This window comes from Streptococcus sp. WM07 (assembly GCF_004570525.1).
Lineage (GTDB): Bacteria > Bacillota > Bacilli > Lactobacillales > Streptococcaceae > Streptococcus.
The window spans coordinates 1-40,632 of sequence record NZ_SPPZ01000005.1 but is presented as its reverse complement, the minus strand read 5'-3'; the positions used below and the strand labels follow the sequence as shown (position 1 = coordinate 40,632).

The 40,632-nt window shown below is 41.7% G+C and carries 38 protein-coding genes and 1 pseudogene; 32 read left to right on the top strand and 7 right to left on the bottom strand.

Translation table 11 applies throughout. From position 1 onward, the window contains the following. Nucleotides 1-1,011, top strand: a 1,011-nt coding sequence (locus E4T71_RS01615) for an IS66 family transposase (protein ID WP_228062315.1), incomplete at its 5' end; no start/stop codon positions are given. A gap of 184 nt (nt 1,012-1,195) precedes the next feature. Here E4T71_RS01615 and E4T71_RS01610 read toward each other — a convergent pair. Continuing rightward, the gene (locus tag E4T71_RS01610) at nt 1,196-1,819 is read right to left on the bottom strand and encodes an HAD hydrolase-like protein (protein ID WP_135035869.1); all 624 of its coding nucleotides are present in this window, start codon (nt 1,817-1,819) and stop codon (nt 1,196-1,198) included. 159 nt (nt 1,820-1,978) lie between these two features. Here E4T71_RS01610 and E4T71_RS01605 point away from each other — a divergent pair, with 159 nt between their 5' ends. From E4T71_RS01605 to E4T71_RS01555, 11 genes are all read left to right on the top strand, one after another. Next, the gene (locus tag E4T71_RS01605) at nt 1,979-2,770 is read left to right on the top strand and encodes a LysM peptidoglycan-binding domain-containing protein (RefSeq protein ID WP_135035866.1); all 792 of its coding nucleotides are present in this window, start codon (nt 1,979-1,981) and stop codon (nt 2,768-2,770) included. 141 nt (nt 2,771-2,911) lie between these two features. Further along, nucleotides 2,912-4,033, top strand: a complete 1,122-nt coding sequence (gene mnmA / locus E4T71_RS01600) for a tRNA 2-thiouridine(34) synthase MnmA (RefSeq protein WP_135035863.1) — start codon at nt 2,912-2,914, stop codon at nt 4,031-4,033. 130 nt (nt 4,034-4,163) lie between these two features. Continuing rightward, the gene (mnmG, locus tag E4T71_RS01595; protein WP_135035860.1) at nt 4,164-6,092 is read left to right on the top strand and encodes a tRNA uridine-5-carboxymethylaminomethyl(34) synthesis enzyme MnmG; all 1,929 of its coding nucleotides are present in this window, start codon (nt 4,164-4,166) and stop codon (nt 6,090-6,092) included. Nucleotides 6,093-6,448: 356 nt separating this feature from the next. After that, the gene (locus E4T71_RS01590) at nt 6,449-8,422 is read left to right on the top strand and encodes a DHH family phosphoesterase (RefSeq protein WP_135035878.1); all 1,974 of its coding nucleotides are present in this window, start codon (nt 6,449-6,451) and stop codon (nt 8,420-8,422) included. Continuing rightward, on the top strand, nt 8,419-8,871 hold the full coding sequence (rplI, locus tag E4T71_RS01585; RefSeq protein ID WP_135035857.1) for a 50S ribosomal protein L9: 453 nt from the start codon (nt 8,419-8,421) through the stop codon (nt 8,869-8,871). Before E4T71_RS01590 ends, rplI begins: the two co-directional genes overlap by 4 nt. 22 nt (nt 8,872-8,893) lie before the next feature. Next, a complete protein-coding gene (dnaB, locus tag E4T71_RS01580; RefSeq protein ID WP_135035854.1) occupies nt 8,894-10,243 on the top strand; it encodes a replicative DNA helicase in 1,350 nt (449 codons plus the stop codon). A gap of 2 nt (nt 10,244-10,245) precedes the next feature. Beyond that, nucleotides 10,246-10,521: a Veg family protein gene (locus tag E4T71_RS01575; RefSeq protein WP_135035851.1), complete on the top strand. Its 276-nt coding sequence runs from the start codon at nt 10,246-10,248 to the stop codon at nt 10,519-10,521. 395 nt (nt 10,522-10,916) lie between these two features. Then, entirely contained in the window at nt 10,917-11,528 is a 612-nt protein-coding gene (gene rpsD / locus E4T71_RS01570) for a 30S ribosomal protein S4 (protein ID WP_135035848.1), read from the top strand. A gap of 169 nt (nt 11,529-11,697) precedes the next feature. Then, nucleotides 11,698-11,994, top strand: coding sequence for a DUF4298 domain-containing protein (locus E4T71_RS01565; RefSeq protein ID WP_135035845.1), 297 nt, complete (start codon nt 11,698-11,700; stop codon nt 11,992-11,994). A gap of 65 nt (nt 11,995-12,059) precedes the next feature. Continuing rightward, nucleotides 12,060-12,350: a hypothetical protein gene (locus E4T71_RS01560; RefSeq protein WP_135035841.1), complete on the top strand. Its 291-nt coding sequence runs from the start codon at nt 12,060-12,062 to the stop codon at nt 12,348-12,350. Between the two features lie 9 nt (nt 12,351-12,359). After that, nucleotides 12,360-12,515 carry a class IIb bacteriocin, lactobin A/cerein 7B family gene (locus E4T71_RS01555; protein WP_135035838.1) on the top strand — a complete coding sequence of 52 codons (156 nt, stop codon included), beginning with the start codon at nt 12,360-12,362 and terminating at the stop codon, nt 12,513-12,515. A gap of 92 nt (nt 12,516-12,607) precedes the next feature. Here E4T71_RS01555 and E4T71_RS01550 read toward each other — a convergent pair whose 3' ends face one another. Further along, nucleotides 12,608-13,159, bottom strand: a complete 552-nt coding sequence (locus E4T71_RS01550; protein WP_135035875.1) for a TetR/AcrR family transcriptional regulator — start codon at nt 13,157-13,159, stop codon at nt 12,608-12,610. Nucleotides 13,160-13,244: 85 nt separating this feature from the next. Between E4T71_RS01550 and E4T71_RS01545 the strand changes: the two genes are divergently transcribed. Next, a complete protein-coding gene (locus tag E4T71_RS01545) occupies nt 13,245-15,662 on the top strand; it encodes a YhgE/Pip domain-containing protein (protein ID WP_135035835.1) in 2,418 nt (805 codons plus the stop codon). Nucleotides 15,663-15,811: 149 nt separating this feature from the next. Then, nucleotides 15,812-16,103, top strand: a pseudogene (locus E4T71_RS10150) (transposase family protein); the annotation flags it as partial. A 327-nt stretch (nt 16,104-16,430) separates the two neighbouring features. Here E4T71_RS10150 and E4T71_RS01535 read toward each other — a convergent pair. The 5 genes from E4T71_RS01535 to E4T71_RS01515 form a co-directional block, all read right to left on the bottom strand. Then, nucleotides 16,431-17,420: a LacI family DNA-binding transcriptional regulator gene (locus E4T71_RS01535; RefSeq protein ID WP_135035829.1), complete on the bottom strand. Its 990-nt coding sequence runs from the start codon at nt 17,418-17,420 to the stop codon at nt 16,431-16,433. 11 nt (nt 17,421-17,431) lie between these two features. Then, a complete protein-coding gene (locus tag E4T71_RS01530; RefSeq protein ID WP_135035826.1) occupies nt 17,432-18,223 on the bottom strand; it encodes a hypothetical protein in 792 nt (263 codons plus the stop codon). 40 nt (nt 18,224-18,263) lie between these two features. Next, nucleotides 18,264-19,106, bottom strand: a complete 843-nt coding sequence (locus E4T71_RS01525; protein ID WP_135035823.1) for a sugar ABC transporter permease — start codon at nt 19,104-19,106, stop codon at nt 18,264-18,266. Beyond that, complete coding sequence (locus E4T71_RS01520) at nt 19,106-20,398, bottom strand: sugar ABC transporter permease (RefSeq protein ID WP_135035820.1); 1,293 nt, start codon at nt 20,396-20,398, stop codon at nt 19,106-19,108. The genes E4T71_RS01525 and E4T71_RS01520 overlap by 1 nt, the downstream gene beginning before the upstream one ends. A 270-nt stretch (nt 20,399-20,668) precedes the next feature. Continuing rightward, nucleotides 20,669-21,922, bottom strand: coding sequence for an extracellular solute-binding protein (locus E4T71_RS01515; protein WP_135035817.1), 1,254 nt, complete (start codon nt 21,920-21,922; stop codon nt 20,669-20,671). Between the two features lie 316 nt (nt 21,923-22,238). Here E4T71_RS01515 and malQ point away from each other — a divergent pair, with 316 nt between their 5' ends. The 18 genes from malQ (at nt 22,239) to E4T71_RS09740 (ending at nt 40,439) form a co-directional block, all read left to right on the top strand. Next, entirely contained in the window at nt 22,239-23,747 is a 1,509-nt protein-coding gene (malQ, locus tag E4T71_RS01510; protein WP_135035814.1) for a 4-alpha-glucanotransferase, read from the top strand. A 20-nt stretch (nt 23,748-23,767) separates the two neighbouring features. Next, nucleotides 23,768-24,871: an ABC transporter ATP-binding protein gene (locus E4T71_RS01505; RefSeq protein WP_135035812.1), complete on the top strand. Its 1,104-nt coding sequence runs from the start codon at nt 23,768-23,770 to the stop codon at nt 24,869-24,871. 39 nt (nt 24,872-24,910) lie between these two features. Further along, nucleotides 24,911-27,178, top strand: a complete 2,268-nt coding sequence (locus tag E4T71_RS01500; protein ID WP_135035809.1) for a glycogen/starch/alpha-glucan phosphorylase — start codon at nt 24,911-24,913, stop codon at nt 27,176-27,178. Nucleotides 27,179-27,303: 125 nt separating this feature from the next. Beyond that, complete coding sequence (locus E4T71_RS01495; RefSeq protein WP_135035806.1) at nt 27,304-27,798, top strand: DUF6287 domain-containing protein; 495 nt, start codon at nt 27,304-27,306, stop codon at nt 27,796-27,798. A gap of 72 nt (nt 27,799-27,870) precedes the next feature. Further along, nucleotides 27,871-29,769: a DNA mismatch repair endonuclease MutL gene (mutL, locus tag E4T71_RS01490; RefSeq protein ID WP_135035803.1), complete on the top strand. Its 1,899-nt coding sequence runs from the start codon at nt 27,871-27,873 to the stop codon at nt 29,767-29,769. A gap of 14 nt (nt 29,770-29,783) precedes the next feature. Further along, nucleotides 29,784-30,368 (top strand): Holliday junction branch migration protein RuvA, encoded by a 585-nt coding sequence (gene ruvA, locus E4T71_RS01485; protein ID WP_135035800.1) that lies wholly within the window; start codon nt 29,784-29,786, stop codon nt 30,366-30,368. Nucleotides 30,369-30,379: 11 nt separating this feature from the next. Continuing rightward, on the top strand, nt 30,380-31,618 hold the full coding sequence (locus tag E4T71_RS01480; protein WP_135035797.1) for a competence/damage-inducible protein A: 1,239 nt from the start codon (nt 30,380-30,382) through the stop codon (nt 31,616-31,618). 52 nt (nt 31,619-31,670) lie between these two features. Next, nucleotides 31,671-32,846, top strand: a complete 1,176-nt coding sequence (gene recA, locus E4T71_RS01475; protein WP_135035794.1) for a recombinase RecA — start codon at nt 31,671-31,673, stop codon at nt 32,844-32,846. 228 nt (nt 32,847-33,074) lie between these two features. After that, a complete protein-coding gene (gene spx / locus E4T71_RS01470; protein ID WP_135035791.1) occupies nt 33,075-33,473 on the top strand; it encodes a transcriptional regulator Spx in 399 nt (132 codons plus the stop codon). An 88-nt stretch (nt 33,474-33,561) separates the two neighbouring features. Further along, nucleotides 33,562-34,140: an SP0191 family lipoprotein gene (locus E4T71_RS01465; protein ID WP_135035787.1), complete on the top strand. Its 579-nt coding sequence runs from the start codon at nt 33,562-33,564 to the stop codon at nt 34,138-34,140. A 69-nt stretch (nt 34,141-34,209) separates the two neighbouring features. Further along, nucleotides 34,210-34,479: an IreB family regulatory phosphoprotein gene (locus E4T71_RS01460; RefSeq protein WP_135035784.1), complete on the top strand. Its 270-nt coding sequence runs from the start codon at nt 34,210-34,212 to the stop codon at nt 34,477-34,479. Then, nucleotides 34,476-34,895 (top strand): Holliday junction resolvase RuvX, encoded by a 420-nt coding sequence (ruvX, locus tag E4T71_RS01455; protein ID WP_135035781.1) that lies wholly within the window; start codon nt 34,476-34,478, stop codon nt 34,893-34,895. Before E4T71_RS01460 ends, ruvX begins: the two co-directional genes overlap by 4 nt. Before the next feature lie 9 nt (nt 34,896-34,904). After that, entirely contained in the window at nt 34,905-35,207 is a 303-nt protein-coding gene (locus E4T71_RS01450) for a DUF1292 domain-containing protein (RefSeq protein WP_135035778.1), read from the top strand. A 251-nt stretch (nt 35,208-35,458) separates the two neighbouring features. Then, nucleotides 35,459-36,673, top strand: coding sequence for a folylpolyglutamate synthase/dihydrofolate synthase family protein (locus tag E4T71_RS01445; RefSeq protein WP_135035775.1), 1,215 nt, complete (start codon nt 35,459-35,461; stop codon nt 36,671-36,673). Between the two features lie 65 nt (nt 36,674-36,738). After that, the gene (locus E4T71_RS01440; protein ID WP_135035772.1) at nt 36,739-37,125 is read left to right on the top strand and encodes a hypothetical protein; all 387 of its coding nucleotides are present in this window, start codon (nt 36,739-36,741) and stop codon (nt 37,123-37,125) included. 36 nt (nt 37,126-37,161) lie between these two features. Next, nucleotides 37,162-38,667: a cardiolipin synthase gene (cls, locus tag E4T71_RS01435; RefSeq protein ID WP_135035872.1), complete on the top strand. Its 1,506-nt coding sequence runs from the start codon at nt 37,162-37,164 to the stop codon at nt 38,665-38,667. Nucleotides 38,668-38,755: 88 nt separating this feature from the next. After that, on the top strand, nt 38,756-40,285 hold the full coding sequence (locus E4T71_RS01430) for a heme transporter CcmD (protein ID WP_135035769.1): 1,530 nt from the start codon (nt 38,756-38,758) through the stop codon (nt 40,283-40,285). A gap of 4 nt (nt 40,286-40,289) precedes the next feature. Next, nucleotides 40,290-40,439 carry a hypothetical protein gene (locus E4T71_RS09740; RefSeq protein ID WP_167758453.1) on the top strand — a complete coding sequence of 50 codons (150 nt, stop codon included), beginning with the start codon at nt 40,290-40,292 and terminating at the stop codon, nt 40,437-40,439. The last annotated feature ends 193 nt before the right edge of the window (nt 40,440-40,632 follow it).

Genomic DNA, 40,632 nt, shown 5'->3' with positions numbered 1-40,632 from the left:
GCTCATAGCCTAGGATCTGCTTCTATCATAGCCCACACTATCCATCAAAAATTCAATTTAAAGGTTCCAAATTATAGACAGGAATCTGATTGGGCCAAACTAGGTCTTCCAATTAGTCGTAAAGAAATAGGGAACTGGCACATCAAGTCTGCCCAATATTACTTCAAACCTCTCTACAGCTTACTTTCAGATATCTTGAAGGAACAGTCTGTTCTTCACGCAGATGAAACCTCCTACAGGGTCTTAGAAAGTGACACAAATCTGACCTATTTTTGGACTTTTCTATCTGGTAAGGACGAGGAGCATGGTATCATACTCTACCATCACAACCAAAGACGTAGTGGACAAGTTGTCGAAGACTTCCTTGGTGATTTTAAGGGTTACCTTCACTGTGATATGTGGTCCGCATATAGGACGTTAAAGGAAGCCAGTCTGGTCGGATGTTGGGCGCATGTTCGTAGGAAGTTCTTTGAAGCAACTCCCAAGAATGCGAACTCCTCTTCACTGGCAAAAAAAGGAAGTAACTATTGCGATAGGATGTTTCTTTTAGAAAGACAGTGGGAGGAGCTAGAATCAGAAATCAGACATCAAAAACGACAAGAAGAGCTCCGTCCCTTGATGGAAGAATTCTTTGATTGGTGTCGGGAGCAGTATGTCTTACCAGAGTCTAAGTTAGGCCGTGCTCTTAAATACAGTTTGGATTATGAGTCCACATTCAAGACTGTATTGGAAGATGGACGTCTAGTTCTCTCTAATAATCTGGCAGAGAGGGCTATTAAATCCTTGGTTATGGGACGTAAGAATTGGCTATTCTCCCAAAGTTTAGAGGGAGCAGAGTCAAGTGCTATTATCATGACTCTGCTTGAGACAGCCAAAGTCCATCAACTTGATAGTGAAAAATATATAGCTTATCTTCTAGAACATTTGCCAAACGAGGAGACTCTCGTAAAAAAAGAGGTTCTAGAGGCTTATTTACCATGGGCTCCAAAAATCCAAGAGAATTGTAGATAAAGAAAACTCCAAGATTAAAAGCAATCTGCTTATAATCTTGGAGTTTTGTCAATATACTCTGTTATTGGGCGCTTACTTTTAAATTTAAAGATACGTCTTGTCTTTAAGTGCCCTACAATTTCTATTTAGAGCTTTCACTCATTATAGAATCGATAGGGCTGATAATTGTATCTCAGTTGCTTCCTTATTTCAAAAAAGAGGTTAAGTCGTGTGTTTTTGCTAGTAACACTTGTGCACCGTTTTCGGTTAGGGAATCAGATGTTCCATAGCCCCATTCCACTCCAACGCATCCGATTTGGAGATCCCGGCCAGCTGCCATATCAAAGCGTGTGTCTCCTATGATAAAGCTTTGTTCTTTAGGTGCTTTTGCGACCTCTAGGCCTCGTTTTAGAACATCGATTTTATCATGGGAATCTGGAAGGGCTCCAAAGACTTCTTGGAAATAAGGTTGGAATTCGAAGTGTTGGACCATAACCTGGGCCATGGGTTGGTTTTTACTAGTGGTAATAGCTAAGTAGTGACCTTGCTCTTTTAACGTTTGTAGAGCTTCCTTTATCCCAGGATAGGGATCGGCTTGGTAAACTCCTTTTTCCTTATAGTAGTTTCGGAAGAGGCGAATAGCTTCTTCAACTTTATCTTCAGGGAGATATAGGGCAAAGGATCGTTCGAGTGGAGGCCCAATTAAGGTATCTAACTCTGAATCATTGGGAACTGTAAGATTCAGTTTTGTGAATGCATATTGAAATGCTGCTCTAATTCCTGGTCCACTATCAACTAGGGTTCCATCTAAATCAAAAAATAAAAACATAAATCCTCCTTTACGATAAGTATACCATAAGGCAAAAGCGCTAGGAATGTAAAGAATCTAACCAATCTCTTTTATATAATTGTAAAACTATCTCATTTCCTGCTATCTTCCCGTAATATTACTGGGATAGAATAAGTACAGATAAGAAAGGAAATCTACATGAAACGAAAGAATTATTATCTATTAACAGGGTTAGCGACTCTTCTTGTTGCAGGTTCTGCAAGTGCTGCGTCAGCAGATACCTACACTGTAAAATCAGGAGATACCCTCTCAAAAATCGCTACAGAAAAACAAACAACTATTGACACCATTGTAAAGCTAAATCATCTTAAAAATCCAAATTTGATTCACATTGGTCAAGTGTTGGAGTTAACAATAGGAACTTCAAATGACTTTAGTGAACAAACAGTTTCGGAAGAAAATTCTGTCAATCAGACGCAAGATTTTGTTGTTATAGAAGCAAGTTCGGAGCAAGAAAAGTCTTCTCAAACCGTTATTCAAAGTTCAGAAGTATTGGAAGAAAAACAAGTAGCTAGCAGTGAAACAGTAAATCTTCCAGAAGTTTCAGATAAGGCTATTTCAGAACAACCGTCTACTCAGGAGACTGAGATGACACCAGCAAGTTCAGAACAGTCTCCAGTCATTACAACTGAGCCAGAAGGGCGGACAGAAGAGTTAACAGCTAGTCAGGAATCTTCTACTTTGACAACAATGTCAAGTTTGTCAAGTGATGAGCAAGCAGCAAAGGAATGGATTGCTCAAAAAGAATCAAGTGGTAGTTACACAGCCCAAAATGGTATTTACTATGGACGATATCAATTGACTCTTTCTTATCTCAATGGAGATCTATCTCCTGAGAATCAAGAGCGGGTAGCGGATGAATACGTAAAAAACCGTTATGGTTCATGGGTTCAAGCCCATCAATTCTGGCTAGCGAATGGCTGGTACTAAGAGTTAAGAGGGTTCTTCACTAAACATGTAGTTTAGTGGAGGATTTTTTTGATTCATGTTATAATAAGCCTTGCTCAAAACGACCTTCAAATCGTTGAAAGCGCGCACGGAAACGTGACAAACGAAAGATGGGAGAAAACTATGAGTGTTCCTTCAAAAACACGAGTTGTCGTGGGCATGAGTGGAGGAGTTGACTCCTCTGTGACAGCTCTTTTACTAAAAGAACAAGGCTATGACGTTGTTGGTATCTTTATGAAAAACTGGGATGATACCGATGAAAATGGCTTTTGTACGGCAACTGAAGATTATAAAGATGTTGCTGCAGTAGCAGATCAAATTGGAATCCCTTATTACTCTGTCAATTTTGAAAAAGAGTATTGGGATAGAGTTTTTGAGTATTTTTTGGCAGAATATAGAGCTGGGCGGACTCCTAATCCAGATGTAATGTGTAATAAGGAAATCAAATTTAAAGCTTTCCTTGACTACGCTATGGAACTAGGAGCTGATTATGTAGCAACAGGTCATTACGCACAAATTGAACGTGATGAAAATGGTCAAGTTCGGATGCTTAGAGGTAAAGATCAGAATAAAGATCAAACTTATTTCCTCAGTCAATTATCACAGGAACAGCTTCAGAAGACAATGTTTCCATTAGGTCACTTGGAGAAGGCAGAAGTTCGTAGAATTGCAGAGGAAGCTGGCTTAGCAACAGCCAAGAAAAAAGATTCAACTGGAATTTGCTTTATTGGCGAGAAAAATTTTAAAGAATTCCTAAGCAACTATTTACCAGCTACACCAGGTCGAATGATGACAATGGAAGGCCGTGATATGGGATCTCATGCTGGACTCATGTATTATACGATTGGACAACGTGGGGGTCTGGGTATTGGGGGACAGGAAGGTGGAGATAATAAGCCTTGGTTTGTAGTTGGAAAGGATCTTGAACAGAATATCCTGTATGTAGGCCAAGGATTTCATCATGAACATTTATTGTCAACCAAATTAACAGCTAGTCAAGTTCACTTTACAAAAGATATGCCAGAATCATTTGAAATGGAATGTACAGCTAAGTTCCGTTATCGTCAACCTGACGCGAATGTGACAGTGTCTGTCAACGGAGACAAGGCGATTGTTAAGTTTGCAGAAGAGCAACGAGCAATTACTCCAGGACAAGCTGTTGTATTCTATGATGGAGATGAGTGCCTGGGAGGTGGCTTGATTGATCAAGCCTATAGTGGAGATCAAATCCGCCAGTACATATAAATTGACAAGTTGTAAAGATATGCTACAATACTAACAAGCAAATACATTGATGGTCAAAGCTCATGGATTTGCAGGCTTTTTTGGCCTGCAATAAATGAAGCCTTGGCCTTTTTTGTGAAAGGAAGAAAGAATGACAAGACAGTTTGCAGAAACTTATGATGTAATTGTTATCGGTGCTGGCCATGCTGGAGTGGAGGCCTCTCTAGCTGCAGCTCGGATGGGGTGTAAAACTCTTTTAGCGACTATTAACATTGAAATGTTGGCTTTTATGCCTTGTAATCCTTCTATTGGAGGATCTGCTAAGGGGATTGTTGTCCGTGAGGTGGATGCTTTAGGTGGTGAGATGGCAAAGAACATTGATAAAACCTATATCCAAATGAAGATGTTGAATACAGGTAAGGGACCTGCTGTAAGGGCCTTACGTGCACAGGCTGATAAAGAACTATACGCTAAGGAAATGCGTAAAACAGTTGAAAATCAGAGTAATTTAACGCTTCGACAAACAATGGTTGATGAGATTTTGGTTGAGGATCATAAAGTCATTGGGGTTCGGACTGCAACCAATCAAGAGTTTGGTGCAAAAACAGTAATCGTAACCACAGGTACAGCTTTGCGTGGAGAAATTATCATTGGTGATCTAAAGTATTCGTCTGGTCCCAACCACAGCATTGCTTCCGTCAAATTAGCCGATAATTTAAAGGCCTTGGGTTTTGAAATTGCTCGCTTTAAAACAGGGACTCCTCCTCGTGTGAAAGCTTCCTCCATTGACTATAGTGAGACGGAAATTCAACCTGGTGATGAAGCACCGAACCATTTCTCTTATCGATCAAAAGATGAAGACTACTTAAAAGATCAAGTTCCTTGTTGGTTAACGTATACGAATAATGAGAGTCATCAAATTATTCAAAACAATCTTCATCGTGCCCCTATGTTTACAGGGGTCGTTGAAGGAGTTGGTCCTCGTTATTGTCCGTCTATCGAAGATAAAATTGTCCGGTTTGCGGATAAAGAACGTCATCAACTTTTCCTAGAACCAGAAGGTCGAGATACGGAAGAAGTCTATATCCAAGGATTATCAACCAGTTTACCAGAGGATGTGCAGCGAGAGTTAGTGCATTCTATTAAAGGATTAGAGAAGGCTGAAATGATGCGGACAGGTTATGCGATTGAGTATGATATGATTCTTCCGCATCAATTGAGAGCTACTTTGGAAACGAAGAAAATATCAGGTCTTTTTACAGCAGGTCAAACGAATGGTACTTCTGGGTATGAGGAAGCTGCTGGACAGGGAATCATGGCAGGAATCAATGCCGCTCTAAAAGTTCTTGGGAAACCCGAACTAATTCTGAAACGGAGTGATGGTTATATTGGTGTTATGATTGATGACCTGGTGACAAAAGGAACGCTAGAACCGTATCGCTTATTGACGAGTCGTGCAGAATATCGCTTGATTTTACGCCATGATAATGCCGATATGCGTTTAACAGAGATTGGCCGCTCTATTGGTCTCGTAGATGATGAGCGCTGGGAAGATTTCAAAACTAAAAAAGCAAGTTTCCAATCAGAAATGGAGCGCTTGGAAGCTCATAAATTGAAACCTACTGCAGAAACTAATAAGCAAGTGATGAATTTTGGCTTCAAACCGTTATCAGATGCCTTAACTGCCAAAGAGTTTCTAAGAAGACCAGAGGTTAGCTATGATGATTTGGCTCACTTTATCGGAGCAGCTCCTTTTGAGGTAGACGATAAGGTCAAGGAATTATTGGAAACTGAGATTAAGTACGAAGGCTATATTCAAAAAGCTCTTGATCAAGTTGACAAGATGAAACGGATGGAGGAAAAGCGGATTCCAGCCGATATTGATTGGGATGACATTGATTCAATTGCAACCGAAGCTCGGCAAAAATTTAAGCAAATTAATCCAGAAACAATTGGTCAAGCGAGCCGAATTTCAGGGGTTAACCCAGCTGACATTTCGATTCTGATGGTTTATTTAGAAGGTAAATCCCGTAGTATTTCTAAGCGTCAAGAACAAGTCAAGATACAGACAAATAAATAGTAAGGTAGAGGTTGGGCTATTTAGCCCACCCTCTATTTTTTTACGAATGGGCCTTGTGTTGAGTAGCTGGGTTTAAAAAGCTATAAGCGATCATGAATGCTCCATACCTAGCAGTAAACATCTGTAAAGATGACTTGTCAAGTTGAACTAGCTAAGTAATGGTGGGATGCGGGTTTTGTTGCATAAAAGTAATTGATTTCAATCAAGTTCGTTTACAAATTATTGACTACAGATTGATAAAGTTAGTCATTGATTTCATTGAAAAGTCGTCTTTTTTTCTGTACTCTATCCCAATTTTAGGGTGAACAGTTGGTGTCAAACTCCCTTTATGGTAAAATATCAAGAAGAGGTTTATGATGAAAAAATTTCCATTATCCCCTTTCCATTACTTTATGATTGGGATCATTTTTCTAGGGATACTCTCTGTCGTCTGGCAGCATTCCATGAACGGCATTCCTATAGCGATTACCATCATTTTAATGGGGGCTTTGATTCTATTACTTTTACTGGACCAAGAAGTGACGGTTGCTAAAGAAGATGAAGAGCATCAACGACAGCTTGAAGATCAAGTTGAAACAAGCTTGACGAACCTGCTCAGTAAAATTCCGATTGGTATTCTTAAATTGGGTGAGGATTCTGGGAAGATTGATTGGTACAATCCGTATGCAGAACTTATTTTTGCCGGTGAAGATGGCTTATTGGAAATGCAAACGGTTGAGTCTGTTCTTGAAGCAGCACAATCAGATCAGGGGCATTATCTGACAATTGGTGAGCGAACCTATGCTGTCCATCTAGACCAATCAGGTCATATGGTCTATTTCTTTGATGCCAGTAATGAATACAGTGCAGCTGAAGAATTAGCGACTACCCGCCCTGTTATTGGTGCGATCTCTCTAGATAATTATGATGACTTTAGAGATGGCTTATCAGATTCTGAAATTAGTAGTACCAATAGTTTTATAGCTGATTTTGTATCTCGATTTGCGGAGGAGCATCAGATATTTTACCGGCGCGTGGATGCCGACCGTTATTACCTTTTTACAGACTATACCGTTTTGGATCGACTAATGGCGGATAAATTTGCTATTATCGATGTTTTCCGTCATGAAGCAAAAGAACGGAATCTTCCCCTAACCCTTAGTATGGGCTTTGCCTTTGGAGTTGGGGATCATGCTTCGATTGGAAAAACAGCCCTCGAGAATTTAAATCTAGCCCTCGTGCGAGGTGGAGATCAGGCGGTTGTTCGTGAAAATCGAGAAAATAAAAATCCGATTTACTTCGGAGGCGGAAGTGTTTCAGCAGTAAAAAGGACTCGTACCCGTACCCGGGCTATGATGACCGCCATCTCAGATAAGATTCGATCAGCAGATCAGGTCTTTATCGTTGGACATCGGAATTTGGATTTAGATGCCCTTGGAGCTTCAATTGGGATGCAAAAATTTGCTGAAAGTTTGACGGGTCAGTCCTATGCAGTTTATGATCCAGAGCAGATGTCTGCAGACATCCAGAGAGCTATCTCGAGTCTACAAGAAGAAGGGAAGACCCAGCTTTTATCGTTGGCAGAGGCTATGCCGCGCGTAACGCGACAGTCTTTGTTAATCATGGTAGACCATTCTAAAGTTAGTTTGACTTTATCGGAGGAATTCTATCAAGAGTTTAGTCAGACAATCGTTATTGACCACCATCGACGGGATGAAAATTTCCCTGAAAATGCAGTTATTACTTACATTGAAAGCGGAGCTAGCAGTGCCTGTGAATTGGTGACGGAATTGATTCAGTTTCAAAACGCTAAGTCAAACCGTCTCAGCAAAATTCAAGCCAGCATTCTGATGGCTGGTATTATGCTGGATACCAAGAATTTTTCTGTCCAGGTAACTAATAGAACCTTTGATGTAGCTAGTTATTTACGAAGTCGAGGCAGTGATAGTACCTTGATTAAGGAAATTATGGCCAATGATTTTGATGAATACAGACGGGTCAATGAATTGATTTTACAAAGTCAACGTCTAAGTCCAACGATTGTTCTTGCGGTTGCCCCAGAAGACCATTTCTATTCGACTGTGGAACTGAGTAAGGCAGCTGATACGATTCTTAATATGTCAGGCATTGAGGCGACCTTTGTTGTGAGTTACCTAGATTCCGAAACTATTGGTATTTCAGCACGTAGTCGTAGTCGAATCAATGTTCAGAGAATGATGGAGGAGATGGGCGGAGGTGGTCACTTTAACCTGGCTGCAGCCCAACTGCGGGGTGCAGATCTTTCCTTGGTGACGACTCGATTAAAAGATGTTATTATAAATGAAACGCAAGAAAAGGAGACTGAAGTATGAAAGTTATTTTCTTAGAAGATGTAAAAGGAAAAGGTAAAAAAGGAGAAATCAAAGAGGTACCAACTGGTTACGCACAGAATTTCCTTATTAAGAAAAACCTAGCTAAAGAGGCAACTGCTCAAGCGATTGGTGAACTCCGTGGGAAACAAAAATCTCAGGAGAAAGCCCATGCTGAGTTGATTGCAGAGGCGGAAGCTGTCAAAGCACAATTAGCAAAAGAAGAAACAGTTGTTCGTTTTACAGAAAAAGTTGGTCCAGATGGCCGGACCTTCGGTTCTATCACTAGCAAGAAAATTGCAGAAGAATTGCAGAAACAGTATGGAATTAAGGTTGACAAGCGGAATATCCATTTAGACCACCAACTTCGTTCGATCGGTTCTGTTGAAGTTCCTGTCAAACTCTATCAAGATGTAGCAGGGGAAATTAAAATTTATATCCAAGAAGCTTAGTGCTAGGATTTAAGGAGGAGAAATGGCCAATCTGGAAGAATTGCGGACACAACCGCAAGACATTTTAGCAGAACAATCTGTTCTAGGGGCTATTTTTTTGGATGAGAGTAAGCTGGTTTTTGTACGTGAGTACATTGAACCAGCTGACTTTTTTAAATATGCGAACCGCCTTATTTTTCAGGCTATGATTGACTTGAATGATCGGGGAGATGTCATTGATGCGACTACCATGAGAGCCATTCTGGAAGCCCAAGGAGATCTGGAAAATATTGGTGGTTTTTCTTATTTAGTTGAAGTTGTTAATGCGGTTCCAACTAGCTCGAATGCTGAGTATTATGCTCAAATTGTGGCCGATATGGCCATGCGTCGCCGTTTTATATCACGCTTAACCGAAACAATCAATCAGGCTTACGAAGGAGCCAAGGGGACTGATGAACTGATTGCAGATGCAGAAAAGACCCTGATTGATTTAAATGAAAATCATAAAAGAAACGGCTTTAGAGCTATCAAGGATATCTTGAACATTAATTTCGAGAATCTGGAAATTCGGTCCCAGCAAACATCTGATGTTACGGGGGTTCCAACAGGATTTATAGAGTTAGATAAGATGACCACAGGACTCCATGAAGATCAATTGATTATTCTTGGTGCTCGACCTGGGGTCGGAAAAACTGCTTTTGCACTGAATATTGCTCAAAATATTAGCACTAAAACGGGATTGACGGTTGCCATCTTTTCTCTAGAGATGGGGGCTGAGAGTATGGTTGATCGAATGCTTTCAGCAGAAGGTCTAATCCATAACCATTCTATTAAGACAGGGAATTTGACGGATGAGGAATGGCGTAAAGTTACCATTGCCCAGGCAAATTTAGCTTCCGCTCCCATCTATATTGATGATACTGCAGGTATCAGAATTACTGAAATACGTTCACGGGCTCGAAAACTGGCTAAGGAAACAAATAACTTAGGACTTATCTTAATCGACTACTTGCAGTTGATTACAGGAACCGGTCGAGAAAATAGACAACAAGAAGTATCAGAAATTTCACGTCAACTAAAAATTCTGGCCAAAGAGTTAAAAGTACCTGTTTTGGCTCTCAGTCAGCTCTCACGGGGACTTGAACAACGTCAAGACAAGCGCCCTGTACTTTCAGATATTCGGGAATCTGGTTCTATTGAGCAGGATGCGGATATCGTAGCCTTCCTCTATCGTGATGACTATTACCGCAGTGAAGGTGAGGAAGAGGTAGAACCTAATAACAAGATTGAAGTCATTATCGAGAAAAACCGGAGTGGGGCGCGTGGAACCGTTGAACTCCTATTTCAAAAAGAATATTTCAAATTTTCAAGCATATCCAAAAGGGAGGAATAACTATGAGTGATGCATTTACAGATGTTGCCAAAATGAAAAAAATTAAAGAAGACATTAAAAACCATGAAGGGAAGATGGTTGAAATGACCCTTGAACACGGCCGTAAACGCCAAAAAACCAAAACCGGCCGTCTCATCGAAGTCTACCCATCTCTTTTTATTGTTGAATACAATAATGTTGGAAGCTTACCTGGTGAAATTACCAACACCTATGTCGAATCCTACACCTATTCTGATATCCTCACTGAAAAAACACTTATTAAATATCTGGATGAGTAAGCGCGCTTGTCCAGAATTGAACCCGATGATGCGGGTTCGTTAGTGGTATTTCTTGCAGTAGATGAAATCTGGAAAATCGGACGGATCGGTCTAGAATCATCAAATAGAATTGTTTATAGAAAAGCCAAACCATCGTCTTGTGTATGCAATTCGATGGTTTTTGCGAACCAGAAAATGACTTAGGTTTTTTCTTTAAAAAAACGATAAAATCCTTTACAGAGCTACTTGGGTATGTTAAAATAGAGAACGTGCGAAATAGCAGCAGAAAAATATGGAGCTCGTCAACAGGAAGTCCCAGTAAGTAACCCTTGCTGTTGGGGCGAAGGTTTCCTGCACGAATCAGGATTTTTCAAGTGACTATTTCCTCAAGCAATATTTTAGAGGAGGACATTTATATGTCACGTTATACAGGACCATCATGGAAAAAATCTCGTCGTCTTGGTTTGTCTCTATCAGGAACTGGTAAAGAACTAGCACGTCGTAACTATGTACCAGGACAACACGGACCAAACAACCGTAGCAAGCTTTCAGAATACGGTTTGCAATTGGCTGAAAAACAAAAACTTCGTTTCATGTACGGAGTTGGTGAAAAACAATTCCGTAACTTGTTCGTACAAGCTACAAAAATCAAAGGTGGAATCCTTGGTTTCAACTTCATGCTTCTTCTTGAGCGTCGTTTGGACAACGTTGTTTACCGCCTAGGTTTGGCTTCAACTCGTCGTCAAGCTCGCCAATTTGTTAACCACGGTCATATCCTTGTTGATGGTAAACGTGTTGACATCCCAAGCTACCGCGTTGAAGTTGGTCAAGTAATCTCAGTTCGTGAAAAATCAGCTAAAGTTCCAGCAATCTTGGAAGCTGTTGAATCAACTCTTGGACGTCCAGCATTCGTATCTTTTGATGCAGAAAAATTGGAAGGTTCATTGACTCGTCTACCAGAACGCGATGAGATCAACCCAGAAATCAATGAAGCACTTGTCGTTGAATTCTACAACAAAATGCTTTAATTTTAAATTTTATTTTGAAAAAGCCCGAATTTATGGGCTTTTTCTTTTTAAATTGTTTCAAGTGACTTTGTCTATAAAGGGTTACCTGTCTCAAATCGGGTATCAACTCCTTTAGAGGTATCAGTTGTCCCTGATTCTATGAGAGGGCCGTAAACGAAAGAGGGTATATATGGAAGTATCAAAGCTTAAAAAGCTTCAGAAGATGGAGGAAGCCTATGCAGCCTTTCTTCCACATTTAGAAGCATTTAGTAGAGAGTTAGAACAGTTTCAAGAGGCTTATCAAGAATATGCACAGCTACGGGAATATTATGGAAGTGAGGATTGGTGGAGTTTATCTGAGGAACTTTCCGAGGACTATAAGTGTGGCGTCCTGAGTCAAGATCGTCTCTACAATTTGATTCAAGATCATGATGAATTGATTGCTGATCTTCTTGAACTCAGTCATCGCATGTATCGAAATCGTTAATTTTTTTCTTTGCTTTCGAATTAAAAGATGAGGGCCCCAAAAAAGAAAGAAAGTGAGGATAGAGAATGGAAAGAATTCAACAGGTAGAAACAGCGAATATAGAGGGAGGTAGCCATACCTGGTGTCCTGGTAAGGTGCTGGTACCAGGTTTTCCTTATCCGTATCCAAGTGGTCCACTGGGACCAGTTCCGACCTGTCCTGAAGGCCAAGTTCTTGATAGCGTAGATCTGCAAGTCATTACTGGAGGAGCGGGGTATATCAGTGAAGCAGGGAGTGCGATTGGTAAAACGTGGGCTATGATTTACAAAACCGGTCGCGACTTTGGTCGTAGCCTTGTTAATGCCTTGATTCCTTAGGAGGTTAATATGCAGAAAGAACTGAAACAAACGGAACTGCAGTCTTTGACAGGAGGAGTCGTTAATCCGCTAGTGGTAGGAGCAGCCTTGATTTCGATTCCCTTTGTATTTGGGGCTATTGCGGGAGCAGCAGATGAATATTCCCGTAAGCACGGACATTCCTAAGTAGAATAATCGCTTGATAAAAGGACTAGTAGGGATTGCTACTAGTCCTTTTATAGAGATTGTATACTCAAATTCCTAGTCATGTTGAAGTATTAGTCTTCAATTCCACTGAACTTCAACATTTTCATTAAAAAACGAGCCATGCTGTGGGAAGTTTCCTTCTTTCCTTGGGCAATCCAAAGTTGGTAAACACCTAGGAAGGCGTTGGAGAGATAGATGGCCGCATATTTCTTTTCCTTATCCTGAAAAAGCTTGTGGCTATATCGGCCTTGCCACTCATTTTCCAACAGTACTTGGAGGCGTTTCCGAATGAATTGCTGGATTTCTTGTGTGCCATTTTCTGACAGAAGGGCCGCAAGGAGAGGTTCTCTTTTGAGAAATTCAAATATTTCTGTAATGGTGGCTTCCAGATGTCCTTCATGTTTATCAAAAATATAATCTAGGGTATGGAAAAGACGGTCTTGATAATGGTCAATCATATCGAATTTGTCTTTATAGTGGGTATAAAAACTGGACCGACTGATATCAGCTTCCTGCGTTAATTTAACGGTTGTGATTTGGTCAAAGGTATGGTCCGATAGAAGCTTAACCATAGCATTTTCGAGGCATTTTTTGGTCTTTTGTCTCTTATTGCTTTCCATCAGTTTATCTCCTTGCATTTAAAATTTGAAGTGGTATAATATAGTATATCAAAAATAGACACTGTGTGCAAAAAATGGAGGCTAAGTTATGTTTAAAGAATGGAAAGCCATTTTTAAACGACCTAAATTTATTATTGTGATGCTAGGAGTTTCCCTGATTCCTTTCCTATATAATGTTATTTTTCTCAGTTCCATGTGGGATCCTTATGGAAAATTGTCTGATTTGCCGGTGGCTGTTGTCAATAAAGATCGCTCAACAGTTCTAAATGGTAAAACTTTAGCTATTGGGGACCAAATGGTTGAGAATATGGAGAAAGGAAAAGCTCTAGATTTTCATGTAGTTGCTCAAAACGTAGCTGATAAGGGTTTAGAAAATGGGGATTATTACATGGTTGTGGAGTTACCAGAAGATCTTTCTGAAAAAGCTGCTTCCATCATGACAACAGATCCTCAACAAATGAAGATTCACTATAAAACCTCTAGTGGACATGGTTTTGTTGCAGGAAAAATGAGTGATTCTGCTATGAACGTGTTGAAACAATCCGTTCAAAAGAATATCATTAACAACTACACCTCTACCCTCTTTAGTAGTATGAAAAAACTCCAGACAGGCATGGGAACTGCTAGTGCTGGAAGTGGTCAGTTGGTAGATGGAGGAAAAAAACTTCAGTCTGGAACAGATCAACTCAATGCTGGCTTACAACGCTTGGCGAGTTCAACTCTTGTTTTCTCAAATGGAGCTAATCAATTAGCAACTGGTCTTGGACAATATACAGCTGGGGTTCATCAGCTAGCTGGCGGGGTCGGTCTGTTAGCAACTGGTGTGAATCAGTATACAGGAGGTGTTGCACAGGTTTCAGCTGGAGCAGATCAATTGGATGCAGCTTCTGCGGAATTACAAGCGGGTGTTCAAGCACTTCAAGATGCGGCGCGTGGTGGTGATTTGAATGCTCTGGTGGATGGTTCAAACCAGGTAGCCATTGGAATGGGACAATTGGCAAATCAGTTAGCAGGAATGACCATTTCTTCAGAACAAACTGAAACAATCAACCAAGCTGTTTCACTTTTAACCAATCTTCAAAGTAAATTGGGGCAAGGGCAGGATCCAACGGCCGGTATTAAAGCAGGGTTGAGTCAGCTAGAAACGGATTTATCGGCCTTGATTGCTGCAGGGGGTGCTGGTACGTCGACTGGTGTGGACGCTGCAAGTGCAGTAGCGGCAACAGCAGCTTTTCAAAAATTGGATGCGGCAGAGCAGGCTGAAATTTTAGCAGCTTTGCCAGCTACTCCATCAACTACCGCTACTGATACGAGCCATTTACAGGTCTTATTGGGAGGTGTGCAAGCTCTCTATCTTGCACTTGATCAAAATGGTGCAGGTTTGGGGCAAGAACTAGCGCCATTGGTAGATCAGGCCTTGGCAGATTTACAAACCCTTCAGGTTGGAATTGGTCAATTTGGTCAGTTACAAGCTGCAACGCAGACTTTGGCACAGGGATCTTCTGATGTAGCAGCTGGTTTAGGTCAATTACAAGGTCAGCTTCAAACGGGTGCTGATGGCCTGGTTAGTGGTATCTCTGCTTATACATCGGGTGTTGCAGAATTGGCACAAGGTGCTCGGACTTTGAATGAGAATTCTGGTCAATTGCAAGCAGGTGTTGCCCAATTGCAAGACGGTGCCAATCAATTAGATGCTAATTCAGGTGCTCTCTTAGATGGAGCTGGGCAGTTGGCTTCAGGAGCCAGTCAATTACAAGAGGGTTCACAGACACTGGCTCAAGGGGGAGATCAGCTTGGTACAGGGATGACATCGTTAGTAGATGGATTGGCGAGTCTTCAAACTGGTTTGGATAAGGCTAATCAACAATTGCAACAAGCCAATGTAGAAGAAAGTAATGCCAATACCTTGTCTGAACCGATTGCTTTGGAGAAAACAGAGCAGGATCAAGTTAAGGTCAATGGAGTTGGAATGGCTCCGTATATGATTTCTGTGGCACTTTTCGTTGCCGCGATTGCAACCAATACCATTTTCCAAACCCTTCCTTCAGGTAGACAACCATCCACTCGTTGGTCTTGGTTAAAGGCTCGTTTAGAGGTGAATGGAGTGATTGCTTTGGTAGCAGGTTTTCTGGTTTATGGTGGTATTCACTTGATTGGTCTTACTGCTAATCATGAGATGGCAACACTTGGCGTTATCTTACTGACTAGTGCAGCATTTATGGCTTTGGTAACGACCTTGGTGACCTTAGACAATAAGGTGGGAGCTTTCTTGGCTCTGATTCTTCTATTACTTCAATTAGGAGCTAGTGCAGGAACTTATCCAATTCAATTGTCTAATTCCTTCTTTGAAGCCCTTCACCCTTGGTTACCTATGTCTTACTCAGTATCTGCTTTACGAGAGACCATCTCAATGACAGGCCAAATTGGTAGTCAGGTGGCCTTCCTCAGCATGACTCTGGTTCTCTCCATTCTTGCTGGATACTTTAGTTATAGACCTAAAAAATAGAAATCTTAGAAAGTAACATCATAAAAAGGGCTCTATAACTTCTATAGTGGGTGAAAATCCAAAATAGAAGTTATAGGGCTTTTTGGGTACAAAAAAAGTCCCATATGACCTATAATGTAAAGCGACTAAACTAACACTAGGAGAATCATATGGAACTTACTAAGAATACCACAGAATTGCTTGGTTTAACAGATAGAAACATCAAAATTCTTTTCGCTTTCAAAGAAAAAAACTTTCAGGTGCTTCGAGCTAAATTAGACTACACTCCTTTTCCTTGCCCCCCATTGCCAAGGAAATATGATTAAATATGACTTTCAACGCGAGTCTAAGATTCCTCTACTAGAAGTCCAAGGACTTCCTACTGTCTTATTTCTAAAGAAGAGAAGATTTCAATGCAAAACCTGTCGAAAAGTAGTTGTATCCGAAACACCTATCGTTAAGGGAAAGCACTTACACCGTGCTCTCCCGTGTTCAATTATCAAATTCTACAGCTACTGACTAGCACTAAACAGATTCTAAAAGAATCCTTATCTGTGGTGGAATCATCCGCATAAGATGCGGATGACGGAAACTTTGAGACCAAGGCTCAAAGTTTAGTGATGAGACTCCGAAGGAGTCTGCTTACGTCCGCACCACTCTCATAAGGATTCCTAAGAATCTGGATGATGACTAGACTAAAAAATTAAATATAGTCGCTAACGATACCCTATTCACCCATTACAGTTGACAAAGAGCCATAAAAAGACTGGGAATTCAACTCCAGTCTTTTTATGATTTTTCCAATAAGTTATGGTCGACAATTTTTTGATAGGCAGTTTGCTGCTCTTTTTTGTGGTCTTGGATAATTTGAAGAAGCGTTTCAACACATTCTTGTCCTAATTCCAAGGCCTGAATATCGATATAGGCTGTAACATCGTAGGTAGGTGGGAGTGATGTGAAGCTCAGGCAAGGTAGATGAAGGTGGTGATCTTGGAGGTAACTAGCCACACCTTCGGCCAATAGACTATCGGTGACAATAATGGCATCCAGTGGAATTTGTTTTTCGAGCATATTTTCCATCACCTGATAGCCTTCATGGAAGAGCAAGTCCTTGGCAAAGTAGAGGAGACGTTTGTCCATTTTGACTCCCTTTTCTTCAAGAGCTTCTTGATAGCCTTGGAAGCGGTCTTGATTGACAAAGTAATCCATACTTCCAGCTAAAAAAGCGATACGCTTGTAGCCTTTGGCGAGCAGGAAATGGGTAGCATCCGCTCCTGCCTGTCGGTTATCATTATCGACTAGCGATGTGAAGGGATCTGTTGACTTCCCTAAAATTAGGAAGGGGAAGTGCTGTTCGCGAACGAATTGTACCAGAGGATCTTGGGGTTTGGCATAGAGAAAGATTAAACCATCCACCCGTCGTCCCCGAACCATCTGGGAAATCGATTCAAGACGCTCAGCCTCTGTTCGACCAGTTGATAATAAAATAGCATAGTGGTATTCGGAACTGATTTGGCTGATTCCCCGTAATACAGTCGGGAAAAAGGAGTTTTGGTAAAAGGCATCCGAATCGTCCGGTAGGACTAATCCTAATACCTTCGTTTCACTACTAACCAAACTCCGAGCATTGAGGTTGGGATGGTAGTCCAATTCCTTCATAATGCGGCGCACTCGTTCCTTGGTCGCTTGACTGATGGTCGGTTTATCCTGAATGACGCGCGTGACGGTAGAGGGAGAAACCCCTGCTCGTTCCGCAACATCCTTAATAGTGACACGCATGATGAACCTCCTTAGTGATCACGGAATTGTGTTTGGTAAAAAACCAAAGCGAGGGTGAGTAAGAAAAGACTATTTTGAACCAAAACGGAGGTGGCCAGATCTAGACCCAGTAAGCCTAGTAAACAGGTTACCAACGTTGGAATTCCTAGGGAATATAGAATGATATGAAGGGACTCTTTGAAGCCTTTCAGAGAGTTAAAGCGCGATTTGCTGACCAAGTATAGGAGTGCGGCACTCCCTAGGGTTAGTAAGAAGAAGTTCAAACTAAGCAATCCCCAGGAAAGTAGCAATATAAAAAGACTGATGACCAAGCGATTATGATTAAACCAAGCTTTATTTAGAGACTGGATCCAAGTATCCGAACGGCTTAAAGCCTTGGTCTCTAGTCCTCCATAAGAAAAACGTGCAACTTCTTGATTTGACTGCATTAACCGTGCCATGTCTTCCTGAAATTCCCAGACAAAGCCCGAACTTTGTGGAACCTTTTCCCCAATAATAATCCAATCTTCTCCTACCTTCCAGGAGGTTTTCTGACTAATCCGAGCCTGTCTCTGGTCAAAGGTGATTCCTGTAGCAGCGATTCTATCCACTTGTTCTTGATCAAAGGCTCGATAGGCTTGAGGAACCAGTTGCTCCAAAGGGTAGGAAGTTCGTTGTAAGTTTACCCAACTGACAGGGATACATGTAAGAGCTAAGAGGAAAATCCAGGTAAAGAGGAGCTGCGGCCAGGTTAGGCATTGACGCTTCTCAAAGGCTCGGCGAAAGGGGAAAAGATTTTGGAAATAACTAAAGGGGTAGGGCAAGGTGGTGTCCTTTCTAATGAGTGAAAAAGGTGGGACAAGCTTATCCCTTGTCACCACCACTCGTTAAACCAGAAACAAAGTTCTTTTGTAGGAAGAAGAACAAAATACAGATTGGCAAGGCTGTTAACACGGCTCCGGCAGCGAAGAAAGAGATCTTTAGATTTTTAGGATCGCTGACAAAGGTACGGAGCCCAACTGCTACGGTATAGTATTCTTTTTCCCGTAAAAGAAAGCTAGAGAGGATGTAGTCTCCAAAAGGTCCCATAAAGGCCCAAAGAGCTTGAACTGCAACCATAGGACGAACGAGGGGAAGAACAATCTGCCAAAAGCGGCGGAAGTGTCCAGCGCCATCAATCTTAGCGGACTCATCCAAAGAAATTGGTACCGTATCAAAGTAGCCTTTCATCAACCAAGCATTCATTGGAATACCACCTCCGACATAGAGGAAGATGAGGAACCAGCTTTGGTTTAGTGCATTGAGCATCAAGGCCATAACGAAGAAGGCAGTGAGAGCTGCAATAGTAGGTACCATTTGAATAATGAGGAAGAATACCAAACTTTGTTTACGAGCAATAAAATTGTAGCGGCTATAGGCATAACCAGCTAATACTACAATAGAGGTTTGAATCAACATTGTCAATACAGCAATTAGTAAAGTATTGGTGTACCACGTTCCAAAGAGAGTATCGGTAAAGAGACCGCTAAAGTTGTCTAAGGAAAGTTGGATATTGCTGTCTAATTTAAAGGCAACCACGTTCCCAGATTTGAAAGCTGAGGAAATGGTGATGGCCAAAGGATACAAAATAATGACTGATAGGAGGCCCAAGTAAAGATAAGTTAATCCTTGATTGAGGCGTCTTTTAAAGGTAATGGAACGTTGCATTATACATCCTCCATATCAAAAGCGTGCAATTTCTTGAAGGCAATCATAGAGATACCGATTACGATAATGGAGATAATAAGGGTAACGGCAGCCGCCATCGAGTATTGCGGAGCAGTACCAGTAGTAAGTCGGTAAATCCAGGAAATCAAGATGTCTGTAGAACCGGCACCTCCCCCCACACTTCCAGGTCCCCCTTCATTGAAGAGGTAGATAATCGAGAAGTTGTTGAAGTTGAAGGTATATTGACTAATCAAAGTTGGAGCAGCAACGGCCAAAATCATTGGAAAGGTAATCTTGGTAAATTTTTGCCAGCTATTAGCTCCATCAATATAGGCTGCCTCATATAAGTCATGTGGAATAGATTGTAGGATACCTAGAGTGAGGACATAGATATATGGGAAGCCTAACCAGCCCTGCATCAGAATCAGGGCTACCTTGCTCCAGAAAGGATCGGTTTTCCAAGGAATGAGAACGCCATCTAAGAAAGGTACTACCTTGGAAATAGCTGGGATAACTTGGGTATTGATAGCTCCAATGGAATCATTGAACATGTTGGAGAAGGTCATGATCGTAATGAAGGCAGGAACCGCCCAAGGGAGAAGGAAAATAACCCCAAAAATTCGTTTTCCTTTGATAAACGGTTGATTGGAAATAATGGCGGTAAAAATGCCAAGGGTAATTTGTAACGTAGATGCCGCCAAAGCCCAAATAATGGTCCAGCTCAAGACAGAACCAAAGGCTGATCTGAACGTAGATAGTTGCCAAATATTCATGAAGTTGGTCAAACCTACCCATTCCAAGAGCTTTGCTGGGGGCAAATGCTTGAAATCATAGTTGGTAAAGGCGATTAAAATTGTCACCAAGACCGGAAAAACAATGGCGAAAATCATAGCCACATAGGAAGGGACAATTAATAAATAAGGGAATCCATTTTCATAAATAGAACGACTCATTTCATGCCAAGTTGTAGCAACAGGTAGCCCCTGGTTCCAACGATTGGCAGTCTTGTGAGCATCCCATAGATTAAAGCCATAAAAAACAAAATAGGCAAGAACAAAAATGAGATGGAAGGTCCCTTGAATTAGTAAGAAGAGGGAATTATCTCTTCCTCGCATAGATCCCAGTGTGACCAAGCCTTGTAATTGAAAGAGCGCTGTTGTAAAGAAATAAATTAAGAATACAAGTGTAATCCCTAAGAAAATTCCTCCTTTAACCTTTTGGCGATTATACATCTGCCCTAGTCCGGGAATAAGGGATAAGAGAAGTGCTTTTTTTGCGTTTTGTTGTTCCATAAATCAGTCCTCGTTGAGATAGGATTGCATTGGGATAAAGAGCGATCGTTTTCAAAAATCAAAATCCTTGTTGTCAGCTTCACCGTGTCCGACCAAGTGATCTTCTTCGGTAGATTTCGACTGCTAGTGAGCCTCCATCATGATGACGAATCTTTGTCAAAGCAAGTTCTAAAATAACAGAGAGGCTAAGACTTAGAGTCCCAGCCTGCTCTCGCTAACAGATAAGGGTTTTGAGAAAAGATCTCTTTTCACCCGGTATAGAGAGATGGGTTACTCTCCGAATTTTTGATCAATGCTATCTTTGATGAGTTTCACCGCATCATTGGCAGCTGCTTTTGGTTCTTTTTTACCACTTACGGCTTCAAAAAGCATAGTTGCTGCTGGATCCCAAACAGTAGACATTTCAGAGATGCTTGGCATTGGCTGAGCAGAATCGAATTGTTTTACAACGGCATTTGCCAGCTCATCCTTGCTATCGATCGCATATTTACGAGCTTCAGTGTTGGCAGGAACTTCATGGTTCTTGTCATAGAAAGCTTTTTGCTGATCGGTTGAAGTCAAGAAGTTTAGGAATTCTTGAGCTCCATCGATGTTCTTAGAAGCTACAGGAATAACCCAAGCTTTACCACCAGCAAAGGCTTCGTAATCCATTCCACCAGGAAGAGTTGGGATTGTTGCAACACCATAGTTGATACCTGCATCTTTATAAGCTGCAGCTTTCCAAGGTCCGTCGATAACAGCTGCTGTTTTCTTTTCTTGGAATTGAGATTCAATTAAGTTGGCTGCACCTTTTTGGTCCTGCATTCCTTTAGGCCATTTTGCATACCATGTTTTAGCGTATTCCAATCCTTTGATGGAGCCGTCATTGGCAAGACCGATATCTTTGGCATTGGTACCGTCTTTACCAAAGACATAACCTCCATTACCGCCTAGGAGTCCATAAGCATAGTAGAAGTTGACCCAGTCAGCAAGGAAGGCCGTATTTTTACCTTCTTCCCCCTCAAAGTTATAGGCTGGATCTTCCGCTAATTTTTCGACTTCTTCAAAGGTCTTAGGCGCTTCTGAAATCAGATCTTTGTTATAGTAGAGCACCAAGGTTTCAATAACAGCAGGTGCACCGTAAACATGACCATCAGCAGCTGTTACCAATTTTTTAGTAGTATCGTCGGTTTTGCTCTCTTCAGATAAGGTTACTTCTGCCAATTGCCCATCATTTCCAAGACTTCCCACACGGTCGTATGGCGCCATCATGACATCCACAACCTCACCAGATTGGTTATCTAGAGAAAGGTTATCTAAGCCAGTCAATTGGTCTCCAGTTTTAATGCTGACTTTTGTTCCACTTTCTTTTTCAAAAGCTTGAGCAGCCTCTTCAATATATGATTTATATTGTTCTTCAACATAAACTGTTAGTTCTTTACTACCGGAATCAGAATTTTGTGAACTATTGCTGCAGGCTACCAAAACACCAGCAAAAGCAATCGTTGAAAGAAGTGCGGTTGTTTTAAGAATTCTCTTCTTCATGATGGGTGTCTCCTTTATCTAGCTCATTAGAGCAAACGTTTTCTTTTAACAAAGAAATTATATCAAAAAATGCAAGCGGTTGCAAGCGGTGAGGAAAAATTTTTTATGATAAAATAAAACAAGGGAAAACTTCTTTATATAAAGGTATTTCCAAGTCAACCCCAGGTGGTTTTTTCAAGAAATTTTCAATCAAAAATGAAAGTGAAAAATTGCCTAAATTTATCTTGCTTTTGGCAGGTAAAAGGGATATAATAGCTGTGCAAACGTTTTCGCAAATTGTGCGTAAACGAAATGGAAAAACAGGTGAGGTATACTTATGAAGCAACGTCAAAGTGGTGTATTGATGCACATCTCTTCCCTACCTGGGAAATACGGGATTGGATCTTTTGGTCAATCAGCCTATGACTTTGTGGACTTCTTGGTCCGTACAAAACAACGCTATTGGCAGATTCTTCCATTGGGAACAACGAGCTATGGAGATTCTCCCTACCAATCTTTCTCTGCTTTTGCAGGAAATACCCATTTCATTGATTTGGATTTGTTGATTCAAGATGGTTTGTTAACAGAAACGGATCTTGAAGGTGTTGATTTTGGTCAAGATCCAGAAAAAGTAGATTACGAAAAGATTTTTTATAACCGTCGTCCTATTTTGGAGAAGGCTGTAGTTAATTTTATGGCTAAAGGTTACAACTCTGACTATCAACATTTCTTGGTAGATGCTGCTGGTTGGTTGGATACTTTTGCCGAATATATGGCCATCAAAGAACATTTTGATCAAAAATCATGGTTAGATTGGCCGGATGAAGCCGCTAAGAGCCGTGAGCCACGAGCAATTGCAGAGTATCGTGAAAAATTGGCTCCTGCCCTCAATTATCATCGTGTAACCCAGTATTTCTTCTTTAAACAGTGGTTGGCTCTTAAAGCGTATGCTAATGAGAATTACATTGAGATTGTTGGGGATATGCCAATTTATGTGGCAGCTGACTCCTCTGAAATGTGGTCACAACCGCATTACTTCAAAACGGATGAAGAAGGTCGTCCGTCTTGGATTGCCGGAGTACCACCAGATGCCTTTACAGCGGAAGGTCAACTTTGGGGAAATCCAATCTATGATTGGGATGCCATGAAAGCAGACAACTATGCTTGGTGGATTAAGCGTTTAGAAGAAAGTTTCAAAGTTTATGATGTGGTTCGGATTGACCACTTCCGTGGTTTTGAATCTTACTGGGAAGTTCCAGCTGGAGCTGAGAATGCTATCGGTGGTCGTTGGGTTAAAGGTCCTGACTATGATCTCTTCAAGACCGTTAAAGAAAAATTGGGTGATTTGAACATTATCGCGGAAGATCTTGGTTACATGACTCAAGAAGTCTATGATTTTCGTGAGAAGACAGGTTTCCCTGGCATGAAGATTTTGGAATTTGCTTTTGATCCAGAAGGTGATAGCCAAGACATGCCGCATCATGCTAAGAACAACTCTGTTATGTATACAGGAACCCATGATAACGATACGGTTGTGGGATGGTATGAGAATGAAGCGGATGAAGCTACACGTCACTTTATGGAATTATATACCAACAAGCGAGCGGACGAATCAGTTCCAGCTGCAATGTTGCGGACAGTATACTCTTCAGTCAGCTTTATGGCTATCGCAACCATGCAAGACCTTTTAGGTTTGGGAAGTGAAGCACGGATGAATACCCCTTCTACACTTGGTCAAAACTGGGTATGGCGCATGACAGAAGAGCAATTGAGCCAAGAGGTTGAGGCTCTTCTCACTTATCTCACAATGACCTATCGTCGTTCTAACGAGAACCTATCGAACTAAGAAAGGTAAGGACATTTCCTATGGCAACTTTATCCCTTAAAAACATTTTTAAACGTTATGACAATGGGTATGAAGCCGTTAAGGACTTTAATTTGGAAGTGGTTGACAAGGAGTTTATTGCTCTTGTTGGCCCATCCGGATGTGGAAAATCTACAACCCTCCGTATGATTGCTGGTTTGGAAGATATCACCCAAGGTGAGTTTTACATTGATCAAGACTTGGTGAATGATGTAGAACCTAAAGATCGTGATATTGCCATGGTTTTCCAATCTTATGCTCTTTATCCCCACATGACGGTCTTTGAAAACATGGCTTTTGCTTTGAATTTACGCAAAGAACCTAAAGAAGAAATCAAGAAAAAAGTGGAGGAAGCGGCTGAAATCTTAGGCCTCAGCCATCTTTTAGATCGCCTACCGAAAGCCTTGTCTGGTGGACAACGGCAACGGGTTGCTTTGGGGCGGGCCATTGTCCGAGCTCCAAAAGTTTTCTTGATGGATGAGCCACTTTCAAACTTGGATGCTAAGTTACGGGGTGATATGCGGGCTGAAATCATCCGTATTACGCAACGCCTTGGAGCAACGACTATTTATGTAACCCATGACCAGACGGAAGCCATGACAATGGCAGACCGCATTGTGGTTATGAATATTGGTGAAGTGCAACAAATTGGAACCCCAAAAGAAATTTATGAAAACCCACGCAATTTGTTTGTGGCTGGTTTCGTAGGAGCTCCAACGATGAATTTTATCAGTGGGCGTATTCAAGGAGATCATTTCATTGCCGAAAATGGAACAGATTTCAAATTGGCTCAAGGGCAATATGCTCAACTCAAAGCCAAAGGCTATGATGGTAAGGAAGTCATCTTGGGAATTCGTCCAGAAAATATTTCCAATGATCCGCTTGTCTTGGAAACCTATCCGCAATCGCAATTTAAAGCCGATGTGGATTTTGCGGAATTGTTAGGTGCTGAGTACATTGTACATACGCACTTAGGGAATACCAATCTGAAAGCGATTGTTCACAGCCGACAAGATGTCCATATGGGTCAAAAAATGGCTCTGGCTCTTGATATGAACCGTGCACACTTTTTTGACAAAGAAAACGAAGAAAATATTTTACATTAACGTATAGAAAATCAACATTTAGGAGAATAGAAAATTATCATGCTAGATTTTAAAGACTATGTAAGTCAAGTCCAAAATAAAAATTTGGCTGACTGTTCAAATGAAGAGATTTATGTGGCTCTTTTGAACTATACCAAAGAGTTCTCTGCAGAACTACCTTACAATGATGCTAAGAAAAAACTCTACTACATCTCAGCTGAGTTTTTGATTGGTAAACTATTGTCTAACAACTTGATTAACCTTGGTTTGTATGAAACGGTTAAGGATGAGTTGGCTGCTGCAGGTAAGAGCTTGGCAGAAGTGGAAGATGTTGAATTGGAACCATCCTTGGGTAACGGAGGATTGGGACGTTTGGCAGCCTGCTTCCTAGATTCCATCGCAACTCTGAATTTGAATGGTGACGGTGTTGGTCTAAACTACCACTACGGTCTTTTCCAACAAGTCTTGAAAAATAATGAGCAAACAACAATCCCAAATCACTGGATTGAAGATCAAAACTGGTTGATTCGTTCAGAACGTACTTATAATGTGCCATTTGCTCACTTTAGCCTTCGTTCAACCCTTTATGATATCGATGTGCCAGGTTATAAAACTGGCAAGAGAAATCGTCTACGTCTCTTTGATTTAGATACAGTTGACGGTGCTATTATTCATGACGGTATTCAGTTTGATAAGACGGATATCTTGAAAAACTTGACCCTTTTCTTGTACCCAGATGACTCTAACCGTCAAGGTGAATTGCTTCGTATTTTCCAACAATACTTCATGGTCAGCAATGCAGCTCAGTTGATTTTGGATGAGGCAGTTGAAAAAGGAAGTAACTTGTATGACCTTCCAGACTATGCTGTAATCCAAATTAATGATACTCACCCATCCTTGGTTATTCCAGAAATGATTCGTTTATTGCAAGAACGTGGATTGAGCTTTACAGATGCTGTAGCGATTGTGAAACGTATGACTGCTTATACAAACCACACCATTCTTGCAGAAGCTTTGGAAAAATGGCCATTAGAATTCCTTGAAGAAGTAGTTCCACATCTTGTTCCAATCATCAAACAATTGGATGCGGATGTGAAAGCCAATTATAAGGATGAATCCGTTGCGATTATCGACAAGGATAATCGTGTGCATATGGCTCATATGGATATCCACTACGGATACTCTGTTAACGGGGTGGCAGCTCTTCACACAGATATCTTGAAAGATACTGAGTTGAATAACTTCTACAAGTTGTACCCAGAGAAATTCAACAACAAGACAAACGGAATCACTTTCCGTCGTTGGTTGATGCATGTAAACCCAGAGTTGACCAAATTGATTGATCAAGAAATTGGTCGTGACTGGCATCATGATGCAGAGCTCTTGCAAGGTCTTCTAGATGTTGAAAATCGTGCTGCTGTGAAAGAACGTTTAGAAACGATTAAACGTGAAAATAAAGAGAAATTGGCAAAACACTTGAAGGAAAAACAAGGAATTGAATTGAATACCAATGCCATTTTTGATACTCAAATCAAACGCCTTCATGAGTACAAACGCCAACAAATGAACGCTCTTTATGTGGTTTACAAGTATTTAGACATCAAAGCTGGAAATATTCCGGCTCGTCCTGTAACAATGCTCTTTGGTGGTAAAGCGGCGCCTGCCTATACCATTGCTCAAGATATCATCCACATGATTATGACACTTTCTGAAATTATCAAAAACGATCCAGAAGTGGCACCACACTTGCAAGTAGTTATGGTGGAAAACTATAACGTTACAGAAGCAAGCTACCTCATTCCTGCAACTGATATTTCTGAACAAATTTCTCTTGCTTCTAAAGAAGCATCTGGTACTGGTAATATGAAATTCATGTTGAACGGTGCTCTTACCTTGGGGACATCAGATGGAGCGAATGTGGAAATTCATGAATTGGTTGGCAATGATAATATCTTTATCTTCGGTCAAGATAGCCAAACTGTTATCGACCTTTACGAAACACATGGCTACGATTCTTATCACTATTATGAAAAAGAAGCAATCCGTCCATTAGTAGACTTCATTGTTAGCGATCAAATGCGAGAAACTGGACATCCAGAACGCTTGGAGCGTCTCCACAATGAGTTGATGAATAAAGACTGGTTTATGACCCTTCTTGACTTGGAAGATTATATCCAAGTTAAAGAGGCAACCTTGGCTGCTTACGAAGACCGTGATAGTTGGTTGGATAAAGTCTTGGTAAACATCGCCATGGCAGGATTCTTCTCATCTGACCGTACTATCGCTCAATACAATGAGCAAGTTTGGCATTTGGAACCAACGAAATAATGTGAGAGAAAAAGAAAAAGGTTTGAAAACGACGTTTTCAAACCTTTTTCAAAATAGGACTCTGCCTTTACAAATAACTAGGCAAGGGTTAAAATAGTAATAGAAAGTCTACTAGGAGATTTCACATGCGAACACGATTCTTTTTGTTCTTAGCTAGCTTATTATTTATTCTCACTGCTTGCGGGACTAAGCCTGCATCTGAGTCAAAAGAGAGCTCGTCTACCAGTTCAAGACAAGAAGCTTCAAGTAGTTCGAAGACCTCTTCAAGTGAAACACCGAGCTCCAATGAAATCCAGGAATCCACTATCAATCTCCAAGGAATTTTAGAAGGTGATTATTCCAGTTTGGTAGGGACTTGGGTGAATGATAAAGGGGAGGCTCTCCGTATTGAAGCAGACGGCAGTAGTGATCGTTTTGATGCTTCAATTTTTAACGGACTAGAGGAGAAGGAGGGAAGCCTGGTATCTGATCATTATAAGATTGGCGGGGCTTTATCTGCTATTACCATCGTTCCAGCAGGGCAAAAACTGCCCTTTCATGACCAAGTTGCTACGGCAGATAGCTTGGTTATCGGGACGAGCTCAGAGGCAGCCCAGCATGCTTTTAAACGAGCACAGTAACTATTGTCATATTTAAAGAGGCTGGATCCTACAATCCCGCCTCTTTCTTGCTATTTAGAAAGAGGATTTGTTGTGACAGAAATTCTTGAATTACCAGAGGTCCTAGCCAACCAAATTGCTGCTGGAGAAGTAGTTGAACGTCCCAGTAGTGTGGTTAAGGAACTCTTAGAAAACGCCATTGATGCAGGCAGCCAGTCGATTGAAATTCGTTTGCAGGAAGCTGGGCTTAAACTAATTGAAATCCGAGATGATGGTCGTGGGATTGCCTTTGGAGAGTTAGCACTAGCCCTGAAGCGTCATGCAACCAGCAAAATTAAACGTCAGGCTGATCTGTTTCGAATTCGGACCTTGGGTTTTCGAGGGGAAGCTCTCCCTTCCATCGCATCCGTCAGTCGTCTAACCCTGGAAAGTTTGGAAGCTGGAGCTAAGAAAGGCCAGAGATTGGTGACACAGGCAGGTGAAATTTTGGAAGAGGAGACCATCAGTCGTGCTCAAGGAACAACTGTCCGAGTGGCTGATCTTTTTTATAACACTCCAGCTCGCCTCAAATATATGCGTAGTCCCCAGTCGGAGCTTTCCCATGTTGTGGATGTGGTCAATCGTCTCAGTCTGGCCCATCCAAGGATCTCGTTTACCCTGATTCATGAGGATAAGCAGCTCCTCCAAACCAGTGGTCAGGGCGATCTACGTCAGGTGTTAGCAGCCATTTATGGCTTAACAACTGCACGTAAGATGGTCGAAGTGGAGGCCCATGACCTAGATATTTCCGTTCATGGTTATGTGAGTTTGCCAGAATTAACCCGTGCCAATCGTTCCTATATTACCCTGCTTGTCAATGGCCGCTATATCAAAAATTTCTTGCTCAATCGGGCGATTCTCGAAGGTTATGGCAGTAAGCTTATGATTGGCCGCTTCCCCTTAGTTGTTTTAGACATTGAATTGGATCCTTTTCTAGCGGATGTGAACGTCCATCCAACTAAGCAAGAATTGCGTTTGTCAAAAGAAAAAGAGGTCATGGACCTGATTCGCCAGGCTATTCAAGAGGCCCTAAAAGAGCAGGATCTGATTCCCGATGCTTTGGAAAATTTAGCCAAATCCGCTGTTCAGAAAGTCGATAAGCCGGTACAAACCAGCCTAGTTTTGGAAGAGAATCCGGTCTATTTCCAACCGAGCCCCAAAGAGGAACCTGACTCCTCCGCTCCTCTTGCAGTAGTAGAAGAGTCTGTTGCGACTAGTTCGGTTCACTTTGCTCAACGACAAGATGCAGATTACGGTGATTTGGACCACCCTGAGTTGGATTTGGCAAGTCTGGAAAAAGCTTACGGCAAGCTAGATGGTGAGGAAACCGCAACCTTCCCCCAACTAGAGTACTTTGGGCAAATGCACGGAACCTATCTTTTTGCTCAGGGGAAAGAGGGGCTTTATATCGTGGACCAGCATGCAGCTCAGGAAAGAGTCAAATATGAGGAGTACCGTCAATCCATTGGTGAAGTTTCGGGGGATCAGCAACAATTATTGGTACCCTATATCTTCGAATTTTCAGCAGGGGATGCCCTTCGTGTGAAAGAGCAACTGCCTATTTTAAGGGAGGTTGGTATTCACTTGTCTGATTATGGGAACAATCAGTTCATCTTGCGGGAACATCCTATTTGGTTTAAGGAAGAGGAGATTGAAGCGGGTGTTTACGAGATGTGTGATATGCTGCTACTGACCAAGGAGGTCTCAATCCATAAGTATCGAGCTGAATTGGCCATTATGATGAGTTGCAAACGGTCGATTAAGGCCAATCATGCCTTGGATGAGCAGTCTGCTCGTCATCTCCTCTACCAATTGAGTCTTTGCCAAAATCCTTATAATTGTCCTCATGGACGACCTGTTTTAGTGCATTTTACGAATAGAGATATGGAGAAGATGTTTCGACGTATTCAGGAGAATCACAAGAGTCTCCGAGAATTTGGGAAATACGAATAGAAAGTAAGAAAATCATGTTTGAATATATGAAAGGTCAGCTGACCAAGATTCGCACCAATGCTCTTGTTTTAGAGGTTTCGGGGATTGGTTATTTAATCCATGTGGCAAATCCGTATGCCTATAGCGGGCAGGTCAACCAAGAGTTGACCCTCTATCTCTACCAAGCGGTTCGAGAAGACGCCCATACCTTGTATGGTTTTCGAGATGAGGCGGAGAAGGAACTCTTTTTACACCTGATTTCGGTTTCGGGGATTGGACCTACTTCAGCCCTAGCTATTATTGCGGCTGATGATCATGAAGGTCTTGTTCAGGCCATTAGCGAAAAAAATAGCACCTATTTAACTAAATTCCCTAAAATTGGAAAAAAGACAGCCCAACAGATGATTTTGGATTTAGAAGGCAAGTTGCAAGCGAGTGAGTCTCAGCCACTCAAAACTACAGTAGCTGCTGCTAATCAAGCTTTGGACGAGGCTATGGAAGCCTTGCAAGCCTTGGGATATAAGGCTGCGGAATTGAAAAAAATTCGTAAATTCTTTGATGGAACTACGGATACGGCTGAAAATTATATGAAATCAGCTTTGAAAATGTTGGTGAAATAAAGGAGACGGTCATGAAGGCAGAGATCATTGCAGTAGGGACGGAGCTTTTAATGGGGCAAATTGCCAATACCAATGCCCAATTTCTTTCTCAAGAATTAGCAGGTTTGGGAATTGGAGTCTACTACCATACGGTTGTAGGGGATAATGTGGAACGCTTGACAGAGGTGTTGACTATTGCACAAAAGCGGGCGGATTGGGTGATTCTTTCTGGAGGTTTGGGGCCAACAGAGGATGATTTAACCAAACAAACCTTGGCTGCTTTTTTGGAACGGGAGTTAAGACCTGATCCAGCAGCTATGGCCAAGCTAGATGCCTTCTTTGCTAGCAATCCTAAGCGAATCCGGACAGCTAACAATGATCGCCAGGCTGATATGATTGAAGGAGCGCGTGCCCTGCCCAACCGAACAGGTTTGGCTGTAGGGAGTTTGATTGAGGACCAGGGTGTTACATATGTAGTCCTACCTGGTCCACCGAGCGAACTCAAGCCCATGTTCTTGGAACAGGTAGCCCCTCTGTTGAAACAGGAACAAGCCCTTTATTCGAGAGTTCTCCGTTTCTTTGGGATTGGTGAAAGTCAATTGGTGACCCATCTTGTAGATTTAATCGCCAATCAGACAAATCCGACTCTGGCTCCCTATGCTAAGGTAGGAGAAGTGACCTTACGGTTGACTGCTCAAGCTGCTACTCCAGAAGCAGGAGGAGAACTTTTAGACCGTTTAGAACAAGCGATTCTTCAAGAGGGAAATTTGAAAGACTATCTCTATGCTTATGGAGATGATCAAAGTCTAGCTCGGACAGTCCTTGATTTGTTGAAGGAAAATCGCCTGACCTTGACAGCAGCGGAAAGTTTGACGGCCGGTTTGTTGCAAGCCGAGTTAGCACAATTACCGGGGGCTTCTGCGGTCTTTCCGGGTGGTTTTGTGACCTACAGTCTAGAGCAAAAAAGCCAGATGTTGGGAATCCCTCAAGAAGAATTACAGGTGGCTGGTGTTGTTTCAGCCTGGACTGCTGAAAGGATGGCTGAAGGTGCCCGCGCCCGTACGGGAGCAGATTTAGCCATTAGCCTGACTGGGGTTGCGGGTCCAGACCAGCTGGAAGGACAAGAAGTAGGGACAGTTTGGCTAGGTCTGGCTGGCCCTACAGGGACCAATAGCCATCGTCTTTATTTAGGGGGGCGAGACCGCAACACCATCCGCCAGCTTGCAGTTTTAGAAGCTTTTAATTTAATACGGGAAACTTTAATCAAGTAAGAGATTTTGCTATAATGGAGGAAGTGTCTTGTGCTTGAAATAAGGAGAAAAAATGGCAAAAAAACAAAAAAAATTACCTGAAATCACCAAAAAATTTGGTGATGAACGGAAAAAAGCCCTTGAAGACGCGATGAAAGTCATCGAAAAGGATTTCGGTAAGGGATCCATTATGCGTCTGGGAGAACGGATGGATCAGAAGGTTCAGGTCATGAGTTCAGGAAGCTTGGCTTTGGACATTGCTTTGGGAGCTGGTGGTTACCCTAAAGGCCGGATTATCGAGATTTATGGACCGGAGAGTTCTGGTAAAACAACAGTAGCTCTGCATGCGGTAGCCCAAGCTCAGAAAGAAGGGGGGATTGCAGCCTTTATTGATGCTGAGCATGCTTTGGATCCGGCCTATGCCCAAGCACTTGGAGTCAATATTGATGAGCTTCTACTCTCTCAACCAGACTCTGGGGAGCAAGGATTAGAGATTGCTGGAAAATTGATTGATTCTGGTGCGATTGACTTAGTGGTTATCGATTCGGTTGCAGCCTTGGTTCCACGAGCTGAAATCGATGGGGATATTGGTGACAATCACGTTGGTTTGCAGGCTCGGATGATGAGTCAGGCTATGCGAAAATTGGGATCTTCCATCAATAAAACCAAGACGGTGGCTATCTTTATCAACCAGCTTCGGGAAAAGGTCGGGGTTATGTTTGGAAGTCCTGAAACTACACCGGGTGGTCGTGCCCTTAAATTTTATGCCTCTGTTCGTTTAGATGTTCGTGGAAATTCCCAAATTAAGGGGACTGGCGACCAGAAGGATGAGAACATTGGTAAGGAAACCAAGATTAAGGTTGTAAAGAACAAGATTGCACCACCATTTAAAGAGGCTGTTGTTGAAATCATCTATGGAGAGGGGATTTCTGCAGCTGGTGAGCTGGTTAAGATTGCCAGTGATTTGGATATTATTAAAAAATCGGGAGCTTGGTATTCTTATGGAGATGATAAGATTGGTCAGGGTTCTGAGAATGCTAAGAAGTTTCTTAAGGAAAATCCAGCTATTTTTGAAGAAGTTGATCGCAAGGTCCGTCAACACTTTGGCCTACCAGTAGCAGAATTGCCAGAAGGAGAGGTTGTAGACAATTCCTCACAACCAGAGATAGATGAGAAGGTTTTAGAAGAGGCTGCGGATATGGCTCAAGATTTACCTTTAGATTTAGAAGCGATTGAAATCGAAGAATAAATGTCTATCTAATTGGAAAATCAGAATACACGTAAAATTTCAAACAGGACTGGTCTGAAAGGCTTGGGGCACCGTTGAATATGCTGCTTTTAGAACTAAAATTCCTGCTAGGGGATTGATAAAGTCAGATTTTGACAGTTATGAGTGTGAAAAGTCGGTCTAGGGACCGATGGCCTATTGCCCAAAATTCGTTAAACTAACAGTAGTGTAGCGAAAGGAGGATTTTGTATGATCAAAATTTACACAGTTTCAAGTTGCACAAGCTGTAAAAAAGCAAAAACCTGGTTAACTCAACATCAACTAAGCTATAAAGAAAACAATATTGGAAAAGATGGTATCACAAGGGAAGAGCTTATGGCAATTCTCGCTAAGACCGATAACGGTATTGCTAGCATTGTCTCTTCTAAAAATCGCTATGCCAAGAGCCTAGGGATTGATTTAGACGAGCTACCACTTAGCGAAGTCGTAGATATTATTTTGGAGAATCCACGGATTTTGAAGAGTCCCATTATGCTAGATAACAAACGTCTTCAAGTAGGCTACAAAGAGGATGATATCCGAGCTTTTCTTCCACGATCGGTTCGTAATGTGGAGAATGCAGAAGCCCGTTTGCGTGCGGCTCTTTAATTCCCAAAAGCTGGTGCTGTTTCGCACCAGCTTTTTTGTCAGTAGAAAGACAGTATGATAAAATAGAGGCTGAGAGGAGACTCAAATCATGAAAAAACTTTTAATAACAGCTACGGCTAGTTTGTTGGTGCTAGCTGGGTGTGGCCAAGCTAAAAAAGCCAGTAAGCCCGGAGAGGAAACGGTGAAAATTACGTCGACCCTTCCCATTCTAACTGAGAAAGTTGATGAGAATGCTGTTCAGAAAAAACGTTTGGAATTCCCAACAGCTGAGGATGGCACTACGACAGTCCAAACCTTAACTTACCAAGGAGATCAGTATCTAACCTTTGAAGTCGAAGTTATTAGTCCACTAACCGATGAACTAAAACAGTCTGTCGAAGAAGTTGGGGTAGAAGAAACCAACAATCGTCTGAAAACAAGTTTGGAAGAAGATGAGAAATATAAATCGGCTACAGCTGTCCGAGGATTTACCAGTACTATAGAGATTCTTGAAGATCAACGCTTGAAGAATTTATCAACTTATAATTTCCAAGATTTAGACTTGGAAGGAATTCGAAACAACACATATTTCCAAGGAAGTGGGATTATTGAGATGAGTGAGGTGAAACCAAGTAAATTCTTGGAAATTCGCCAATCCAATGGAGCTGTTGTAACCGACGCTCCCTAAGCTTTGATTGTGTTCCCTCTTTGAGTATGATATAATGAGGAAATACTAGATGAGAAAGAAGGTGTAATAGTGAGTTTTACAGATGAAACAGTCCGTTTTAATCTTGATGATTCGAATAAAAAGGAAATCAGCGAGACTTTGACCCATGTTTACACGTCCCTAAGCGAAAAAGGCTACAATCCCATCAACCAAATCGTTGGGTATGTTCTAAGCGGGGACCCAGCTTATGTGCCCCGTTACAATGATGCTCGCAATCAAATCCGTAAATACGAACGCGACGAGATTGTTGAAGAACTGGTCCGCTATTACTTGAAAGGACAAGGAGTCGATTTCGAATGAGAATTATGGGCCTTGATGTAGGCTCCAAAACGGTTGGAGTCGCTATCTCAGATCCCTTGGGCTTTACCGCTCAGGGATTAGAGATCATTCCCATTGATGAAGAAAAAGGTGAGTTTGGTTTTGAACGCCTCTCTCAACTTGTCCAAGAATATAAAGTAGACCAATTTGTGATTGGTCTACCCAAAAATATGAATAATACGAGCGGACCTCGCGTTGAAGCGAGTCAAGCTTACGGGGCAAAATTAGAGTCGGAGTTTGGCAAGCCTGTCGCCTATCAGGATGAACGTTTAACAACTGTTGCGGCAGAACGTATGTTGATTGAGCAGGCGGATGTCAGTCGTTCCAAACGTAAGAAAGTTATTGATAAATTAGCGGCTCAATTGATTTTGCAAAATTACTTAGACCGCCATTTTTAGGAGGAAACCATGTCACATTCACATGAAGAACACGAACGCGATGTTATTACCCTGGTAGATGATGCTGGGAATGAGAGCTTGTTTGAGATTATCTTGACCATTGACGGACGCGAAGAATTTGGAAAGAACTATGTTCTATTAATGCCTGTCGGTGCAGAAGAAGATGAAGAAGGTCAAATCGAAATCCAAGCCTATTCATACACTGAAAATGAAGACGGTACAGAAGGCGATCTCCAACCAATCCCAGAAGACTCAAACGCAGAATGGGACATGATTGAAGAAGTCTTTAACAGTTTCATGACAGAGGAGTAAAAAGGTCCAGTGGACCTTTTTAGCAGCTGACGAGAAATAGAGACTCGGCTAGGTCCAGTGGACCTTTTTAGCAGCTGACGAGAAATAGAGACTCAGCTAGGTCCAGTGGCTCCTGCCCGAATTGAAATGGGCTGTTAGCTTTCAGAGTTGTCGTTAGAAAATAGTTAAATAAGGAGGAAGTCAAGGCGGGTACTGATGGTATGTGCCGGGGCTTTTTCTTTTTTTATTCGGTTTAGGATAGTGGAGGAACAATGAATCAGAAGGAATTAGAAGCGTGGTTTGAGAGCCGTATCGGTTTAAATTTCCCCAAAGGACAGGAGCGATTTTTACAAGCACTGGACTTACTGGGGCATCCTGAGCGGGATTTTGCCAGTATTCAAATTGGAGGAACGAATGGCAAGGGCTCGACTCAGGCGTTTTTGAGTCAGTTGCTTCAAGATCAAGGATTGAAAGTTGGAGCTTTTACGTCCCCTCATTTAGAGGATATGCGGGAGCGGGTTCGTCTAAATGGAACTTTGATTCCCTTGGCGAGTTTATGGGAAATTGTGCAGCAAATTCAGACGGTAGAGGCTCAAATGGATGCCGGCCCCTTATCCTATTTTGAACTGTGGACTTGTGTGGCTTTTATGTATTTTTCCAGAGAAGCGGTGGATGTTGCACTGCTGGAGGTGGGGATTGGTGGACGTCAGGATGTTACCAATCTAGTGGAAAGCGATTTGGCACTGATCACCTCAATTGGTTTGGATCATCAAGAGGTTTTGGGGAATAGCCTGGAAGCTATTGCTAGGGAGAAAGCTGGTATTATCAATCGTACCCAACGTCTACTTTTGGGGCCTGTGTCCGCAAGTTTACTTCCTATTTTTGAGGAGGAGGCCAGTCTGTATGGGAATCCTATTTATCAGTATGGTCGAGATTTTGTCTGGCAGGATCAGTTTTTTTTGGCGGGTGATATTTGTTTGGAGGGGTTGCAACTGGGTCTTTTGGGAGCCTTCCAACAGGAAAATGCAGCTTTAGCCTTGATGGCAGTATTTTGTTGGGCTGATATCAAGGGATTAGAGCTTGACCAGGCTCAGATGCGGGTTTCGCTGGGGCGCGTGAACTGGCCTGGTCGCCTGGAAGAACTTGAGGCAGGGGTTTATTTGGATGGGGCTCATAATGTACCTGCCATGGAGCGTTTACTCCAGTTTGTTGAGAGCCATGTGTGGGAAGCGCCGATTTTTCTTTTAGGTTTTTTACCGAGAAAAAATTATACAGATATGCTGGTCTATTTACGGGAACACTTGCCACAAGCCGAATTTTATCTAGTGCCGTTTGAGGGTGGATTAGAGGATGGAACATCCTTGGGGTTAGAGCGTCTGGACAGGGATTTGGTCTCTTTTATTCGAAATGAGAAAAAACGTCCGATTTTCATTACAGGTTCATTACATTTTGTCGGTCAGGTGCGAAAAGGTTGGATAAGTGAGTAAAAAACCTAACATTTTGATAAAAATGGTGTATACTAGATGGGAAAAAGTAGTTTAGGAGTAGCAAAATGTCCAAGAAATGGCTGACCATAGGGATGGTTTTACTTCTTGCCCTAGGATTGACAGCCTGCTCGACAAAATCGAAGCAAGAGCAACCTGTAGAAGAAGAAACAGTTTTAGCGATTCCAGAGAATTTAGATGGTACTTATATGTCATCAGCTGAGGAAGAAAATTATCACTTGACCATGAAAGATGGGCAAGGGACCTTAATCTCAGATGATATGAATGGCAATAAAATTGTTCAACATGTGGAAATTATTGATTCGGAAGGTATGATGGTTGACGAGGAATATATGCTCTATCGTGTGGAGAATCACCAATTATATATTACAGATACTGAATACGATTATGACGGAGAGTTGGAGCCTGAGAAGGTTTTTAAACGAACTGGATAAGTAAGAGGGAAAACTGTGCGTAAATTACGATTAATCATGTGGAAATATGGCTTTAGTATTGCAATTATGTTGGCAGAATTAACTCTGGTTTTTACTGCCTTCTTTTATTTTGGCAGCATGTTTCCCTATGTTTGGTTAGGATTTATTGTATTGATCACGCTTGCCACCGTTATTTCAATCTTTAATCGAAATATGGCACCGGATAGTAAGGTGACTTGGCTATTGGTGGCCATGATACCCGTCTTAGGCCCTTTACTTTACATTATGTTTGGTGAAAGACGGCTCTCCAAAAAAGAAATCCAACAGTTGGAGGCTATTGGCAAATATGATTTTTTCGTTCCTTCCTCTCAGTCCAAGCTGGAGGAGATTCGGGAAGACAATCAATCTGTTGCTGGCATTATGCAAGCCCTGCTTAAAACGGATACGAATGCTGCTATCTATACGGGAACTCAATCAGAGTATTTTGCTTTAGGGGAAGAGTATTTCCACTCGCTTTTACAGGACTTAGAAGCTGCCCAGAAATTCATCTTTTTGGAATATTACATTGTTGAGCCCGGTTTGATGTGGGACCAAATATTGGAAATCCTTAAATGTAAGGCAGCTCAAGGGGTAGAGGTTAAATTTCTTTACGATGATATCGGTTGTATGGCTACCCTGCCAGGAGATTATGTTCGGCAATTACGAGCGATGGGCATTGAAGCCCATCGCTTCAACAAAGTAGTTCCACGAATGACCGTTGTTTATAATAACCGCGACCATCGTAAAATTTTGGTTATAGATGGAGAAGTTGGGTATACTGGCGGTGTGAATTTAGCTGATGAGTACATTAACCAACGCTTACGCTTTGGACATTGGAAAGACGGTGGTATTCGTTTAGAAGGGCAAGCTGTACAGGCTCTTGTTCGGCTCTTTTTGATTAACTGGTATATCAACCAAGGTCAGTTGGAAGCGATTGATCGTTACCACTTTTTGGAAGAAAAAAAAGAAGGGCAAGGTTATTACATTCCCTATGGTTCTGGGCCAAAGCCTATGTATAGAGATCCTGTTGGGAAAAAGGTTTATCAGAATTTAATTACACAGGCTCAAGATTATGTTTATATCACGACCCCTTATCTGATCATGGATTATGACTTGACCGAGGATATCAAAAATGCAGCTTTAAGAGGAGTGGATGTTCGTATCGTGACCCCTTATATCCCTGATAAAAAGGTGATTCAGCTGGTCACTCGTGGAGCCTATCTTGATTTATTGAGTGCCGGCGTTCGTATTTTTGAATATGAACCGGGCTTTGTGCATTCGAAAAATGTTTTGGTTGATGATCACTTGGGTGTGGTAGGAACCATCAATTTTGATTACCGTAGTCTAGTCCATCACTATGAAAATGCTGTGCTCATGTATAAAACGAATAGTTTAGAAGACATGGGCAAGGATTTTCAATCCATTTTTGACCAATCTATTGAAGTGACGGATCAGACCTTTAAACCGGTTTGGTATCAGCGCTTGATTAAGGAAGTGGTCCAGATTTTTGCGCCACTCCTCTAGTGAAAAGATGGGCAAGGAATTTTGATTGGAAGTTCCGAGTGCCCTTCTTTTTTGGTATACTAGAAAGGAATGAAAAAAGGAGTGTGCTATGATGGAACAACATGCGAAATCTCGTTGGGAACGTCGGTCCAAACATCGAATCTCACACGATGATTTGAAGGAAGATATTCACCTTCCCTTTGTCAGCCCCTTGATTTGGAGTTTTTTGCTGGCCTTTTTCAGTGTGGCGAATCCCTTTCTTATAAATGTTGCAACGAATCTACAGGAACAGATCCTTTATGCGGCTTGGGCCTTGCAGCAGGGGCAACTGCCTTATGCGGACTTTTATGGTACAGCTGGGATTTTATTTTATGGATTGATCTGGTTGGGTTCCTCTTACCAGGGAACTATTCTTTTGATTGGTCTCCAGTTTCTTGTTTTGTATGTGAGTGGGCGTAAGGCCTTTGCCTTGGCTCATCGCTTATCAGGCAAGGCAGAGGTAGCTGGAGCATCGACCCATTTCTTTTATTTTTTAATCCTCATTTTAGGGTTTGGAGGTCTCTATCCTCTTCTCTTTACGCTTCCTTTTTTGTTACTTGCATGTAATTTGTTATTAGATTTGAGCCAGGACGAAGAAGCAAACAAGGGATTCTTTAAATATGGAGCACTTGCTGCTGTAGTGGTAATGATTGATCCTTTTACGGGTCTCTTCTTTTACGGGGTTAATTTCCTCTATCTTTTCTATCGTAATCTTCGAGCTAAAAAATCTGCTAGAGGTCTGTCACAATTATTAGCCGCTTTAATCGGTTTTTCGCTTGTATTTTATCCATTAGGTTACATCACTGTCTGGAATGGGACCTTTGGCCAGGCCTTGAATCAGACTTCTTATATGTGGCAGAGCTTGCGGTTTGAGGGGCTTAGTCAATTACAGCCGGCTCTCTTTTATTTCCTTGTAGTGCTAGGCCTCGGTTTACCTATGGGATTGATTGGGTTAAGTCAAGCCCCTCGTACGGAGAAAGGTCTTTTCTTCTTACCCTTGGGAATCTTGGGAAGTTTGGGGATCTGGCTTGTTGCGAGCACCCAGGGGGAATTTGCTTTTCATCAATTATTGCCAGGTATTCCTTACTTCTGGTTGCTACAGGTATTCATTTTTGATCGCATACAGAGTGGTGTTCAATATGGTCGACATCAGAAGATGCGGAAGGAGACTTCTCTTTTCCGGAGATATGTGACCAATCTGTTTTACCTACCGTTACTGTTAGGGGCTGTTTTGGTTTTTCTTCCTTTAGGAGTAAGAGTGATTGGGGAGAGAGCACTGAATGCAGAGCGTCAAAATGTGTTAGCCTATTTACAACAAGAATCCAACAGATCGGATATTATTTATGCTTGGGATAGTCGAGCTAACTGGTACCAAGCCTCTGGTAAATGGTCAGCATCAGCTCTTCTCAGTCCAGCCTATTACTTATATTTACCAGAAAATCAACTACGTTTGGCGAATGATTTAGAAAGTGTTCGTCCGCGTTATATGGTAGTGAATTCTAATCAACCTCTCCTAGAAGATGTGGAGAAGGAATTGGCAACGACTTACACGGAGTTGGAGACAGAACTTCAAACTCTCAAGCTTTATGAAAGAAAGTAAGATTATGGGAAAATATCAACTAGATGATAAGGGGAAAGCCCAGGTACGACGCTTCCATGAGAAAAACGCTCGTAAACAAGGTGCGTTGAAAAATAGTAAGACAAATCTTTTGGAAAAAATGAAAAAAATTCAAGAATCACAGAAAATGCCTTAGAATATTTTCTTAAATTTCTATGTTTCCACTATAAGTAGAGTCCGTAAGGGCTCTTTTTTCGGTCTTATACTTAACAAAAAACAAAAATAGCTGTATACTATAAAGTATGAAAGTCGAACTAAATGAATATCAAATTAACGAATTGAAGCAAGCTCTGAAAGATAAAAAGAATGCACAACACCATAGGAAAATC

Bases quoted from the DNA above. Each gene is read 5' to 3' on its own strand.
- E4T71_RS01465 (WP_135035787.1), top strand. From the start codon at position 33,562: ATGAAAAAACTTTTAATAACAGCTACGGCTAGTTTGTTGGTGCTAGCT.
- ruvA (WP_135035800.1), top strand. From the start codon at position 29,784: ATGTTTGAATATATGAAAGGTCAGCTGACCAAGATTCGCACCAATGCT.
- E4T71_RS01500 (WP_135035809.1), top strand. From the start codon at position 24,911: ATGCTAGATTTTAAAGACTATGTAAGTCAAGTCCAAAATAAAAATTTG.
- E4T71_RS01545 (WP_135035835.1), top strand. From the start codon at position 13,245: ATGTTTAAAGAATGGAAAGCCATTTTTAAACGACCTAAATTTATTATT.
- E4T71_RS01520 (WP_135035820.1), bottom strand. From the start codon at position 20,398: ATGGAACAACAAAACGCAAAAAAAGCACTTCTCTTATCCCTTATTCCC.
- mnmA (WP_135035863.1), top strand. From the start codon at position 2,912: ATGAGTGTTCCTTCAAAAACACGAGTTGTCGTGGGCATGAGTGGAGGA.
- rpsD (WP_135035848.1), top strand. From the start codon at position 10,917: ATGTCACGTTATACAGGACCATCATGGAAAAAATCTCGTCGTCTTGGT.
- rplI (WP_135035857.1), top strand. From the start codon at position 8,419: ATGAAAGTTATTTTCTTAGAAGATGTAAAAGGAAAAGGTAAAAAAGGA.
- E4T71_RS01450 (WP_135035778.1), top strand. From the start codon at position 34,905: ATGTCACATTCACATGAAGAACACGAACGCGATGTTATTACCCTGGTA.
- E4T71_RS01525 (WP_135035823.1), bottom strand. From the start codon at position 19,106: ATGCAACGTTCCATTACCTTTAAAAGACGCCTCAATCAAGGATTAACT.
- E4T71_RS01505 (WP_135035812.1), top strand. From the start codon at position 23,768: ATGGCAACTTTATCCCTTAAAAACATTTTTAAACGTTATGACAATGGG.
- cls (WP_135035872.1), top strand. From the start codon at position 37,162: ATGTGGAAATATGGCTTTAGTATTGCAATTATGTTGGCAGAATTAACT.
- E4T71_RS01610 (WP_135035869.1), bottom strand. From the start codon at position 1,819: ATGTTTTTATTTTTTGATTTAGATGGAACCCTAGTTGATAGTGGACCA.
- E4T71_RS01565 (WP_135035845.1), top strand. From the start codon at position 11,698: ATGGAAGTATCAAAGCTTAAAAAGCTTCAGAAGATGGAGGAAGCCTAT.
- E4T71_RS01535 (WP_135035829.1), bottom strand. From the start codon at position 17,420: ATGCGTGTCACTATTAAGGATGTTGCGGAACGAGCAGGGGTTTCTCCC.
- E4T71_RS01590 (WP_135035878.1), top strand. From the start codon at position 6,449: ATGAAAAAATTTCCATTATCCCCTTTCCATTACTTTATGATTGGGATC.
- E4T71_RS01445 (WP_135035775.1), top strand. From the start codon at position 35,459: ATGAATCAGAAGGAATTAGAAGCGTGGTTTGAGAGCCGTATCGGTTTA.
- E4T71_RS01605 (WP_135035866.1), top strand. From the start codon at position 1,979: ATGAAACGAAAGAATTATTATCTATTAACAGGGTTAGCGACTCTTCTT.
- E4T71_RS01555 (WP_135035838.1), top strand. From the start codon at position 12,360: ATGCAGAAAGAACTGAAACAAACGGAACTGCAGTCTTTGACAGGAGGA.
- malQ (WP_135035814.1), top strand. From the start codon at position 22,239: ATGAAGCAACGTCAAAGTGGTGTATTGATGCACATCTCTTCCCTACCT.
- ruvX (WP_135035781.1), top strand. From the start codon at position 34,476: ATGAGAATTATGGGCCTTGATGTAGGCTCCAAAACGGTTGGAGTCGCT.
- E4T71_RS01480 (WP_135035797.1), top strand. From the start codon at position 30,380: ATGAAGGCAGAGATCATTGCAGTAGGGACGGAGCTTTTAATGGGGCAA.
- E4T71_RS01515 (WP_135035817.1), bottom strand. From the start codon at position 21,922: ATGAAGAAGAGAATTCTTAAAACAACCGCACTTCTTTCAACGATTGCT.
- E4T71_RS01560 (WP_135035841.1), top strand. From the start codon at position 12,060: ATGGAAAGAATTCAACAGGTAGAAACAGCGAATATAGAGGGAGGTAGC.
- E4T71_RS01430 (WP_135035769.1), top strand. From the start codon at position 38,756: ATGATGGAACAACATGCGAAATCTCGTTGGGAACGTCGGTCCAAACAT.
- mnmG (WP_135035860.1), top strand. From the start codon at position 4,164: ATGACAAGACAGTTTGCAGAAACTTATGATGTAATTGTTATCGGTGCT.
- E4T71_RS01575 (WP_135035851.1), top strand. From the start codon at position 10,246: ATGAGTGATGCATTTACAGATGTTGCCAAAATGAAAAAAATTAAAGAA.
- E4T71_RS01495 (WP_135035806.1), top strand. From the start codon at position 27,304: ATGCGAACACGATTCTTTTTGTTCTTAGCTAGCTTATTATTTATTCTC.
- recA (WP_135035794.1), top strand. From the start codon at position 31,671: ATGGCAAAAAAACAAAAAAAATTACCTGAAATCACCAAAAAATTTGGT.
- spx (WP_135035791.1), top strand. From the start codon at position 33,075: ATGATCAAAATTTACACAGTTTCAAGTTGCACAAGCTGTAAAAAAGCA.
- dnaB (WP_135035854.1), top strand. From the start codon at position 8,894: ATGGCCAATCTGGAAGAATTGCGGACACAACCGCAAGACATTTTAGCA.
- E4T71_RS01440 (WP_135035772.1), top strand. From the start codon at position 36,739: ATGTCCAAGAAATGGCTGACCATAGGGATGGTTTTACTTCTTGCCCTA.
- E4T71_RS09740 (WP_167758453.1), top strand. From the start codon at position 40,290: ATGGGAAAATATCAACTAGATGATAAGGGGAAAGCCCAGGTACGACGC.